Raw genomic sequence first — 45,376 nt, forward strand, 5'->3', positions numbered from 1 at the left:
GAGCCGATAGCGCCCGCAGCTGGACAATAGAAAAGCGGAGGGCGCTTGCCCATCGGCGTACGGATTTCACCGGGTGCAAATTCCAACCGAAAAGCTTGTCGAAAAGCCGCTGTTGGGTTTACAATAAAGGCGCTGAATCCTTCTGACTTTTTCCACGATTATATGAATTCAGGGAGGCACAACAATGAAAATTATCTGTTTTGGCGACAGCATTACGAGAGGCGTTACATGTATACGGGGAAGGCTCCGCATTTTAAAAGACAATTACCCTGCAGCCCTTCAATCCTGTTTCAAACACAGCAGCGATACCGAAATTGTGAATAAAGGCGTTTTCAACGATAACTCCGACTTATTGGTGAAACGGCTTCAAAAAGATGTTATTCAGGAAAAGCCCGATGCTGTTTTGATCTGCATTGGCGGAAACGACTGCAACTTCAAATGGGATGAGGTGGCTAAACACCCTGAGGAAGCACATATACCGATTGTACCGCCCGACAGATATATTGCAAATCTTAAACATATTGTCGGCGAAATCAAGGAAAAAGGGATCACCCCCATCCTGCTGACACTGCCCCCGCTTGATCCAAAACGCTACTATCAATCCATTAGTGCTCGCTTTGGGAAAAGCATCAGCCACTGGATCGGTTTGACAGGAGGGATTGAACATTGGCACGGCAATTACAACCGCCGTTTAAAATCTTTAATTCAGCAATTAAATGTGTCAAGCATTGATGTGCGGTCTGCAATTAAAAAAGCAGGCGACCTTAAAGACCTGATCAGTGATGACGGAATCCATTTGACCGCCAAAGGCTACAACGTGATGGGAAGAAAAATTTTCAAAGAACTGTCCGCAATACAGCTGCCGGGCCGCTCCCTGACCCATCCGTAAGCAGCCGGGCGAAAGCTTTGAATATACGGCAGTTTTACTGCAAAAATGCCTTTTGCGGCGTCCCTTTTTAAAAGCAGCATTCCTTTTTCCGCTGAAAATGGCTGAATGCTAAGAAGGGGTCGTTTGAGGTTTTTTAGTTTCTCTATGGCTTATCACAGCGTAAATTTCTGCCATCATCATTTTTTAATAATCCTATTACAGATTTGTAATATCTTCTGTGTATAATACGAGTATCCCGGCTTCCGGAAAATGGGAATGACTATAGGACCGGTAAACGGGGTATAGCATGATGGGCTTCTATTCAGTGTGCGAGGCAGCCCGCAATCTGAGATGCTGAAAATGATGAATGGAGGATTCCTGATGTCAGCTACAAGCAGAAGCTCCTATTTTGACAATGCAAAATTTATTTTAATTTATCTGGTCGTGCTTGGGCATCTCATCAGCCCGTTTAAAGGCAATGATAATTTTTTGTTTACCTTGTATACCGTCATTTTCCTTTTTCATATGCCTGCTTTTATTTTGATCTCAGGCTATTTTTCAAAAAGTTTTAAAAAGAAAGGGCATCTTCTTAAAACGGTTAAAAAAATACTTGTTCCTTATTTAATTTTTCAAAGTATTTATTCCATTTATTATTATTTTACGGGTGTGGAACACAAACTTTCTTTTAACTACTTTGTCCCACATTGGTCATTATGGTTTTTGCTGAGTTTATTTTTTTGGAATATTTTTCTGTACTTTTTTGCCCGAATCCGCTGGACCGGCCTCGGGATTGCAGTTGTCCTGGGAATTGGCATTGGATATTGGGATGATGCCGGCAGCTTTCTAAGCCTGTCCCGCACATTTGTGTTTTTCCCGTATTTCCTGCTGGGGTATTTGCTTGAGCCGGCACATCTGCAAAAAATCAGAAGTATCCCTTATGGTGGGGCCATCGGGATTTCCATCCTTTGCGCTGCACTTTTGCTTGCAGGCTGGTCATTTCCAAAAGACGCGGTGCCATGGCTGCTCGGTGACACTTCCTACGCAGGAATGGGAGGGGAAAATCTGCTTGACGGAGCAATCCGGACCGGCCAGTATGCCGCCACTTTAATCTTGATTTTAGGATTTTTCCTGATCATTCCGAATAAAGGGTTCAAGCTTACCAAGATTGGCGAACGGACTTTATACGTCTATCTGCTGCACGGATTTATCATTAAGACGATGGAAACATTTGCATCCGGACATGTATTAGACTGGATCGCAAGCCATTATTTGCTGCTCATGATCTTTTCTTTCGCCATCTGCCTTTTCTCCGGCAGCTACTTTATGCGGAGATTTACAAAACCGATTATCGAACTTAAAATATAAAGAAAACCGGCGCTCCGGAAAGTGGTTAAACTTTTTAGAACGCCGGTTTTTTGCTGTTCATAAATATTTGCGCTGTACGCTTCGGCCGTCGTAGCTGAAGAGCATCTGTTTTTCTTCGACAATCGTTTCGATATGGACGCTCCTGCCCCATAGCTGTTGAAGATAAGGCAGCACTTTTTCCAGGTATTCCAAGTCCAGTTCAATGTCTTCATACCAATGCTTAATATATAATTCCCCATTTTTCATATAATCGCCATCCGTTACTGTTAAATACGGGAATCCGCCGTTTACACGCATGCTGACAAGCTGGTCGCGGATCTGCCGCCATTCTTTGTCCACGACCTTATAGTCACGCCCCTGTTTTTGGAATAAATACATGTCTTCCCTTGTCACCAGTTCTTTTGTCAAATAATTGCGCAGAAACGAAATGTCGGATTCGACTTCGCGGACTTCAAAGATTTTTTCGCGCCCTGTTCCTTCCTTAACCCCCCTTTTCTTCATTTCTTCGGTCGGATGGTTCCATCGTTCCTCGATGTCTTCAAAAATTTTTATCCCGAGATAATACGGGTTAATTCCCGTCCGTGACGGCTGTACCACACCGGCATTCAGCTTCGCATATTCAATTGCTTCATTTGTGGTCAAATCAAGTTCACGCATGATGCGCTGATGCCAAAAAGAAGCCCAGCCTTCGTTCATGATTTTTGTTTCCAGCTGCGGCCAGAAATACAGCATTTCTTCGCGGATCATGGTCATAATGTCGCGCTGCCAGTCTGTCAGTTCACGGCTGTATTGTTCAATAAACAGGACTATATCTTTTTCAGGGGCAGGCGGAAACTTTTTGCCTTTTTTTTCCGGCTGTTTTTCCGATTTCGCATCATCTAAACCCCATAGTTCATCGTAAGGGCCCGTTTTCCGTTTTGGTTCTTTCTCCCACTCTTCCTCTTCCTCCATTGTCCAGCTCAGTTTCGGCCGCATCAGGGACGGGTCAATATGTTCTTCAATCGCAAGCACCGCATCAATAAACGTTTCCACTTCCTTTTTTCCGTATTTGATTTCATAGGCGCGAATCCGTTCTGCGGTGGCCGCCATGCTTTCCACCATATCGCGCTTCGTATTTTGGAAGCGGACATTATTTTTGAAAAAGTCGCAGTGTGCCAATACATGTGCCACAATCAATTTATTCTGGACAAGTGAGTTCGAATCAAGCAAAAAGGCATAGCACGGATCGGAATTGATGACAAGCTCATAAATTTTGCTCAACCCCAAATCATATTGCAACTTCATTTTGAAAAACTGCTTGCCAAAACTCCAATGCGAAAACCGTGTTGGCATACCGTAAGCGCCAAATGTATAAATAATGTCGGCAGGGCAGACTTCGTACCGCATTGGATAAAAATCAAGCCCGAAACCGGTTGCGACTTCGGTAATTTCTTCAATCGCATATTGCAGGCTCTCCTGTTCGTTCATCCTGTTTCCTCCCCATCGTAAAATAATGCCGCTGGTTCACACCCTTTCTCCCAATGTATGAACAAATCAGAAAAAACATGAGGACAGAAAAGGATTTTTCTGATTTATATCGAATAAGGGATAAGAGTTGGACGATGAAGGGAAATGGCTTGTATTATAAATGCTTTCCTATTTTATAAATGGGAAACAGATTAACCAATAAAAGCAGGGCAGAGGCCATAAAGACGGCTGTGGCGCCGAAATGTTCACCAAACCAGCCTGCTGCAAGGGTAGCAAGGCCGAAAGCAATCAAAACCAGTACGCCCTGGGCAGCATATACATCCGGCAAAGCCCTAAAATCCGTTTCTGTCTGTATAACCGTATTTAAAATGACTTTTTTCAGTTGGTCAAAGCAGCCGTACAACAGCGACAAAATAAGGACAGCCGTTTTATTACTGCTGATGCCGAAAAGAAAGGTGGACAAGGCTGCCAGTAAGCAGCAGATCAACAAGGCGGCGGGCCGCTTTGTGGCGAAGAACCCGTGCATTCTAAACAGCAGTATGCCCGCCAAAATAAGGCCTGCAAAAAAGCTGCTGTTGATCAGCCCCCACCATATTTCGCCGGCATGGAGTTTTTGCTCAGTGAAAAACAGCAGTACTGCTGCTATCCATACAACATTGGCAATCGATTCGGTTAAATAAACAAGATGGGCGAGCCGCAGCGATTTTTTCTTCCATATCGCAAGCCAGCCTGCGCCAAGGCTTTTTGTGTACGATCGTAAGGAGCGCTTTCGGGCTTGTGCTCTTGCGTGTTTCGGCAGGCCGTACATAAGCAGCGCAGCACATAAGGATAAAAAGGCCGCGGCCCGGAACATACCAGCCGGCTGTATGACAGCTGTCAGAACACCGCCGATTGCCCAGCCGCTCAGCTGGGTGATTTGCGCTAATGACGATAACAGCCCGTTTGTTTTCAGGAGTTCTTCCCTGTTTGCAAGCGATGGAATCATTGAATTGGAAACCGGGAGCGACCATCCATCCAGAAAGGCGATCAGTGCCGCCAATACCAATATTACCGGCATCGAAAATGTCTGCCCGGCTGCCACTGTTTGAGCAGCGAACAAAATCGTTTTAAGTGTTTGCGAACCGGCAAGCAAATGCTTGAATGGGTAGCGGATGACAAGCACCGGCGCCAGGATGCTGCCGGTATATTTGGAAAATGTTATGATAAAAACAACAAAGGCCATTTGCTGCAGAGAACCGGTTAATGCGTTTACAGTTGTAAGGATTGCAATGATATAAAATATATCGCCGTAGTTGGCGAAAAATTGGCCGAGCCACAGATATTTGAAAGCTTTTGTCCGCATCATGATCCCCTTTCTTTTCGATTTTAAGCGGGTACTTGGGATTTTATGCATCACATCGGCTTGTTCTCACCTTGCTTTTTAGCATCCGATACATGCCAAATACCAACAGTGCGGATGTATGGCACACTCCAACTTTTTCTGCGTGCAAAAAAGAAGGATCCACATACAATAATGTTAAGGCCTTCAAAGAATTTGCTTTAACTTTGCAAATGCAGCAGAAAGGGGGCTATTGGGTGAATCCCATTGATTATGACCGCGCCTTATACTACACCCACCGTTCCCAGTGGGATAATTTATTAATCCTCATGGTGCGGACAAAGGATGATTTTCTTTCTAAAAAAATTGAACACGTCTTGCACGCGTATCATTTCTCGCATGATTATGCGGTAATTGAGCACTGTTTATATGGGTTATTCCGCTATTTGGACCATGCAAGTGAAGTATCGGAAACAAGCCATGAGGCGTACGCCTGCGATTAGTTTTGCCGCCGGCTGGTGCTGGTTTCCAGCCGGCAATACTGTAAGTTCATTTAAGCACTGCCGCTTTTCTTTGTCCAGCTGCGGCTCCTATTGGCTAGCGAATTTTCTTGCCCGCTCCCTGCGATAAGTCAACATCGGCTCGTCCCTCGCCGTGTTTCCTTTATCTCAGTCGCGGTCCATGAAATCCGTACGCCAATGAACAGTCGCCTCCGCTTTTCTTTGTCCAGCTGCGGCTCCTATTGGCTAGCGGATTTTCTTGCCCGCTCCCTGCGATAAGTCAACATCGGCTCGTCCCTCGCCGTGTTTCCTTTATCTCAGTCGCGGTCCATGAAATCCGTACGCCAATGAACAGTCGCCTCCGCTTTTCTTTGTCCAGCTGCAGGCGCTATCGGCTCGTTTTTCTATTTTACATCATACCCTGTTGAATACTATAATTTACAAGGCAGAGGATTGTTTTTTTACCAAGTCCTACTATATGAGGAGGAAAGGATTTGAAGGCGGAACGGAGAGAGAATATGTGGTTCTTCGCATGGGCTGTTGCGGTTGTTGCGATGTGCGGGAGCTTATACTTTTCGGAAATCAGGGGCTACGAACCATGTGAATTATGCTGGTACCAGCGGATTTTAATGTATCCAATGGCGATTTTAATCGGCATTTCAGTAGTAAGAAAAGAGTACCGTTTATCCCTGTACACAACGGTTTTATCAGGAATTGGAATGTTCGTCTCGCTTTATCATTACAGTTTGCAGAAATTTTCAATATTTTCAGACCATTCCCCGGCATGCGGAAGGGTTCCGTGTACAGCTGAATATATCAACTGGCTGGGGTTTATAACGATTCCTTTTCTTGCGCTCACAGCTTTTATCCTTATTTTTATTTCAAGTCTTCTTGTCTGGAAATGGACAACCTCCTCTTCCAACCCAAGTTGACAGGATCCGCTTTTATTTTGATCAATCAGGAGGATTAGGAATGAAAAAAGTCATTATATTTTTGACCATCATCATCGTTTTATTTGCCGGCATTGTGGCCGTCACAAAATATCAGCAAAACAAGGAAGCTAAAAACAATCCGTATGCAGGCGCCAAAAGCGTTAACGAGCTCAAGGCGGAAACAAAAGAGCAGCTGGATGATCCATTGTACCAAAACATTATTTTACCGAAAACTTTAAAAAGCAATCTAAATGCCGGCAAAGACGTGACTGTTTATTTTTACAGCCCGACATGCCCGCACTGCAAAAGGACAACCCCCATCGTTTCATCCGTTACCAAAGAAATGGGGATCGATCTCAAGCAATTTAACCTATATGAATTCGATAATGGCTGGGACGAGTATGCGATTAAATTCACGCCTACTGTCGTTTACTACGATAACGGGAAAGAAGTTGCGCGGATCGTCGGCGAACATACGAAAGCAGAATTCGAGTCGTGGTTCAAAAAAAATGTAAAATAGCAGCCAAAAGAAAAGGCACGGAATTATCCGTGCCTTTTCTTTTTAAATCAGCAAACGATTGGCAGCTTTGTTAAAAATACTGAAACCATTGTTTTTTTCTATTGAAAACTGGCTGAACGAGAATGGAAAATGCAAACCATTCTGTTCAAGAAAATACTTGTTAAATTCAAATAGCTCAATATAATATTGCTTTTTCTTTTCTTTCGCTTCCAATATCGAAATAATCGTCTGCAAACTGGAAATGATTTGATACCCCTCTTTTAAGGTACCGATTTGTTTATACGGAGAATCGGAAAGAGAAAGAACATTACTCGCTTGATATTCAACAATTTGTTCATCATTAAAATACTTTGGAAAGACTTCCGTGTACATATATTGTACCAATTCTTCTATTTTCTCTATTTGATCTTCAGTAGATGCAAATACGACTTTCACAAAAGACCCACCCTTTTAAATATGATACGCACAATTCTTATTATGTAAATAGCTGCCGCACCGCAACAAGCAGATAGTCCGCTTTTATAAATATTTTTGAAGAGCTTGGCGGCTGCACGACCCTTATGTTTATTACAAGAATAACACATCTCTACAGGCAAAAAAGATGGTAAATGTGACCATGGCCTTGAAGATCTGCCTGCCACTTCAGCATGCCAGGACTACATATTTTTATTTGGCGGGGGTACAGTATGTAAAAAGGATATGTATATAAAGTGAATTAAATACTTCAGGACCCGGCATCCAATTGCATGATTTTTACGTTTTACAGCTTTGTTCATCTTATATAGCTGCAAATTTTTATTTGGCACGGGCAATAACTTTGTAATCGCATTCACAATTTATTTTCGACATTCTTCTTTTATATTCGCACAAAATCAGATAAAATAAAGACGTTTGATAATTTAAAGCATACAGGAGGCTTACATATGGTATTTAAAAATAAGAAGGATAAGTTTGCCGTGCTGCTTGGAAATATCTCTACAAACCTCCGGGAAGCATCCAACTATTTTGCTGATTATAAACTTCATAATACAGAAGAATTGAAAATTTTTGCTGAAAAAATGAAGGAATATGAACGCAACGGTGATACATATGTCCACGATATGATTTTGGAACTCAATGATGCCTTTATTACCCCGATTGAACGCGAAGATCTTCTCGCCCTGACCAACAGCCTTGATGATGTCCTCGACGGCATTGAAGAATGCTCCGGGCTGCTCGAAATGTACAATATTACCACTGCAGATGAATTTATGATCCAATTTGTTGACAAGATCAGAAATTGTACTGCCGAAATTGAAAAAGCAATCGACATTGTTTTTTCGAAAAAGCTCGACAAAGTTCGTCCGCATGCGATCAAAATTAAAGAGTATGAGTCCCATGCCGATGATATTTTAAGGAAATCCCTGATTCACCTTTTTCAAAACGAAACAGACCCGATCCGCTTAATCAAATATAAAGATCTTTATGAAAGCCTGGAAGATGTTGCGGACTATTGCCAAACAGTGGCAAACATACTTGAGACAATTATTATGAAAAATGCGTAAGGAGTCTGTCGAATGGATAGCATTTTAATTTTGACGATTTTAATTGTGATTTTTGCATTTGGATTTGACTTTATCAATGGTTTCCATGATACGGCAAATGCGATTGCAACAGCCGTTTCCACAAAAGCCTTGAAGCCGCGACATGCCATTGTGATTGCAGCTACCATGAATTTTCTTGGTGCGATATCTTTTACGGGCGTCGCAAAAACGATCACGGAAAGCATTGTAAACCCTTTTAGCATGGATAACGGTCCGTTGGTCATTCTGGCCGCACTGATTTCTTCTATTATTTGGAACCTTATCACTTGGTATTTCGGGATCCCAAGCAGCTCATCCCACGCCATCATCGGCTCTATTGCAGGTGCCGCGATCGCGTCAGCAGGCTTCGGCGTAATCGAGTACAAAGGCTTTATTAATATTATCGAAGCATTGATTTTATCTCCGCTTCTCGCTTTTACGGTCGGCTTTATTGTTTACAGCATTTTCAAAGCGTCACTTAAAAATCTGAATCTTGCCAAGACAAACAAGCGGTTTAGAGTCATTCAAATTTTCACTGCAGCCCTGCAGTCCTATACGCACGGAACAAATGATGCGCAAAAATCAATGGGGATCATTACAATGGCGCTGATTACGAATAATTATATCTCAACAAGCGACATTCCATTGTGGGTCCAGATCGGTTGTGCCTGCGCAATGGGGCTTGGCACTTCGATCGGCGGATGGCGGATTATCAAAACAGTCGGCGCAAATATTATGAAAATTCGCCCGATTAACGGAGTGGCAGCCGATTTAAGCTCTGCCGCTGTCATTTTTGGCGCCACCTTTATCCATTTGCCTGTCAGCACGACACATGTCATTTCCTCTTCTATCCTTGGTGTCGGAACAGCCCACAGGGTCAAAGGCGTTAAATGGGACACTGCCAAAAGAATGGTGATTACCTGGGTCATTACCCTGCCAATCGCAGCTACATTATCCGCTGTAATCTTTATGCTGTTAAACCTTGTCTTTTAATACGATTGTACCAGAATAGAGCAATATGCTGATGTGAGGCAATGCTCTATTTTTATGTCCTTTTTAATGAATGCAGGATACGGGATTCGCAAAACCTAACAGTACCCATTCGTTACCTGGTTTTCATCATTTGTCCATATTTAAAAAAGTAATGGCAAAAAAATATTGCGTTCAGTCTTTAAAACGAATATTATAGAAGATGTGTTTTTAAAATGTTCGTGTTTTGGAGGTTTCATCATGTTTAAACTTCAAGAAAACGGTACGACGGTCAGAACAGAAATACTTGCAGGCTTCACTACCTTTCTGACGATGGTATATGTCATCGTCGTCAATCCGGCGGTTCTTTCAAGCACCGGTGTTCCTTTTGACCAGGTCTTTATCGCAACCATCATTGGCACCGTTGCGGGAACACTTTGGATGGCTTTATGTGCAAACTATCCGATTGCGATTGCACCGGGAATGGGGTTAAACGCCTATTTTGCTTTTTCTGTTGTCGGCACACACGGAAATATTTCATATACCACAGCTTTCGGCGCTGTATTTGTTGCAGGGATTATATTTTTCATTTTGTCTTTGACCCCTTTCCGGGAAAAATTAATTGAAGCAATCCCTGATAATTTGCGTTCCGGGATTACGGCCGGTATCGGTTTATTTATTGCCTTTATCGGGCTGCGCAGTTCCGGCATCATTGCCGCGGATAAAACAAATTTGGTCAGACTGGGCGATCTTCATTCGGCGTCTGCTGAACTTGCCCTCATCGGCCTCGCTGTTACGCTGATCTGCCTCGCGCTGAATATGAACGGCGCATTGTTCATCGGCATGATTGTAACCGGTCTGATCGCTTATTTTACCGGGCAATTGTCGTTTGACAAAGGATTTGTTTCGCTTCCGCATATGCCGCAGGGGCTTGTTGTTGAGCATCCGCTCTCGGCAATCGCCAATGTATTTACGCACAGCTTGTATGCGGTCGTCTTTTCATTTTTGCTCGTCACCATTTTTGATACAACCGGTACGATTGTAGGCGTGGCAAAACAAGCCGGGCTGATGAAAGGAAAATCCCTGCCGCGCGCACGGCGGGCCTTGTTGAGCGACTCAATCGGGACGGTTGCTGGTTCACTGTTTGGGACAAGCCCGACAAGCGCCTATATTGAATCTTCCTCGGGGGTTGCAGCAGGCGGCAGGACAGGGCTGACAACGGTTGTTGTTGCGGTTCTGTTCATTGCCTCGGCTTTCTTCAGCCCGCTTGTTGGTGCTGTAGCCGGTCTTGAAGCGATCACATCTCCGGCATTGATCATTGTCGGCAGTTTGATGATCGGGAGCATTTCCGATATTAAGTGGAGTCAAATTGATGAGGCGTTTCCGGCATTCCTGATCATTCTAATCATGCCGCTGACAGGCAGCATTTCAACTGGTATTGCATTAGGCTTCATTTCCTATCCGATTTTGAAAATTTTTAAAGGCAAATGGCGCGAAGTACATCCGTTTGTCTATATATTCGCGGTCCTTTTCTTTATCCAATTGGCATTTTTGCAATAAAAACAGCAGGCCTGGCACAAATGAAAGTGCCCGGCCTTTTTTTGGTGAACAGGATATGCCTGAATAGACTTTTTCATGTCTTTTTGTGCCTTGTTTATGTCTCTTCTCATTTTCTTGTCCGCTCCACGATTTTTCATCTACATGTTTTCTTTCATGCCTATTTGCCGTTGATTCACGCCTGCTTTTACATTATCCTGTCCATTCTACTTTTTTGTTTATTCAAACAGTCCGCTTTCCTTCCCTTTTCTTGTAAAACGTTCGGTCATACGGCTGAGCAGTTTCTTGGCGACGATCCCGAAAATGAGCGCAACTGCCAGAAATCCTGCCAGATAAACGATATCTGTGACCACAGCTTCCATCAGCATTCCGCCAACAGCTTCACGCATTAAGCCAATTCCGTAAGTAAATGGCAGCAGCGGATGAATATGTTGAAAAAAAGACGGTTCCATCTGGATTGGAAAAGTGCCGCCCGAACCGGAAATTTGCAGGACAAGCAGGACAATACCAAGTGCTTTTCCCGCATTGCCAAAAACAGAAACGAGTGTATAGACCATTACAGTAAAGACAGCCCCAATACCGATACCGAAAAAAATAAACCAGGCTTTTTCTTGCACATCCACATGCAAAATAAAAAGGTCACCCGCCGCCGTAATCGACGACTGGAAAAGCCCAATCGTTAAAAACAGCAGCAGTTTGCCGAAATAGACTTGCCAGCTGGCATGTGCGCCGTCATGATGGTGTTCAACCGACAGCAGGGATACCAGCAGCATTGCCCCCACCCAAAAAGACAGCACCGTATAAAACGGAGCCATGCCCGAACCGTAATTTTTGATTGGATATAGGACTTTTTCTTTCAGCGATACAGGCTGCTTTAAAAATTCGCTTTCTTCCTGTGCATCGTTCTTCAACAATTGAATCCACTGGTCTATATTTTCCTGTTTTTCAAAGGCTCGAATTTTATCAGCCAGTTTCCTGATTTTTCTCTCAGCAGCCGGCAGTTCCGTTTCAGCCGTTTTCAATTTTGCCTTTCCGATTGCAAGCCCGGTTTTTGTATCGCGGAGAATCGTCTGGATTTCCGGCAGGCTGCCTTCCAATTTTTGAAACAGTTTGTTTGCTTTTGCACTGTCCTGCCCGGCTTGTGACACAAATGTTTTTAAATCCGTGGCGATCTTTGCGCCATCGTTTCCAAGCAGGCTGCCGGCAATGGCCCCGGCACGGCCGGCTTCCTGCTGCAGGTCTGCCTGTAATGTTTTCGGCAGCAACCCGTTATTTACCTGTTGGAGAATTTTCCCGTTCAAATCCTGCTGTTTTTGAAAGGATTGGCTGAGTGCAGTAAACCGGGCTGCCATACGGATTAGATCCTGAGAATCTGTTTCTTCAGCAGCAGTTTTCAGCAAATCCCCGAACGCGTCAGACACCTGTTTGCTATTTCGCAAAATCATCGTATTTTTTGGCACTGTTTCTGCAATTTTCGGATTGTCTGCCAGCATACTCACCTGGTACGAGACTGCAGGGGCGGCATTCAGCGCTTCCAGTCCGGTTTTGATCACGGTATCCGTCTGTTCAAGCAAACTTTCGGTGTTTCCAAAAAAGCGGGTCATATCCCCTGAGACGGTTTTGCCGCGTTCTGCAAGCCGCATCACATCAGGCATCGCGGCTTCTGCCTGCTTTCTTACTGCGTCTGCTTTCGTAATATCCTGATCTGCCGTCCTGATGATCCGGTTTAGCTCCGGAATATCTCCCTCCAATCTAAAAACCCATGCTTTAAAGTTCGCGATATCCGGCAAATCCTTTTCAAGTTCAATGCCGATTTGATTAAACATTGTAAAGATCGTTTTGCTGACGGTTTTTACAAATGCTGAACTGATTTGCTGTGTAATGGCAGATGCACCCGACCCTGTTATTTTAGGAGCAATCGCATTGATTTTTTCATTTACGGTATAAGTAATGACCGGTTTCTCCGGCTTATCACTTAGGATGGAAACCAGTTTTTCCGAAAAATTTTCCGGTATGGTCAGGCTTGCATAATATTCTCCGGTCTTTACTCCGTGTGCGGCTTCCTTTTCCTGCACAAACCTCCAGCCGAGCGTTTTATTTTGTTTCAACTTTTTCACGACTTCATTACCGGCATGTACTTTTTTTCCGTTGATCGCTGTCCCCCGGTCCAAATTCACAACGGCTACCGCAATTCCTTTTGTGTGGCCGTATGGATCCCAGGATGCCTTGATGTTAAACCAGGCATACAATGATGGAAGAATGATCAAGGCGGCAATGATCAGGCTTGCTGCCCAGTTTGTTGTGATTTTTTTCAAATCGGTTGTATAAATCTTCCATACTTTTTCCATTGGCAGCCTCCAAATGTTATTGTACCTATATGTTTTCCAACCGTTTGAACTGTCATGTACACGCAAAAAAGCCTGTGCGTCTCCGGTCCCGCACAGGCTAGCGTCAAACAAGCCATTTTCCTTATGTAATTGATTTGCGGCCCGCACAAGCAGGCGTCTGCTGTAACGTAAATATTACGGATGAAAGCCGGTGCCCTCATTTTGCGGTTTTACAAGCGGCAAGTCCGCCATTTCACCGGCAAAGTCCGTATCCTTACACCTTATTCATGTCCGGATAACGCCAAAAACCTGCTTTATTTCCGACTGCAGCTGCTCCAGTAAAGGAAAAGAATGGTTCAGCGCAATACTTTCTGCAATACTTCGATAGTACCATTCCTGCTTTTCTTTTCCACGGCTGAACGCGTTCCACACGCTTTCCCCATTTTTTCGCAATCCTTCGTGTATCGTTTTCAAATTGTGGAGTTTATCTGCACATATGATCATACAAATTTCCTCTTCTGCCGTTTTTAATAGCTCGATGGTATGCTGTTTCCGTTCCTCCCAGCGCACATTTTTAGGCGGTTCGGTGCAGGCTTCAACAATGCGGGCAACATCGCTTCCAAACTCGTCTTTTATCTCCTCGTTTGTCACCGCAGTATCTTCAACCGTATCATGAAGAAGCGCTGCTGTGACCACTTCTTTGCGGCAGCCTTCTTTTAAAAGCATCATGGCAACCGCATACGGATGCGCAATATACGGAAGGTCGGACGCTTTCCGGTATTGGCCTTCATGTGCCTTTGCCGCAAACTCAATTGCTTTTTCTATGATTTCCATAAGAAATTCCTCTCTTCTCATTCAAAACCTACTCCTATCATCATACCAAAACGGCACAGCTATACATGAATGAAAATCGAAAAGTTCAGCACTATTTTTGGGTTTCAGAACATCAAAAAGGATCCTTGACCGGCACAAAGGCACGGAATATTTTTTCCTGTCCTCTCTGAATTGAAAAAGAAGCAGATCCCTGCTTCTTTTTCACGTTTTTATTGCCGCAGTCTGCGCTTTTGTTCCATCAATTTCTGCAGTTCCTTATCCATTTCCTGATATTCCGTACTGCCCGGAGCACATAAGCTGATTTTTCCAATGTACTCGGCAATTTTTGTCTCCAGAACGGCCAATTCTTCATTTCTTTCTTGCTGTGCTGCTTTTTCGCGGCCTTCTCTTTTCCCCGCTTCCACCCGCTGAATCCGTCCATCATCAAACAACAGCATTTTATTACACAGTTTTTCAATAAAATAACGGTCATGCGAAACGACCAGCAGCGTTCCTTGGAACATCGACAGTGTGTCTTCCATCTGCTCCCGGCTTGGCAAATCAAGGTGGTTTGTTGGTTCATCTAAAATTAAAACATCATATGCTTCTAAAACCATTTTCGCAAGCTTTACTTTTATCCTTTCACCCATGCTAAGGAATGCGAGTGGCTTCGATATTTTTTCCGGCCCCAGCTCCAAATTTGCCAAAGTCATCCTTGCTTTTGATATATCATCACGGTCCGCCGTGCCAATATATTGAAGTGCTGTTTTTTCAAGCGGCAGGCCCTGCATATCCTGGCTTAAATATGCAATCCGGAGCGAACCACTTTTCCAAATTTCCCCGGAAGTTGCCGGTTCTTCCCCCAGCAACATTCTGATCAGTGTTGTTTTGCCGCATCCATTCGGCCCCGATAAAGCGATATGCTCGCCGTCATTTACATAAAAACGGCTGTTCCGGAATAAAACGCGATCTCCGTAGGTTTTCGTTAAGTCTTTTACTTCGAGAATTCTTTGCCCGCGTTTTTGGCGCGTTTTAAAGTCGAAGCGAATGTCGGCATCTTCTTTCGGCTTATCCACTTTGTGTTTTGAAAGCTCAGATTCCAGCCTTTTTTGCTTGGATTTTATCTGTTTATCTATTTTCTTTGCCCTTACCCCATCGAATTCTTTTATGTTGTCCCCTTTTCCCGCTTCCCGATGTGCTTTATCCGACCATTGCTTGAGCGCAGTGATTTGCCGCTGCACCCGCTTTATATCTTTTTGCTGCTTTTCATATGCCTGTTTCTGCTGTCGCACATGAAATGCTTTTTTCTTGTAGAAAGCGGTATAGTTGCCTTCATAAATGGAAAGCTTTCCATCCTCCAATTCAAAAATTTTATTTGCCGTCCGATCCAGAAAATAGCGGTCATGGGAGATGATCAGGGCGGCCCCTTTGAAGGCAGCCAATGTATCAGCGAGCCAGTCGGTGCCTCTTTCATCAAGATGGTTGGTTGGCTCATCCAAAATGACAAACTCCGGCCGGGCAGCCCAAATTTCAGCCAGCGCCAATTTGAGGCGCTCGCCCCCGCTCATCCCCTTTTTTCTTTCTTCATTCCAGCTTTGAAGCCGGGAAAGTCCAAGTTCACTTGCAGTATGCAAAATCTCCCCGTTTTCTGCGAGATTTTTCCCGGTCACATCTCCGGCACCTGCCATTTGTGGGAGATAGCCAATTTTTAATGATGGCGGAAATTTAGAGAGGGTACCGCTATCCGCTTCCAATTGGCCAAGCAGAATTTTGGCGAGTGTTGTTTTCCCAGTACCGTTCCAACCAACGAGCCCGATTTTTTCTCCCGTATTTATTTTAAAAGAAATATCCTTTAATAGCGTACGATCTCCGAAACTTTTGCTGATATTCCTCGCTTCAAAAATGTCCATACAAAAACCTCCCCGGAAAATCCTGGAGAGGTTGGATTCAAAAAAGCCCGTAAAACCGTGTCAAAAAACACACATAAGCATCCCGTCTTAACAACAGAAGCTCATGTAATTTATGCTTGACCGGTAAAAAAGCGCAGACTAATCCAATTCTCCAGGTTTCCTCATTTTTTAGCCTATTCATGAGTAATCTCCCGTAAAATCAGATTAGTTCTTCATCGCTCCATATACCGTCCTTTTTCAGATTTATGTTCACAAATATTATATGTGAACATTTTTATCTCGTCAATATTCTGTCAACAAGAACGATTATAACAACCATCAACCGGCTCTGCATCATGTTTTCGGTGCTTAAACAGTTACGAAGCGCATTCGCTTATCCCACTCTAAACGGGCAGTAAGACTCCCACCTCAAGATTCAAGGTACGAAGAAGATAGGTGGGAGATCAAACTGCCCGTAAAGGTCCGATTGGTTCAACTAACCATCAGTGGGGGATGAAGGAAAACCCCCACTGATGGAAGTTTCACTTTATCTTTTCTGGAGTGATCAATGCCTGGGATGAAGCGGTTATATATCACCAAATTTTCTTTGCCTTCTTTAAATCTTCTAAACGAATAGGGTACCTTTGCATTGAGTTTGGGCAAATCTTATTGTATTCCTTTATCTTTTCATTTATTATTTTTATATCCTTCGTTGTTATGGAGCGGATGCCGCGAACAGCGTGCTCAAAAAAAATCAACAGGCTCCTCACCTGTTGATTTTTTTATGCCAAAGCCTTACTTTCTTCTTTGGAAAAAAATGTTTTCATTGCATTAAACACATCCGGTTTCTGCTTTAGCACGTAGTATTTGAATTTCTCATCTTTAATATTTTTATAAGCTGACATCAGCGTGGAGTGCCGATTGTACTGGTTGACCTCGCCATAATAGAACATATTCGAAACTTTCATGATTTCTTCCACAAGCTTGACGCATCTTGCATTGTCAGATGTCAGGTTGTCGCCGTCCGAAAAGTGGAACGGATAGATATTAAAGCGGTACGGATCATATTTTTCATCAATCAGGCTCAAGGCTTTCCGGTATGCGGATGAACAAATGGTGCCGCCGCTTTCGCCTTTTGAAAAGAAATCCTCTTCCGATACCACCTTTGCCTCAGTATGGTGGGCGATGAACTCAATATCTACCGTTTCATATTTCGTCCGTAAAAACCGTGTCATCCAGAAGAAAAAGCTGCGCGCCATGTACTTTTCCCAGATGCCCATACTTCCGCTTGTATCCATCATCGCCAGCACAACCGCTTTGGATTCCGGTTTTTCGACTTCATTCCATGTCCTGAACTTCAGGTCTTCCGGCACGATTGGATGAAAACTCGGTTTTCCATTCATCGCATTGCGTTTAAAGGCGGACATCATCGTCCGTTTTTTATCGATATTTCCCATTAACCCGGTTTTGCGGATATCATTAAATTCAATATCCTCCACCGTATTTTGGTCCCTTTCTTTCCGCTGCAGATTCGGCAGCTCGAGCTGGCTGAAGAGGGCTTCTTCAATTTCCATCATCGATACTTCTGCTTCGTAATAATCTTCCCCGGGCTGGTCGCCTGCCCCCTGCCCTTTGCCCGGCCCTTGCTCGGGAGAACCATCGCGCGCCACGACATCGCCGATTTGGGTATCGCCGGTTCCCTGGCCAACATGCTTATTTTTATCATAATTATAGCGGATTTTATATTCATCCAAAGATCGGATCGGGATTTTCACGACATCACGGCCGTCTGACATAATAATGCTTTCTTCCGTGATCAAATCCGGCAGATTATTGCGGATCGCTTCCTGGACCTTTTCCTGGTGGCGGACCTGATCGTCATGGCCTTTGCGGTGAAGCGACCAGTCTTCCTGTGAAATGACAAAATGCTTCTGATCCTGCTTTTCCATACTCATCCTCCCTCGTTTATAAAAATTTCCAGTTTTTATCTGATCCTTGTGTCACCGATTGCCTTCCCATTTCATATACTATTTTGGCTGAAAAGTATAAGACCCCAATTTAAATAGAATGAATTACTTTATACTATGCAGGGATTCTAAATGTTTGACACCTTTCTTGCAAAATGGCCGAATCCCAGCCTGGTTAAAAAGAAAGGGCCAGGCCCAAATGCCTAACCCGGATTATCGTAATATTAACGGTTTAACAAGCTTCCTACATAACGCAGCAGCTCATTTGCGGATGTCGAATTATAACCATAATCGTCAATCAAACGCGCAACCACTTCATTGATTTTCTTTAATTGCTGTTCATCCGGCGTTTTCGTCGAAGTTGTAATCTTGACGACGTCTTTTAAATCCGAGAACAGTTTTTTCTGGATGGCTTCGCGCAGGCGGTCATGGGAATTGTAGTCAAACCGTTTTCCTTTACGCGCATACGCGGAGATGCGGATTAAAATTTCTTCGCGGAACGCTTTTTTCGCATTCTCGGAGATGCCGATCTGTTCTTCGATGGAACGCATTAATTTTTCATCCGGATTAATTTCGTCGCCGGTCAGCGGGTCGCGCAGTTTGACTTTGTTGCAGAACGCTTCCACATTATCAAGATAATTGTCCATCAATGTTTTCGCAGATTCCTCATAGGAGTAGACAAAGGCTTTCTGTACTTCCTTTTTCGCCAGTTCATCGTATTCTTTCCGGGCCAACGAAATAAAGTTGATATACTTTTCTCGTGTTTCCTGGGTGATGGACGGATGCTGGTCAAGGCCTTCTTTTAAGGACAGCAGTACATCCAAAGCATTGATGGATTTGACTTCTTTGCGAATGATCGTGGAGGAAATGCGGTTGATGACATAGCGCGGATCAATGCCGAACATGCCTTCATCCTGGTACTCATTTTTCAATTCCTTCACGTCCTGGGAATTATAGCCTTCGACCGCCATCCCGTCATACAGGCGCATTTTTTTCAAAAGATCAATATCCCCGCGTTTTGGCTCTTTTAATCTCGTTAAAATCGTAAACATGGCCGCGACTTTGAGCGTATGCGGTGCAATATGGACATCGGCCACATCGCTTTCATGAATCATTTTCTCATAAATTTTTTCTTCTTCTGATACCCTCAAGTTATAGGGAACAGGCATCACGATGATCCGCGAATGCAGCGCTTCGTTTTTCTTATTGGCGATAAATGAGCGGTATTCCGTTTCATTCGTATGGGCGACGATCAGTTCATCTGCCGAAATGAGCGCGAACCGGCCCGCTTTGAAATTGCCTTCCTGTGTAAGCGACAGCAGATGCCAGAGGAATTTTTCATCACATTTAAGCATTTCCTGGAATTCCATCAAACCGCGGTTGGCTTTATTCAATTCGCCGTCAAAACGGTAAGCGCGCGGATCGGACTCCGAACCGAACTCGGCAATCGTGGAAAAGTCAATGCTCCCCGTTAGATCGGCAATGTCCTGTGACTTCGGATCAGACGGGCTGAAGGTACCGACCCCAATCCGTTTGTCTTCCGAGAAAAATATCCTTTCAACAAGGACATCTTCAATCCGTCCCCCGTATTCCTCTTCAAGCCTGAGCATATTTAAAGGCGATAAATTTCCTTCAACGCGGATTCCATATTCCTCGAAGAATTCGCCCCGCAAGTGCTGCGGAATAAGATGCAGCGGATCTTCATGCATCGGGCAGCCTTTGATCGCGTAAACAGCTCCCTGTTCTGTCCGCGAATAGGCCTCTATTCCCCTTTTTAGCATCGTAACCAGCGTCGACTTCCCGCCGCTGACAGGCCCCATCAACAACAAAATCCGTTTTCTGACGTCCAGCCTTTTTGCGGCCGGGTGAAAATATTCCTCCACTAATTTTTCAAGCGCCTCTTCCAACCCGAATAATTGATGACTGAAAAAACGGTATTTTTTTACCCCGTCAATTTCCTCTACGCCGGCATCCTTGATCATATTGTAAACACGGGAATGAGCGGATTGAGCAACCCATGGCTTTTCCTTTAACAATGCAAGATAGTCCCCAAACGTTCCTTCCCACTTCAGCTTTTCCTCTTCTTCACGATAGTTTTCCAGCCTTCTCAGAATATCCATTTAGTACCTCCCCTTGTCATCTTGTTGAAGAGACGTTTATATAATCTATGCACCCAAGCTAATGAACATGATTAAAAGAGGCAAAGTCATGCCGGAATAACCTGCTGCTTTCCGGAAGCGGCACAATTCTTGCATACGGCCGGCCTGTTATTTTAAACCGTTACACATTTCAGTCAAATTCGGTTATAATGAAATCCACCGGTAATTTTCATCAGCACGAACGGATATATTGTTTTATAAGGGGAAGGAGGCTTTGAAGCAGTGAAAACATTGTTGATCGTGATGGTAGCGGCTTCATTTTTATCAGCCATCTTTACGGCAGGTTATGAAGATAAAGCGGAGAATTTTCGCGAATAAAAAAAACCGGCCCCGCTTGATGCCTATATCTTGCGGGAGCGGGGCTTTTTTATCCTTTTTAAGCAAGGGGCGTTCATTCCATGCCGGGGTAATGCTGCTGCCGCAGTGCTTCGTACACCAGGATTGCAGCTGTATTGGACAGGTTCAAAGAGCGTACTTTGTCTGTCATCGGGATACGCAGGCAACGGTCTTTATTTTTTTCAATCAGGTCTTTCGGAAGCCCTGTCGTTTCACGGCCGAACATAAAATATAATTCCTTTTCTGTATTGCTGAAATCATAATCTGTAAAAGGCTTCTCGCCAAAAGTTTCGATATAGTAAAATTCGCCGCCCTGATTCTGATCAAAAAACTCTTCCAAAGAATCATAATAGACGATATGAACGAATTTCCAATAATCAAGGCCGGCCCTTTTCAGCATTTTATCATCCGTTGAAAAGCCGAGCGGGCGGATCAAATGCAGGGTCGTTCCTGTTCCCGCGCATGTACGCGCAATATTCCCCGTATTAGCGGGAATTTCCGGCTGGTATAATACTACATGTAAGCTCAAAATATTGTCACCTCTGCATTATTATAGCACGTTTTCCTCAGCTATCATCCACGATTGTGAAAAACATATACCGGATGTCCGGCGTATAGGCGGATGAGTCCTCATATGTCCAGTAACGTTTGCGGCTGTTTGTCGTATGGGCATTGACAAGCGGCATGCCATTATAATCGTAGCCGGTTACAATCAACGTATGGTCAAAACGGCCGTCCCCCTGGAAGTCAACACAAATGATGTCGCCATACTTAAGTTCCTGCGGCGTGGAGACTTCCTTTGCACGCAGCCCTGTCTTTGAATATTGCAAGTATGTCTTTAAGGAATGGGCAACCGTCCAGCTGTAGCTCCAATTATTGTTTCGCATCCACCAGCCTTTGCTCCGGTCCGGATACCCCCGCATCGGCGCCCCGCCGGCATGAAGGCACTGGGAAATATAATTGGTACAATCATCCGTAAACGACTTGTATGCCGGGTTAAAACTGTTCCACCATCTTTCCGCATACTGGACAGCTTTTAACCGGTCATAAGTATAGGCAATGCGCAGGCCGGAGCCCTCTGCTTCAGCAGGTGCCGGATGTTCTTCCAATTGCCCGCGGAATAGCGGGTACGCTGCAGTGACCGCTTCATCCCCGCATAGCTCGCCTTTATAAAAAGAAGCTTGCCGTTTCTCCACTTCTTCTTCCATATAAAGAAAATGCTTTTGCTTTACCAGATACTGCATATGCACCTGGTACCCGATCAGGCAATGGTCGCCCTTTTCTTCTTTTGTCAGTACTTTCGCATCCGCTTTTGCTTTTACGATTTCGGCATCGCGCTTTGCAAATGCTTTTATCTTCTGGTCGATATCCGTAAAAGCCCGGCTGGACCCGCGCCCGACAAAATGAGTAAGCCGCTTTTCCAAATGCGCCTGAATTTGTTCTTTCAAAGGCGGTTCCTCCCCTCTTCTTACCACCACTATATGTAGAAAAGAGGGAAACCATATCAAAATCATGTCATCTCAAAAAAATCGAGCCCTTTTTTGATCTCCTTCAAGGCTTCCGGATCCTTTTCCCTGTCCTGTGCCGCAAGCAAAGCATTTTTGGCATCCCCGCCGCCGATTTTTCCCAATGCCCAGCCGACCGTCCCGCGGATAACCGGCCGCGGATCTTCATGCAAAATCCGGATCAGCACAGGCACAGCGCTTTCTTCTTTAAAATGGGCAAGCGCAATGATCGCATTCCGCTGAATCGGCTTTTTGCCGCGCCAGGATCCTGAGACATGGCCGAAAATTTCCTTGAATTCACGGTTGCTTAAACTGAGAATTGGTTCCAGCTTCGGTTTTGCCACCTCAGGTTCCGGCTCCATTTCGTCGTGAAAATGGAAATCCATGCCCTTATTTTTCGGGCAGATCGTCTGGCAGGAGTCACAGCCGTATACGCGGTTTCCAATTTTCACTTTAAATTCGTCTTCCAAATAACCTTTTGTCTGAGTCAAAAAGCTAATGCAGCGCTTTGCATTGATCTGGCCGCCCGCAACAAGCGCACCGGTCGGGCAGACATCGAGGCATTTGCGGCAGCTGCCGCACTGGTCTTCCATCGGGGTGTCCGGCTCAAACGGAATATTGGTAATCATCTCGCCAAGGTATACATAGGAACCATACTCCGGGGTGATGATCGCACAATTTTTCCCGCTCCAGCCAATCCCCGCCCGTTCTGCAACAGCACGGTCAACAAGCTCGCCGGTATCCACCATCGATTTGCAGCGGGCGCCTTCCACCTTTTTCCGCAGAAAAGCTTCCAACTGTGCCAGCTTCTCTCTTAGAATTGTATGGTAGTCTTCCCCCCAGGAAGCCCTGCAGAAGATGCCGCGCCGCTCGCCTTTTTTGCCCTTCGGTGGATTTTTCAGTTTCGAAGGATAAGCCAGCGCAATCGCGATGATGGACTGCGGCTTGTCAAAAATAAGCGCAGGTGTCACCCGCTTGTCAATATCTTTTTCCTCAAAACCGGATTGGTACCCCAGCTCCTGCTGGCGAATCAGGCGCTGCTTCATCTCGGTAAACGGGTCCGGTGTCGTAAATCCGATTTTATCGATGCCGATTAACCTGCTAAACGCGATCAATTCTTCTTTTAAATTGGCTGTATCCATCTGCTCACCCCCTTCAAGTTTTTTCAAATGACAAATAAAAAGCGCAACACCCGTCCGGTTCAGGAACGACACGCTGTGCTGCGCCAATCATATATGAAAGCAGGCAACAGTACCCGCCGTTTCGCATCATGAGTCTCTTAAACGGTTACCCGGACATTATATTAAATTTACCTTTCTGTGTAAAGCGGTTCGGATTTCCAGTACCCGCCTCTGTCAAGATGCTGCATATAAAAGTTTCAAAACAGGCAAAACGGGATATGAAATAGAAACAAGCTTATACTAAAAAAACAACGATAATTTCTGTTTTTTTATAAAACATGAAACCCATTTAACTTACCGGATTATAACGCATGCATAAGCTGATTTAGGGGGGACCAAAATGAAGGAAATGTTCAGACTTCTAAAAGGCGGCAACAAGCCCTCACTGCTTGCCGCAATTGTCAATGCTTTTATCGGACTGTTAAAAGGCGTTTCATTTTTCTTTACGGGAAATGTCGCGATGTTTGCCGAAATGATGCATTCCCTCGGTGATGCGGCAAACCAGCTGTTTGTTTTTATTGGCTCGGCCCTTTCAAAAAAAGCGCCGACCCCGAAATTTCCAAACGGATTCGGGAGGGTCGTCAATCTTGTTTGCCTTGGTGCGGTCATCATTGTCGCCATTTTATCGTATGAAACCATTGTCGAAGGATTCCACCAAGTCATGCATCCGGTTGAAAGTTCCGGCATGGTCTTAAACATCATCGTGCTGGCTGTCGCTGTCCTGCTGGAACTGTCGGTATGGCATAAAGCTGCAGAAGAAATTCTTGCAGAAGCACAGGTGGAGGCAAAAGGATTACAGTTTTTTTCAAAAAGCTTTGTTCATTTGAATAAGGCGCGCCCGGCAACAAAACTCGTTTTCATGGAAGACACCGTTGCGACTTTAGGCGGTATACTGGCGATTTTATCAATCATCATTTCCCATTTTACCGGGCTCAGGCAGGCGGAAGGCATTGCCTCGATTATCATTGGGGTGATGATGTTTTATGTTGTCGGTAAAATCTTTTTGGAAAATGCACGCGGAGCCATTGGTGAAACAGACGAAGAAATGCGGATGCATATTGCCAATTTAATTTTGGCTGACCCGGACATTAAAGACATTCAGCGGCTAACGGTTTTAAAAGAAGGCGAACACCTGCATGTTAAAGCGGAAGTTGAAATCTCACCGGCCATTGCATTTTCGCAGGCAGATGATATTAAAGACCGGCTGTATACGCTGATTATGGCCCAAAACCATGTGACAGACGTGCTCATTGAGTTTGACAGATACGATGACATCCAACACTGGCAGACAAATCAGCCTGACCCGGTACGATAAGAATACCGCCACAAACTTAAATCAGTAGAAAATGGAAGGTTCACTTGATGATTCACCGTCCAGCTTTTCAAAAACTGATTGGAGAGATTTGAATATCGTTGGTTTTCATCTGATGCTGAAGGATTTTTCCAGGAGCTTGCGCAAAAAATGTCCTTCACTATTCAAAGGACATTTACGTTTTGCCACCACTACACTAAATAAAAGTACCCAAAAAAATAGGTCAACCAGAAATATCCGGTGACCTTATCATACGAAGAACATCTATTGCAGCTGTTTAAAACCATTTTCGAGGATGAAAACAGGGCTTGCGACTAACCGTTAAAGGCTTCTGTCAGGACAGGCACAATTTGTTTCTTGCGGGACACAACGCCTTTTAAAGTGGCTGTATGGTTTTCGAGCTTAACATTGTAAGCTTGTTCAACATTACGGGCCGATTTCCCGAGTGATAGCACGACAGAGTCGTTTGTTAAAATATCTGTTACGACAAACAAGAACAGATCCAGGCCTCTTTTTTCAATTTCGGCTTGGATGGCTTGTTCCAACTCGTCTTGTTTTACGAGCACATCGTTCGTGTCCACTGCATTGACTTGTGCAATCACAACTTTGTGGCCGGCCATGTCGAATTCTTTGGCGTCCATTGAAATCAGCTGTTCAATTGTTTTGCCGCTCAAATCCGCGCCGGCTTTTAACATGTCCAGGCCATATGTATTTGCATCCACGCCGGCAATTTCAGCCAGTTCTTTTGCCGCCTTCACATCTTCTTCCGTGCATGTCGGTGATTTAAACAGCAAAGAGTCCGAAATAATCGCCGAAAGCATTAAGCCGGCTGTTTCTTTACGGATTTCCACGCCGTTTTCTTTATACAACTTGTTTAAAATCGTGGCGGTGCAGCCGACCGGTTCCGCACGATAATACAGCGGATCATTTGTTTCAAAATTGGCAATGCGGTGATGGTCCACCACCTCAAGAACGCGGACTGCATCAATATCATCCGCGCTTTGCTGGCGTTCGTTATGGTCCACCAAAATGACATTTTTCACTTCATTTCCAACCATCTGCACCAAACGCGGCGCTTCTGCGTGGAAGGCATCCAGCGCAAATTTCGTTTCATTGCTCACTTCGCCTAAACGGACAGCTTCTGCATCGACCCCTAGTTTTGATTTTAATTCTGCGTAGGCAATCGCCGAGCAAATTGCATCCGTATCCGGATTTTTATGCCCAAAAACAAGTACTTTTTCCATGCTATTTCTCCTTTGCTAAAAAAATATTAGAACTGATACAGATTTTTACGCGAATCTTGAAACGCGGCAATCTCCTTCCTATTATAAAGCATTTCTGAAGATTTTTTAAGCTGTACGGTTAAACAAGGGCAAAAAGCTATTCCGTCACCTTCCGCATTTGTCCCGCATACATATATGATGGCTCAAAAAACAAGGAGGAACGCCCGTGTACAATTATCATTACAATCCAACAGATTTCAGAAACGCCCAGCCGGATACAGGATTTATCGCAAATCTCACGAAAGCCATTAACGGCGAATACAGTGCGGTTACCTGTTACGAGCAGATTGCCCGGAAAGCGCCGACCGCAGAATTCCGCAATATCATTATGGAAATCCGCGATGACGAGCTCCGCCATTTCCATACCTTTTCACGTCTGTACACATCCATGACCGGCACGCATCCGCAGCCGAAAATCACGGAGCCGTGTCCGCAGACATACCGCGGCGGCCTGGAATTTGGGGTAAAAGACGAACAAAATACGGTCGACTTTTACCGGGATATTGCAGAATCCGTGCAGGACCCGACTATAAAAAACGCTTTTGACCTTGCATCAAGAGACGAGCAGCATCACGCCGTCTGGTTTCTCTATCTGCTGACAAAAACCGGCTGACCCATATGTGTGGGTCAGTTTTCCCTCAAAAATCCCCGTACGACACGGATATACTCCCCTTTTTCTTCCAGGTAAGGCTGGTGGGAACTGTGCTCAAATACATGGAACTTTGAACCCGGCAATAATCGGCTGTAACCCTTAACCGTTTCCGGTGCTGCTTCATCAAACCTTCCGCATGTAAACAGGGCGGGCAGCTTAATTTCATGCAGACGGGCCGTTACGTCGAACGTTTTTAAATTGCCTGTCGGGTAAAACTCCGACGGCCCCCACATTGTTTCGTAAACTTCATGATTTGGTTTCGCATCATCTGATTGCAATGCTTGCGGTTTCGTATCCAGCCGGTTCACAAACTGTTTGTAGAAAATCTTCATGGCTTTCTGGTAAGCTTCAGAATCTGTGCTGCCTTCGCGTTCGCAGCGGGACAAGGTATCCTGTACATCCTGCGGCAGCTGCTTTCGATGCTCATCCTGATCTTTTTTCCAAAGTGGCGCGCTTAAGCACGGGCCCGAAAAAATGACGCTTTTCACGCCAGCCGGTTGTTTCAGTAAATAGCTCGCGGCAAGCATCGTCCCCCAGGAATGGCCAAGAATATGGACTTCCGATAAATCTAGTGCTTCCCGGATCTCCCCAAGTTCCCTGACAAATCTCTCCAGCTTCCATAAAGACGGATCACACGGGCGGTCCGATCTGCCGGAACCTAGCTGATCGTAAAATATAACCGGCCGTTCGTCCCCGAGCGCTTCCAATGCCAGCATCGGAATATGGGTGCCACCCGGCCCGCCGTGCAGCAAAATAACCGGTGTTCCTTTTCCGTTTCCAACTTTTTTATAATATACTTTCCCGCCCGTGACGTTTATATAGCCTTCTTCTTCCATAAAATGCCCTCCTAAAGTCTGATTGATTTCAAAACATTTCCATCTTCCTATACTATATCATCATCTGATATGCCCGGCAGGAAAAAGGCCCTGGTCAACCGGTTCATTTAAACGCGCCCAGGCAGACTCTTTGATAATTATTCATTATTTGGTTAGAATACTAAACGCTGGGTAATAAGAAAGAAGAGGTTGAAAGGACCCGGCCTATATCATTTTTGGGGGAATCACAACATGAAACACTACTTAAAATGGGTGGCTGTTGCCGTGTTGCTTTTTGCTTTATCAGCATGTGGAAACGGCCAGTCAAACGAAAATCATGCATCCAAATCAAATGATTTATACGATCAAGTCAAAAGCAAAGGCGTCATCATCGTCGGAACAGAGGGGACATATCCGCCGTTCACCTATCACGGCGACAACGGAAAACTAACCGGATATGACATTGATGTCATGAATGAAGTCGCCAAACGTTTGGGATTAAAAGTCCAATACAAAGAAACACAATGGGATTCGATGTTTGCCGGCCTCAACTCAAAACGTTTTGATATGATCGCCAACCAAGTCGGCATCCGGCCTGACCGCGAGAAAAAATATGACTTTTCAACACCCTATACCTTCTCTAAGGCGGCTGTCATCGTCCGCAACAACAATACGGATATTAAATCATTCGCTGATTTGAAAGGAAAAAAATCGGCCCAATCTTTAACAAGCAACTATGCGAACCTGGCAAAACAAAATGGCGCCCAAATTGTCAGCGTCGAAGGCTTTTCCCAGGCAATCCAGCTGCTGACATCCAACCGGGTAGACGCTACTGTCAACGATACATTGAGCTATTTGGATTATAAAAAGAACAAACCAAATGCACCGATTAAAGTCGTTGCAAAAGCAGACGACGCCGGAAAAAGTGCTTTCTTGTTCCGGAAAAATTCAGGCAAGCTTCCGGATAAAGTCAATCAGGCGCTGAAAGACATGAAAAATGACGGCACATTAACAAAAATCTCTAAGAAATGGTTTGGTGAAGATGTATCTAAATAATTTTGCTTTGATCCATTTCGATAATCGATACTTGGATATTGCGCAAAGTTCCCTTCTACCGATGGTAAAGGGGGCTTTGTATTATACTTTGCCCTTGACATTAATTGCCTTTTGCATTGGCATGGTGCTCGCTTTATTGACAGCACTGGCCAGACTATCCAGCATCAAACCGCTGCAGTGGCTTGCACGCTTTTATGTTTCGATCATCCGCGGTACTCCCCTGCTTGTGCAATTATTCATTATTTTTTACGGGTTGCAGTCTGTCCACATTACGATAAATCCTTTCCCGGCTGCCATCATCGGCTTTTCGCTGAACGTCGGTGCATACGCGTCGGAAATCATCCGGGCTGCCATTTTGTCGATTCCAAAAGGGCAATGGGAAGCAGGCTACTCCATCGGTATGAATTATACACAGGCGCTAAGGAGAATTGTACTGCCACAAGCTGTACGCGTTTCCGTACCGCCTTTGTCCAATACGTTTATCAGCCTTGTGAAAGATACATCGCTGGCCTCACTTATTTTAGTGACTGAATTATTTAGAAAAGCACAAGAAATTGCGTCAACCACCTATGAATTTTTACTTTTATATTCGGAAGCGGCCCTGCTGTACTGGATCATTTGTTTCATTCTATCAATCATCCAGCAGAAGCTTGAAGCCCATTTTGAAAAATACGTGAGCGAATAATCCCATTCATTTGTACTGGACAAATTTTTATCCTGCCTATTGGGCATTCGGTTTATTAAATGGAGCGTGTCGAAAAATATTTTTTTGACACTCCACCAACGGCTTAAACTGTTGATAAATCAGTATTTATAGAGGGAGGCAACCATGTCATTAATCACTATACAAAATATTCATAAGCAGTTTGACCGGCTTGAAGTTTTAAAGGGCATTGATCTGCAAGTTGATAGAGGAAAGGTAATTGTGGTCATCGGCCCGTCCGGTTCCGGAAAAACAACGCTCCTCCGCTGCTTGAATGCTTTAGAAATCCCAAACAGCGGAACGATCCAAATCGGGGAGCTGTCTATTGATTATTCCCGCCCTGTCTCCAAAAAAGAGATTGCGGCATTGCGCAGAAAATCAGGCATGGTTTTTCAACAGCACAATCTTTTTCCGCATAAAACCGTACTGGAAAACGTCATCGAAGGCCCGGTCATTGTGAAAAAGCAAAACAGAACAACTGCCATTGAAAAAGCGGAAACCCTGCTGCGGAAAGTCGGGCTTCTCGATAAAAAGGATACTTATCCGTTTCAGCTATCCGGCGGGCAGCAGCAGCGCGTCGGCATTGCCCGGGCACTTGCGATGGAACCGGAAGTGATGCTGTTTGATGAACCGACATCTGCGCTGGATCCGGAACTTGTCGGCGGTGTGCTGAATGTCATGAAAGAACTCGCAAAAGAAGGAATGACGATGATCGTCGTAACACATGAGATGAGATTTGCCAAAGAAGCGGCCGATGAGGTTATCTTCATGGACAATGGGGTCATTGTTGAACACAATAGCCCGGAGGCAATCTTTGAACAGCCAAAAGAGGAAAGAACAAAACAGTTTTTACAATTAATAAACAGGGCCTGATCATAAAAAAAGCCGGGCCCCGCTTTTTGCAACATTTGTTACGAAAAGCGGGGGCCGGCCCTGTTTGCTTATTTTCCAGCTGAAAATTTGATAATCGGTTCCGTTTCTAAAGCAACAACATCTTTTTTATCTTGTTTCTTCGTTGTCAGGAAGGCATACATGGCACCAACGAATACACCGCCGCCAATGATATTGCCGAGTGTTACAACACCGAGATTATGAAGCATGCCGGCGATTGTAATTGCGTCCGGATGCGGTGCTGCCAAGGCCAACACGAACAAGACCATATTGGCGATGCTGTGTTCATAACCGGAAATAACGAATCCGAACACAAGCAGCATCATCGAAGCAATTTTAGCGCCATCGCCTTTTACATTGATCGGCACCCAAAATGCCAGACATACAAGCCAGTTACAAAGGACAGAACGGAAAAACATTTGCGTTGTCGTCAGGCTGATTTTGCCGCCGACAACGTTCATAAGAAATTGGCTGTTTTCTGTATCAGCATATAAACCGGAATAATGAATAAACAAACCGAACATAACAGCTCCAATGATATTACCGGAGTAAGTGGCTACCCAGTTTTTGCCGGTATCTTTCCAGGTGGTGGCTTTTTTCAATGTACTCATGGAAAACATCATCGTATTTCCCGTAAAAAGTTCCCCGCCGCCAAACATAATCATGACAAGGGCGGCACCAAAAAAGATGGAGCTCATAAATGAAGTGACAGGTGACTTTGCATCAAAGAATGGCTCTGCAAGCCGATAACATATAATAATCGCGAATCCAATAAACATACTTGCAAGAGCTGCCTTTGTTACATATCTGAGTAAAGAAGCCTCTAACACTTTTTTCTTATTGATTGCCAATTGGATGACAGATTCAACGGCTTCGTACATAAATTACCATCTCCATTGTTGATTGTTGATTGCTGAACGCTGATTGTGAATTCAGTCACATAATCGACCGCTTCTCTATCATATCTTCTTTCACTCCATTTGGGTATGTATAAATTTTGAACGTTTATGAAGCGGTTTCAGTTGAAATCATGCGCTTCAGGCCGGAATTTGGTTCGATCTGCACCCAATGTTCGAGGCGCTTCCGCTTTTCGTTGTGTCCAGCTTTAGCGCCTATCGGCTGGCGGATTTTATTTTTCTTCTATTATATATTGAAAACACTTTCAAATATTATTATGTACAGCGCTTACAATATGGCCCCTGCCGGATTTGAACATTCTTTGACAACTTGGTTTTTCAGCCGAAAATTTAATGAGGAACCCTATTCATTTAAGCGCTTTCGTGGTATGATGAAAGCGTAATAAAGATTGTTCATAATTGAACAAATCATATATCCGAATGTTTACAGGCATTGTGACTAAGTGTTTATAAAGGCTTAAAGGAGGCCATTACTGATGACAGAACAATTGGTTACAAAAAAAACAGGCGTAAAAGAACAATGGAGAGGTTTTAAAGAAGGGAACTGGCAAAAAGAAATTGATGTAAGGAATTTTATATTAAAAAATGTAACCCCTTACGAAGGCGATGACAGTTTCCTTACCGGCCCGACAGAAAACACACTGAAATTATGGGACCAAGTAATGGAATTGTCCAAACAGGAACGCGATAAAGGCGGCGTCCTTGATATGGATACGAAAATTGTCTCAACGATTACTTCCCATGGACCGGGTTATTTAAATAAAGACATTGAAAAAATTGTCGGGGTCCAAACCGACAAACCGTTCAAACGTTCACTTATGCCATTTGGCGGCATCCGTATGGCAGAAAGTGCTTTAAAATCTTATGGCTATGAAATTGATCCGGAAATTAAACATATTTTCACGGACTGGCGCAAAACGCATAACCAGGGTGTATTCGATGCCTATACGCCGGAAATCAAACTGGCCCGGCATGCTGCAATTGTAACAGGACTTCCGGATGCTTACGGGCGCGGCCGCATCATTGGCGACTACCGGCGTGTTGCATTATACGGGGTAGATTATTTAATTGAGCAAAAGAAAAAAGATTTCAATTTAATTGGCTGCGGAATCATGACGGACGATGTGATCCGGGAACGCGAAGAACATTCCGAACAAATCCGCGCCCTGCAGGAATTAAAACAAATGGCAGCAAGCTACGGGTTCGATATTTCCGAACCGGCATCAAATGCGGCAGAAGCTTTCCAATGGCTGTATTTCGCTTACCTTGCTGCAATTAAAGAACAAAACGGTGCTGCAATGAGTCTCGGACGCACCTCTTCTTTCCTTGATATTTATATTGAAAGAGATTTGAAGAATGGCGTATTGACTGAAAGGGAAGCACAAGAACTCGTTGACCACTTCGTCATGAAACTCCGCCTGGTCAAATTTGCCAGAACGGAAGAATACAATGAATTATTCAGCGGCGACCCGACATGGGTAACCGAATCGATCGGCGGCATGGCTTTGGACGGCCGCACACTGGTCACTAAGAACTCGTTCCGCTTCCTGCACACACTCGACAACTTGGGCCCTGCGCCTGAACCGAACCTGACCGTGCTGTGGTCGACGAAACTGCCGGATAAATTTAAACAATATTGTGCAAAAACGTCGATTGAAACAAGCGCAATCCAATATGAAAATGATGATTTAATGCGTGAAGAATATGGCGATGATTACGGTATTGCCTGCTGTGTATCGGCAATGCGCATCGGCAAACAAATGCAATTCTTCGGCGCCCGTGCAAATCTTGCAAAAGCCTTATTGTATGCGATTAACGGCGGCGTCGATGAAAGATTGAAAATCCAGGTCGCCCCGCCATATCAACCGATTACTTCTGAATATCTTGATTACGATGAAGTAATGGAAAAATATGATGTCATGCTGGATTGGCTGGCCGGCGTTTACATCAATGCGCTGAACATCATCCACTATATGCATGACAAATACAGCTATGAAAGACTCGAAATGGCACTGCATGACCGTGATGTCCTGCGTACAATGGCATGCGGCGTTGCCGGCCTGTCGGTAGTGGTCGACTCGATCAGCGCCATCAAATACGCAAAAGTTAAAGTCATTCGTGACGAAAACGGCCTTGCAGTCGATTACGAAGTCGAAGGCGATTTCCCGAAATACGGCAACAATGATGACCGTGTTGACGATATTGCAGTCAATCTTGTCAAAACATTCATGGAAAAACTGAAAAAGTACCCGACATACCGGAATTCGGTCCATACTTCCTCGATTTTGACGATTACTTCAAATGTGGTATACGGCAAGAAAACAGGAAGCACACCGGACGGACGGAAAGCCGGCGAACCATTCGCACCAGGCGCCAACCCGCTCCATGGCCGTGATACACACGGTGCAGTCGCATCCTTGAGTTCTGTTGCGAAACTGCCGTATAAATATTCCTTAGACGGCATTTCCAACACCTTCTCCATCGTGCCAAAAGCGCTCGGCAAAGAAGATGAAACACAAGTTTCGAACCTGGACGGGATGCTTGACGGCTATATGGCGAAGAAAGCGCACCACCTGAATGTTAATGTATTAAACCGTGAAACATTGCTTGATGCAATGGATCATCCGGAAAAATATCCGCAATTAACGATCCGTGTATCCGGATACGCTGTAAACTTTATTAAACTGACGAGAGAACAACAAGAAGAAGTGATCAGCCGGACATTCCATGAATCTATGTAACACATGACAAGGCGGCATGGCCGCACATGCCGCCTTCCCTTTTTAGTTATTTCTAACTTGTGATATCCGGTAAATTCAAAAGAAGGATTTGATTCTTATGAAACTTTCAACGCGCATTCACTCAACTGAATCTTTTGGGACCGTCGACGGCCCGGGGATCCGCTATGTAGTCTTCACACAGGGATGCCCGCTGCGCTGCAAATTCTGCCATAATCCGGACACCTGGAAAGTGAACGAAGGCCATGAAATGAGCGTGGATGAGATTATCAAAGACGTAAAGGACTATTTGCCATTCATAGAAGCTTCCGGCGGCGGCATTACGGTCAGCGGCGGTGAACCATTACTGCATATCGATTTCCTGATTGAACTGTTTAAAGCCTGCAAAGTGATCGGCGTCCATACAGCAATTGACACTTCAGGCGGCTGTTTCTCACGCAGCCCGCGCTTTATGCAAGGTCTGGATGAACTGATGAAGTATACGAATCTCGTTTTGCTGGATATCAAACATATCGATCCCCAAAAGCATAAATGGCTGACAGGCATGTCCAATGAGCATATTCTTGACTTTGCGCATTACCTGGCCGAAAAACACATCCCGGTCTGGATCCGCCATGTCCTTGTACCCGGTGTCGACAGCGAAGAGGATTTGACCAAAACAGCTGATTTTATCCATTCGCTGCCAAACGTTGAAAAAATCGAAATCCTTCCCTATCACAAGTTAGGCGTGTACAAATATGAAGCACTCGGCATTGACTACCCGTTAAAAGGGGTCGAACCGCCGACAGAAGACCAGATCGCCCATGCGGAACAGATTTTAAAAAGGAATTGCGATCCGGTAAAATAGCTTAAAATTCCGGCCCCGCTTTTTAGAAAACATGCGGAGCCGGAATTTTTTATGGTTTTAATATGACTTTAATGCAGCCATCTTCATGATCATTGAACAATTGATAGGCTTCGCTTGCTTTATCCAGCGAAATTTTATGGGTAATGATTTCAGTTGGGTCAAACTTTTTCTCTGTGATGTCTTCAAAGAGTTTCGGCATCAGGTGTTTTGCCGGCGCCTGTCCCATTTTCAGGGTGATATTGCGTTCGAACAGCCTGCCAAGCGGGAATGCATTGTAAATCGAACCGTATACCCCTGTCAGCTGAATGGTGCCAAACTTCCTGACCGCTTCCATCGCAATCTGAATCGCGCTGATTGTGCCGCCCTGCAGCTTGAGTTTTTGCTCGATTGCTTCAATCGCCGATTTTTTCCCGTCCATGCCGACGCAATCGATCACCACATCGGCCCCGCCATTGGTAATCTCACGTAAATACTTTCCCATCTCATCGTATTCTTTAAAATTATAAACTTCGACTCTATTCATTTTTTTTGCATGCTTTAAACGGTATGGCACATGATCAACTGCAATAACCCTGCTGGCCCCGTTCAGCCATGCAAATTTCTGGGTCATCAAGCCGATCGGCCCGCAGCCGAGCACGACGACCGTGTCTCCCTGTTTCACACCTGCATTTACAACACTCCAATATGCCGTTGGAAGCACATCCGATAAGAACAGCAGCGCCTCATCCTCCAACTCGCAAGATTCAGGAATCACAAACGGCATTTGATTGCCAAACGGCACACGCAGGTACTCAGCCTGCCCGCCCGGAATATTTCCGTACCGCTCTGTATAACCAAATAAACCGCCTGTGTTGACCTCTTCATTCGGATTCGAGTTGTCACACTGGGATTCCATCTCGTGCTGGCAGTAATAGCAATGCCCGCACGAAACCGTAAACGGCAGCACAACCCGGTCGCCTTTTTTCACCTTTGTAACTTCCGGGCCGGCCTCTTCAACGATTCCCATCGGCTCATGCCCGATCACAAATCCCGGGCGCGCTGGCAAAGCTCCGTTATAAATATGCAAATCAGATCCGCAAATGGCCGTTGAGGTAACCCTGATCAAAATATCATCCCGCTTTTTTAATGACGGGTCATCAACTTCTTTTACCTGTATGTCTTTCGCGCCTTGAAATGTAACTGCCTTCACTGCTATAACCTCCTTATATACAGACCTATACCCATGTTCTTTCATTCTTATGTATATAAAGAGGTTTTTTATCATATGGTCCCTTACGCCATGCCGTTCTTTAACTGCAGCAGTTCACGGGCTAAACGCCGGATGCGCTCATGAATATCCGGATGAATGATTTCATTTTCTTCATTAAAATCATCATCATGAATAAACACATTCCTGACCGCGCAAGTCGCCTTTAGAAAAGTAAGCACCGGCTTCAATTGATACTCCGCTACTAAAAAATGCTTATCCGATCCCCCGTTCATAACAATCCCCGCTGCTTTGGACTGCAGGGCATCGCGTTGCAAATGGTCCAGCAGATTTTTTAAAGCCCCGGTAATGGAGGCCTGGTATACAGGAGATCCAAATACTAAAATATCAGCATCCAAAAGCAAATTGACCGCCGTAATCGTGTCATCATTATAATAAGAAAGTGGAAATCCTTTTACGAATTCCACCTCATAATCTTTTAAATCCAATAATTCGACCTCAAGGGCAGGATTTTCTGCCTTGGCCGCCATCAGCACCTCATATACGCCAATCGATGTTTTTTCACCTGTCAACGAGCCTGAAACACCTAAACATTTCATGGTTTCACTTCCCGGTATTAAATTCTTCCGCCTTAAAAGCCGGCTTTTATTCATCATAACACAAACCGCCTGTACGCATTCTGCAAGAAGATTCCCTGCAGCTATCATTTAAAATTTTTCTCGATATATTTTTCTTCCTCAACAGGTGTGAGCAGCCTTGTTGCTTTGCCGATATTGCCGTTCTGATAATCCCAAACTTCATTATGTGCTTCCACGGCATTGCGAAAGTCCCCTTTTTTCCATGGCTTTAAGATCTTCAGGAGATCCGTTTGCAGTCCCATATCCGCGAAATTCTTCTTTTGAATGGCTTCATATAAGGCATTGACCTTATCCTGCGTAATTTCCGATGCACCCCATTTTTCTCCGGCCGCAACTTTTTGATGGGTCATTTTATGTACTTCCTGCACCAAATCATCTTCACTCATCTTCTCATAGGCCGGCAATTCTTTCTCCGCCGCTTTTTGCTTGAAACTTGCCTCAATTGCCGCTTCAGCTTTTGTCTCTTCTTTCTCCGGCACTTTTTTCACCGGAGCAGCCTCTGTAGGGATTGCTTCTCCTTTGTTCAAATAAAAATATGAAAAACCTGCAATGAAAACTGCAACCGCAATCCCCATGCCGATTGTAAACCGCTTAAACACGATATCTCCCCCTTTAATCTTTCCGTTACCGATTTCGCTGCTGCTGCCCTAAAATCCTGCTTTTTAGATAATCCTTTTCATACAGCGGTTTGCCTGCCTGCGAAAAAGCACAAGCATCGCAAAGCGGAACGGCCTCCCTTTTTCCGGAACCTAGAGCCGGGCATAAACATATATAAATTTTAAGATATGGCCGTTTTGCCGGGAAAATGAAAAAGTCCTGCCTGTAACAAACGGCAGAACTCCTTACATCATAAATTATATTTCCTGTACTTCTTCATTATTCCTCAAATGCTCATAAAATTTAGCCATCGTTGTGTTGATGTAGGGAACCAGCCACAAAAATCCAATTCCAATACTAATCAAACAAAGAATTCCCCAGCCGATAAAGCTCAATTGCATCAAAAAAAATTTCCACTTGTAACCGTCCATCATTTTTCGGCTCTTTGTGATCATTTGATTTAAGGTGAGCTCGGGATGATCATGGTAAATAAAATAGGTTTGGGAGTAGGCAAGTGATTTTATAATTCCCGGAATGATGAGCAGCAAAGACCACAGAAAAGAATAAATAGCAATTAAAACGCCTAAACCGATTGTTTTAAAATAACGTTTCCCGCTGGAGAACAGTTGGAATAGATCGCCAACCGCCGCCTTTTCATTGCGTGCAATCGCTAAGAATATCCAGTAACCGGCAACGGAAACAGGCAGTAGCGCAGCAGTTACAAGCCAAAAAATAATGTCTCCTCCCGAATCTGAGGTTTCGGGATAAGCAGACGGACCCCCGGATGCAATCATTTGTAATAACGAAGGAATCCCTCCGGATATTAATACAACTAAAAATCCGACCAGAACTGCAAGCCCCCATCTTCCTTTCAGTGATGCCCTTGCATCTTTTTTTAGCTGTTGAATTTTCATAAAAACGCCTCCTTCTGTACCATTATATTTGATTTGCTCAGGAATTTGTCATAAATTCTATATTTCAATAAAAAAAACGCCCTGCCCATCAGGACAAAGCATTTCATTGTCTTCCGTTATACCGGTGGTCGGGGTCGAACCGACACTCCCGAAGGAACACGATTTTGAGTCGTGCGCGTCTGCCAATTCCGCCACACCGGCATGACTCCATATGAACTTGCAAACAAAGTTGCTAGTTAATGTCACTCTTATCATTATATCCGGATCGTTAAAAATGTCAATAACTTTTATGTAGAAAAGGGAAGCCAAAAAGCTTCCCTCTTCATGCACGGCCTTTCTTCAGTTCACTCAGTATCTCATATGACCGCAGCCGCTCTTCATGGTGATAAATATGTGATACAAACATCAACTCATCGATTTTCGTGTCGTCGAGGAATTCTTCCATTTTATCTTTTATCGTCTGCTTTGACCCGATAAAAGCATATTCAAGCTGGCGCAGTGCCGCTTCTTCTTCAAACGGTGTCCAAATCCCGTTCATGCTATCCACCGGCGGCTGCAGCGGCTGCGATTTGCCCCGGATAACGCCGAGGAAAAACTGGTACAGGCTTGTTGCGATTCTTTCCGCTTCTGCATCTGTATCGGCCGCTACGCCGTTTACGCATGCGATCACATATGGTTCTTGCAAATATCTGGAAGGTTTAAAGTTTTCCCGGTAAAAGTATAGCGCATCAAACAATTGTGCCGGCGCAAAATGGCTCGCAAACGCAAACGGCAGGCCAAGCCGGGCGGCAAGTGAAGCGCTGTATGTACTTGACCCGAGAAGCCATACCGGAACATCCACCCCTTCTGCTACTACGGCGCGCGCATATGTCCGCCGTTCTTTATCAGAGAGAAAATAGTTCATCAGTTCCTGGACATTATCCGGAAAGTCCATTTCCCCGCCTTTTAAATTCCGCCTGAGCGCCGCAGCTGTCAGTTGGTCCGTACCAGGCGCACGGCCAAGTCCAAGATCAATTCTGCCCGGATAGATAGAACCAAGCGTTCCAAACTGTTCAGCCACAACAAGCGGCGCATGATTTGGCAGCATGACACCGCCTGATCCGACGCGGATGGTTTTGGTGCCTGCCGCAATATATCCTGCTAAAACAGCTGTTGCAGAGCTGGCAACCCCTGTCATATTATGGTGCTCCGCGAGCCAATACCGTTTGTAGCCCCATTTTTCAACATGCTGTGCGAGGCTCAGGCTATTTTTGAACGAATCTGTCGGTGTTTTTCCGGATAAAACCGGAACCAAATCCAAAACAGAAAACGCAATATCATTTAATTTCTTTTCCATCGTCCGCTTCCTTTCCATCTTCCCGTGAAGATACATCCATTGTAAAATAGCCGGTTTCCAAAACAAAATGATTTGCCTATCCGCTTAACGCATTTCCGATTAAACCCGTTCGTTTACCGTGCTTCTTATAAGGGAATATGAAAAGTCCGTCCTTATGAACGACCGCGGGCACGGATTTTTTTCTGTCACGGGCTTTCATTCCCTTTATGATCGACCGTGGGCACGGGTTTTTTTCTGCCACGGGCTTTCATTCCCTTTATGATCGACCGTGGGCACGGGTTTTTTTCTGCCACGGGCTTTCATTCCCTTTATGATCGACCGCGGGCACGGGTTTTTCTCCGCCACGGGCTTTCATTCCCTTTATGATCGACCGTGGGCACGGGTTTTTTTCTGCCACGGGCTTTCATTCCCTTTATGAACGACCGCGGGCACGGGTTTTTCTCCGCCACGGGCTTTCATTCCCTTTATGATCGACCATGGGCACGGGTTTTCTTCCGTCACGGGCTTTCATTCCCTTTATGATCGACCGGGAGCACAGGTTTTTTTCCGCCACGGGCTTTCATTCCCTTTATGATCGACCGCGGGCACGGTTTTTTTTCCGCCACGGGCTTTCATTCCCTTTATGATCGACCTCGCACACGAGTTGTCTTCTGTTCCGGTCGTTCATTCTCACGATGGAAGCCACCAGAAAGAGCATGGGTGCCAAATGGCATGAGGTTGGACAAATGGAGAATCAGGCTGCTGGATTAAGCAATAGGAATCTTACAATGAGCAAATAAAACAGCCGGATCAAGAGTTGGAAAACCCGGTTTAAGAATATGTGAATAATCAAGTGACAATTAACTTTACTGAAGGGGGTTCAGCGATGCAAATCGGCATAGACTTATTAAAACTGATGATGGGCTTTTTTGCGCTCATCTTTTGTTTAAAACTAACCGGCTCCAAAAAGTATTTCAAATCTTACTCCAATTGACTTTATATGGAGTATTATGCTGTCTGAAATCGTCGGCAACGGCCTTTACGATGCCACTGTAAAATGGTACTACATTCTTGCTATGCTTTCTGTTTGGGTCATCATTAAAGTCATTTTTGACATCCTCATTTACCGCTCTGATAAATTGGAAAAATTCCTTATCGGAGATAAAGCGCTGATTATTGATAAGGGAAAAATTAACAAAGAAGTACTGAAAAAAAATAAAATTGATATGAATCAACTGACGGAATTATTGAGAAAGCAAAGCGTATTTTCATTTGAAGAAATTGACTTGGCCTATCTCGAAAAAGATGGGACGGTTACGGTGAAAAAAAGGCAGCGGTCATGAACGCCATTTGAATCGTCAAATATCGTCATTTGCGAAAACATCCGTTCGTCCAAAAAAGCGGGCAGCAAAAAGGGAGATAAACAAATGCGACTGTACGAATATCCGGCAACATTCCACTCCAAATAAATATAATGGCCTCTTTTGTAAGGTTGCCGAATTGCCGCAAATTATGCAAGTGTTCCCTGCTGCATGGCCACAATCAATAAACCTTTAAAGTATGAATATTAAGATCATATAAATTATTTTTACAACCTTTTTAATTTTTCTTCACTGTCGCTTAACAATAAAGCTTTATAGTAAAAATTGCAGTAAGCTTCATACCTTTTTTGAAAGGAGAAATTAAAAAATGAGTGATCCGTATATAGACCAATGGATCAAAAGGCTTGAGGAAGAAAGTTTTCAAAATCATACTTTTGATCGCAGAAAGTTTATCGAAGGGGCGGGAAAGATCGCTGTTTTATCACTTGGCCTGACCTTTGCACAATCACTGGAGAACACAAACGTCCACGCAGCGCCATCGTTCTCCAACTATCCTTTTACACTAGGTGTAGCGTCCGGAGATCCGATGCCGGAAAGTGTAGTACTGTGGACAAGACTGGCACCTGATCCTTTAAACGGCGGAGGGATGCCCAATCATCGCGTACCCGTTAAGTGGGAAATTGCTAAGGACAACCATTTTAGAAACATAATCCAAAGAGGAACAGAAATTGCAACCCCCGAACTGGCGCATACCATCCATGCTGAAGTAAATCATCTTGAACCAAATCATGTTTACTATTATCGATTTAAATGCGGAAATGAACTAAGCCCTGCCGGCAGAACCAAAACCCTGCCGCATCAAGGTGCGAATATCAGCAAGCTTTCTTTTGCCTTCACATCCTGCCAGCAATATGAGCATGGCTTTTATACCGCCCATAAGCATTTAGCCGGAGAAGACCTTGATCTTGTATTCCATCTCGGTGATTATATTTACGAATACGGCCCGAATGAATACATTTCTTCAAGCGGAAATGTCAGAACCCACAACAGCAGTGAAATTTGGACACTTGATGATTACCGGAACCGCTATGCACAGTACCGCTCCGATGCGGATTTAAAATCTGCGCATGCGGCTTTCCCATGGGTTGTCACTTGGGATGACCACGAAGTTGAAAACAACTACGCGAACAATATACCGGAAAAAGGCCAATCGGTTGATGCGTTTATCAAACGGCGGACAGCCGCTTATCAGGCTTACTACGAAAATATGCCTTTACGAAGGTCTTCAATTATGCAAGGCAATTCCATGAAACTTTACCGGGATTTTACCTACGGAAACCTGGCATCTTTTTTTGTATTGGATTCACGCCAGTACCGTGATGACCAGGCAAACGGAGATGGGACAAAAGCCCCTTCTGCAGAACAGATGGATCCAGCCCGCACATTACTTGGCAATGAACAGGAAAAGTGGCTGCTTCATCATCTTGGCCGATCGAAAACAAGCTGGAATGTCCTTGCCCAGCAAATCTTTTTCTCAAAACGGAATTTAGGGACAAGCGCGGCTCCTAAATACAGCATGGATGCCTGGGACGGATACCCCTTTGCACGAAAAAAAATACTTGACTTTGTAAAAAACAATCATATTAATAATCTGATTGTGCTATCCGGAGATGTACATGCAAACTGGGCAACAAATATTTTAAGTGATTTTGATCATTCCGGTTCAAAAGTGGTTGGTGCTGAATTTGTCGGCACATCCGTTACTTCAGGAGGGAATGGGTCGGATAAGCGTGCAGATACAGATAAAATTTTAAGAGAAAACCCGCATATTAAATTTTTTAATAATTATCGCGGCTATGTGACATGTACAGTAACACCGGACAGATGGAAAACAGATTACCGCGTACTTCCGTATGTAACAACGCCTGGCGCGGAAATCACAACAAGAGCTTCTTTCATATTTGACAGAAACAGTGATGGGATAATAGAAATTTCCACATCAACAGTTGAAGGCGGCCGCAGAAAATCAGATGAAGTGGAAGAAGACCGGACACGTGCACATGAACGCGCCCATAAAATCCAAATAAAAAAGAAAAAGGAAAAACAATCATTTAACTAAAAATGAGGTGAGTTGATGTTTCAAAATGTTGGTATATCTGGATTAATCATTATTTTAGTCATTGCCCTGATCATTTTTGGCCCGTCAAAACTCCCGGAAATTGGAAGGGCACTTGGAAACACTTTGAAGGAATTTAAAAACTCAACAAAAGATTTAGTTTCCCCTGCGGACACCCAGGATAAGAGCAAGCAAGAGCATTAATATGCTGATGCACGTCCTTTAACTTAATCGGGGGTGAAAAAAATGATGCCATTGATAGGGCATCTTGAAGAATTAAGAAAACGAATCATTATTGTTGTGGCAACATTTTTGGCTTTTTTCATTATCGCAATGTTCAATGTAGAGAGGATTTACAGCTGGCTGCTCCGTGATTATAGCGGCCAATTGGCAGTATTAAGCCCCGGAGATATTGTTTGGATTTATTGCACCATTTCAGGCATTGCTGCGATAGGATTTACAATCCCCATCGCAGCTTTTCAAACTTGGAGATTTGTTAAACCGGCATTAACAAAAGAAGAATACCATAAAGCTGTACTCTTTATCCCTTCCTTGTTTTTCTTTTTTACAGGCGGAATTGCTTTTGGGTATTTTCTTGTATACCCAGCCGTCTTTCATTTCCTGGTAAGTCTTACAGGCAATCAGTTTGAACTGCTTTTTACTTCAGCAAACTATTTGAAATTCTTATTAAAGCTGACTATTCCATTCGGCTTTTTATTTGAATTCCCACTGGCCATTATGTTTTTAACATCAATTCATATCGTTACAACAAAGCAGTTGAAGCAAAAGAGAAAGGTTTTCTACTTCGTGTTAATCACGGCTTCTATCTTGCTTACACCGCCTGACTTTATTTCTGACCTGCTTGTTTCTGTTGTAATGCTGTTGCTATACGAATTGGGTGTGTTACTATCCGGCTATTCGATTAAAAAACAGCAAAAAAGATTCATCTATGAAAACACGCATACATCAATATAAAGTTAACCGCTCTATCCAAAACGAAAGAGCGGAATTTTATTTTACAGCACTATATCTCATCCTGAAACCGGCTCCTTAAATGTGCAGTGCTAGCGGTCTTTATCCCTGATATAGCTGATCATAAAGAAAGAATGTACGCCGCGCTGCGTAAAAATTGGTGCGTACTATTTATTATCTGCTATAATACGAAAAACGCTGATTTAGCGTCCGAAAGTCAAGGTTAAATCAGCGTTACATTAATGATTCATAATACCGGTGGTCGGGGTCGAACCGACACTCCCGAAGGAACACGATTTTGAGTCGTGCGCGTCTGCCAATTCCGCCACACCGGCATTTTTTGATGGAGGCGGCAACCGGAATCGAACCGGTGATAAAGGTTTTGCAGACCTCTGCCTTACCTCTTGGCTATGCCGCCATCAAATGGAGCGGAAGACGGGATTCGAACCCGCGACCCCCACCTTGGCAAGGTGATGTTCTACCACTGAACTACTTCCGCAAAAAACTGGGCCAGCTGGATTCGAACCAACGCATGACGGAGTCAAAGTCCGTTGCCTTACCGCTTGGCTATGGCCCAATAATTATAATGGGGCGGATAGTGGGAATCGAACCCACGCGTGTCGGAACCACAATCCGATGCGTTAACCACTTCGCCATATCCGCCATTACATTTGGCAGGGGCAGTAGGAATCGAACCCACACTGGAGGTTTTGGAGACCTCTGTTCTACCTTTAAACTATGCCCCTAAAATGGTGGAGGGGGACGGATTCGAACCGCCGAACCCTGAGGGAGCGGATTTACAGTCCGCCGCGTTTAGCCACTTCGCTACCCCTCCATTTTTCGTGGTGCCGGCCAGAGGACTTGAACCCCCAACCTACTGATTACAAGTCAGTTACTCTACCAATTGAGCTAGGCCGGCTAAAGGTGGCTCGGGACGGAATCGAACCGCCGACACAAGGATTTTCAGTCCTTTGCTCTACCGACTGAGCTACCGAGCCTTATCATATGTATAAAATAAATGGCGGTCCCGACGGGAATTGAACCCGCGATCTCCTGCGTGACAGGCAGGCGTGATAACCGCTACACTACGGGACCAAATATCAAAAACCAATTGCGGGGGCAGGATTTGAACCTGCGACCTTCGGGTTATGAGCCCGACGAGCTACCAGACTGCTCCACCCCGCGATCATAAAGATGGTGGAGGATGACGGGTTCGAACCGCCGACCCTCTGCTTGTAAGGCAGACGCTCTCCCAGCTGAGCTAATCCTCCAAAAGTATGAAGTTAAAATGGTGACCCGTACGGGATTCGAACCCGTGTTACCGCCGTGAAAGGGCGGTGTCTTAACCGCTTGACCAACGGGCCACATCACTATGTATATGGCGGAGAGCAAGGGATTTGAACCCTTGAGACAGCTTTTGGCCGCCTACACGATTTCCAATCGTGCTCCTTCGACCACTCGGACAGCTCTCCATATGGCTCCGCAGGTAGGATTCGAACCTACGACCGATCGGTTAACAGCCGATAGCTCTACCACTGAGCTACTGCGGAATAATGCCCGGCAACGTCCTACTCTCGCAGGGGGAACCCCCAACTACCATCGGCGCTGAGAAGCTTAACTTCCGTGTTCGGGATGGAAACGGGTGTGGCCTTCTCGCCATTATTGCCGGACCTCAATGACAAAAATCATTATATCAAAACAATTGACTTTTATCAATAGGAAATTTGAAGTTATTCCTTCAAAACTGGATAGGAGAAAAACAAGTAAAACCAAGAATTGCACTTCTAAACTGTCCAGCTCCAGCGCCTATCGGCTGGCGTATTTCTCCGTCTTCTCCCTCCGATAA

38 protein-coding genes, 16 tRNA genes and 1 rRNA gene are annotated in these 45,376 nt (G+C 44.6%); 19 read left to right on the forward strand and 36 right to left on the reverse strand.

Features of this window, described 5'->3' with window-relative positions; all coding sequences use genetic code 11:
* The first annotated feature begins 184 nt into the window (after nucleotides 1-184).
* Both C232_RS0111085 and C232_RS0111090 read left to right on the forward strand, forming a co-directional pair.
* Nucleotides 185-889 (forward strand): SGNH/GDSL hydrolase family protein, encoded by a 705-nt coding sequence (locus C232_RS0111085; RefSeq protein WP_018664090.1) that lies wholly within the window; start codon nucleotides 185-187, stop codon nucleotides 887-889.
* Nucleotides 890-1,249: 360 nt separating this feature from the next.
* Nucleotides 1,250-2,233, forward strand: a complete 984-nt coding sequence (locus tag C232_RS0111090; protein ID WP_018664091.1) for an acyltransferase family protein — start codon at nucleotides 1,250-1,252, stop codon at nucleotides 2,231-2,233.
* Nucleotides 2,234-2,290: 57 nt separating this feature from the next.
* Here the strand turns inward: C232_RS0111090 and C232_RS0111095 are convergent, their stop codons facing one another.
* Together C232_RS0111095 and C232_RS0111100 are read right to left on the reverse strand one after the other, a co-directional pair.
* Nucleotides 2,291-3,700, reverse strand: coding sequence for a SpoVR family protein (locus tag C232_RS0111095; RefSeq protein ID WP_018664092.1), 1,410 nt, complete (start codon nucleotides 3,698-3,700; stop codon nucleotides 2,291-2,293).
* A gap of 154 nt (nucleotides 3,701-3,854) precedes the next feature.
* Complete coding sequence (locus C232_RS0111100; protein ID WP_018664093.1) at nucleotides 3,855-5,042, reverse strand: MFS transporter; 1,188 nt, start codon at nucleotides 5,040-5,042, stop codon at nucleotides 3,855-3,857.
* Nucleotides 5,043-5,275: 233 nt separating this feature from the next.
* On the opposite strand from C232_RS0111100, the gene C232_RS0111105 reads away from it, so the two are divergent.
* From C232_RS0111105 to C232_RS0111115, 3 genes are all read left to right on the forward strand, one after another.
* The gene (locus tag C232_RS0111105; RefSeq protein WP_018664094.1) at nucleotides 5,276-5,521 is read left to right on the forward strand and encodes a YhdB family protein; all 246 of its coding nucleotides are present in this window, start codon (nucleotides 5,276-5,278) and stop codon (nucleotides 5,519-5,521) included.
* Between the two features lie 491 nt (nucleotides 5,522-6,012).
* Nucleotides 6,013-6,450 (forward strand): disulfide oxidoreductase, encoded by a 438-nt coding sequence (locus C232_RS0111110; protein ID WP_018664095.1) that lies wholly within the window; start codon nucleotides 6,013-6,015, stop codon nucleotides 6,448-6,450.
* 40 nt (nucleotides 6,451-6,490) lie between these two features.
* Nucleotides 6,491-6,970, forward strand: coding sequence for a thioredoxin family protein (locus C232_RS0111115; protein WP_018664096.1), 480 nt, complete (start codon nucleotides 6,491-6,493; stop codon nucleotides 6,968-6,970).
* A gap of 42 nt (nucleotides 6,971-7,012) precedes the next feature.
* On the opposite strand, the gene C232_RS0111120 is transcribed toward C232_RS0111115, so the two are convergent.
* The gene (locus tag C232_RS0111120) at nucleotides 7,013-7,405 is read right to left on the reverse strand and encodes a DUF5365 family protein (RefSeq protein WP_018664097.1); all 393 of its coding nucleotides are present in this window, start codon (nucleotides 7,403-7,405) and stop codon (nucleotides 7,013-7,015) included.
* Between the two features lie 488 nt (nucleotides 7,406-7,893).
* Between C232_RS0111120 and C232_RS0111125 the strand changes: the two genes are divergently transcribed.
* The 3 genes from C232_RS0111125 (at nucleotide 7,894) to C232_RS0111135 (ending at nucleotide 11,061) form a co-directional block, all read left to right on the forward strand.
* Nucleotides 7,894-8,514: a DUF47 domain-containing protein gene (locus C232_RS0111125; protein ID WP_018664098.1), complete on the forward strand. Its 621-nt coding sequence runs from the start codon at nucleotides 7,894-7,896 to the stop codon at nucleotides 8,512-8,514.
* A gap of 12 nt (nucleotides 8,515-8,526) precedes the next feature.
* Nucleotides 8,527-9,525, forward strand: coding sequence for an inorganic phosphate transporter (locus C232_RS0111130; protein ID WP_018664099.1), 999 nt, complete (start codon nucleotides 8,527-8,529; stop codon nucleotides 9,523-9,525).
* A gap of 237 nt (nucleotides 9,526-9,762) precedes the next feature.
* Nucleotides 9,763-11,061, forward strand: coding sequence for an NCS2 family permease (locus C232_RS0111135; protein WP_018664109.1), 1,299 nt, complete (start codon nucleotides 9,763-9,765; stop codon nucleotides 11,059-11,061).
* Nucleotides 11,062-11,276: 215 nt separating this feature from the next.
* Here the strand turns inward: C232_RS0111135 and C232_RS0111140 are convergent, their stop codons facing one another.
* The 8 genes from C232_RS0111140 to queG form a co-directional block, all read right to left on the reverse strand.
* Nucleotides 11,277-13,406 carry a YhgE/Pip domain-containing protein gene (locus tag C232_RS0111140; protein WP_018664110.1) on the reverse strand — a complete coding sequence of 710 codons (2,130 nt, stop codon included), beginning with the start codon at nucleotides 13,404-13,406 and terminating at the stop codon, nucleotides 11,277-11,279.
* A 264-nt stretch (nucleotides 13,407-13,670) separates the two neighbouring features.
* Complete coding sequence (locus C232_RS0111145) at nucleotides 13,671-14,219, reverse strand: HD domain-containing protein (protein WP_026314584.1); 549 nt, start codon at nucleotides 14,217-14,219, stop codon at nucleotides 13,671-13,673.
* Nucleotides 14,220-14,428: 209 nt separating this feature from the next.
* Nucleotides 14,429-16,108 carry a ribosomal protection-like ABC-F family protein gene (gene abc-f, locus C232_RS0111150; protein ID WP_018664112.1) on the reverse strand — a complete coding sequence of 560 codons (1,680 nt, stop codon included), beginning with the start codon at nucleotides 16,106-16,108 and terminating at the stop codon, nucleotides 14,429-14,431.
* Between the two features lie 761 nt (nucleotides 16,109-16,869).
* Nucleotides 16,870-18,036, reverse strand: coding sequence for a sporulation protein YhbH (gene yhbH, locus C232_RS0111160; protein WP_018664114.1), 1,167 nt, complete (start codon nucleotides 18,034-18,036; stop codon nucleotides 16,870-16,872).
* Nucleotides 18,037-18,278: 242 nt separating this feature from the next.
* Complete coding sequence (locus C232_RS0111165) at nucleotides 18,279-20,174, reverse strand: PrkA family serine protein kinase (RefSeq protein WP_018664115.1); 1,896 nt, start codon at nucleotides 20,172-20,174, stop codon at nucleotides 18,279-18,281.
* Nucleotides 20,175-20,604: 430 nt separating this feature from the next.
* Nucleotides 20,605-21,078, reverse strand: a complete 474-nt coding sequence (gene trmL / locus C232_RS0111175) for a tRNA (uridine(34)/cytosine(34)/5-carboxymethylaminomethyluridine(34)-2'-O)-methyltransferase TrmL (protein ID WP_018664118.1) — start codon at nucleotides 21,076-21,078, stop codon at nucleotides 20,605-20,607.
* A 37-nt stretch (nucleotides 21,079-21,115) separates the two neighbouring features.
* Complete coding sequence (locus tag C232_RS0111180) at nucleotides 21,116-21,997, reverse strand: amidase domain-containing protein (protein WP_018664123.1); 882 nt, start codon at nucleotides 21,995-21,997, stop codon at nucleotides 21,116-21,118.
* Nucleotides 21,998-22,059: 62 nt separating this feature from the next.
* Nucleotides 22,060-23,196: a tRNA epoxyqueuosine(34) reductase QueG gene (gene queG / locus C232_RS0111185; protein WP_018664125.1), complete on the reverse strand. Its 1,137-nt coding sequence runs from the start codon at nucleotides 23,194-23,196 to the stop codon at nucleotides 22,060-22,062.
* A 379-nt stretch (nucleotides 23,197-23,575) separates the two neighbouring features.
* Between queG and C232_RS0111190 the strand changes: the two genes are divergently transcribed.
* The gene (locus tag C232_RS0111190; RefSeq protein WP_018664126.1) at nucleotides 23,576-24,550 is read left to right on the forward strand and encodes a cation diffusion facilitator family transporter; all 975 of its coding nucleotides are present in this window, start codon (nucleotides 23,576-23,578) and stop codon (nucleotides 24,548-24,550) included.
* 311 nt (nucleotides 24,551-24,861) lie between these two features.
* Here C232_RS0111190 and C232_RS0111195 read toward each other — a convergent pair whose 3' ends face one another.
* Nucleotides 24,862-25,791: a manganese-dependent inorganic pyrophosphatase gene (locus tag C232_RS0111195; RefSeq protein WP_018664128.1), complete on the reverse strand. Its 930-nt coding sequence runs from the start codon at nucleotides 25,789-25,791 to the stop codon at nucleotides 24,862-24,864.
* A 205-nt stretch (nucleotides 25,792-25,996) separates the two neighbouring features.
* Between C232_RS0111195 and C232_RS0111200 the strand changes: the two genes are divergently transcribed.
* On the forward strand, nucleotides 25,997-26,443 hold the full coding sequence (locus C232_RS0111200) for a ferritin-like domain-containing protein (RefSeq protein ID WP_018664130.1): 447 nt from the start codon (nucleotides 25,997-25,999) through the stop codon (nucleotides 26,441-26,443).
* 14 nt (nucleotides 26,444-26,457) lie between these two features.
* On the opposite strand, the gene C232_RS0111205 is transcribed toward C232_RS0111200, so the two are convergent.
* Entirely contained in the window at nucleotides 26,458-27,318 is an 861-nt protein-coding gene (locus C232_RS0111205) for a proline iminopeptidase-family hydrolase (RefSeq protein WP_018664132.1), read from the reverse strand.
* A 231-nt stretch (nucleotides 27,319-27,549) separates the two neighbouring features.
* Here C232_RS0111205 and C232_RS0111210 point away from each other — a divergent pair, with 231 nt between their 5' ends.
* From C232_RS0111210 to C232_RS0111220, 3 genes are all read left to right on the forward strand, one after another.
* Nucleotides 27,550-28,353: an amino acid ABC transporter substrate-binding protein gene (locus C232_RS0111210; RefSeq protein WP_018664133.1), complete on the forward strand. Its 804-nt coding sequence runs from the start codon at nucleotides 27,550-27,552 to the stop codon at nucleotides 28,351-28,353.
* Nucleotides 28,340-29,038, forward strand: a complete 699-nt coding sequence (locus C232_RS0111215) for an amino acid ABC transporter permease (protein WP_026314585.1) — start codon at nucleotides 28,340-28,342, stop codon at nucleotides 29,036-29,038. The genes C232_RS0111210 and C232_RS0111215 overlap by 14 nt, the downstream gene beginning before the upstream one ends.
* A gap of 144 nt (nucleotides 29,039-29,182) precedes the next feature.
* Complete coding sequence (locus C232_RS0111220) at nucleotides 29,183-29,929, forward strand: amino acid ABC transporter ATP-binding protein (protein ID WP_018664136.1); 747 nt, start codon at nucleotides 29,183-29,185, stop codon at nucleotides 29,927-29,929.
* Nucleotides 29,930-29,997: 68 nt separating this feature from the next.
* Here the strand turns inward: C232_RS0111220 and C232_RS0111225 are convergent, their stop codons facing one another.
* The gene (locus C232_RS0111225; RefSeq protein WP_018664139.1) at nucleotides 29,998-30,828 is read right to left on the reverse strand and encodes a formate/nitrite transporter family protein; all 831 of its coding nucleotides are present in this window, start codon (nucleotides 30,826-30,828) and stop codon (nucleotides 29,998-30,000) included.
* A 512-nt stretch (nucleotides 30,829-31,340) separates the two neighbouring features.
* Between C232_RS0111225 and pflB the strand changes: the two genes are divergently transcribed.
* Both pflB and pflA read left to right on the forward strand, forming a co-directional pair.
* Nucleotides 31,341-33,605: a formate C-acetyltransferase gene (gene pflB / locus C232_RS0111235; protein WP_018664143.1), complete on the forward strand. Its 2,265-nt coding sequence runs from the start codon at nucleotides 31,341-31,343 to the stop codon at nucleotides 33,603-33,605.
* A gap of 97 nt (nucleotides 33,606-33,702) precedes the next feature.
* Nucleotides 33,703-34,449 carry a pyruvate formate-lyase-activating protein gene (gene pflA, locus C232_RS0111240; RefSeq protein ID WP_018664145.1) on the forward strand — a complete coding sequence of 249 codons (747 nt, stop codon included), beginning with the start codon at nucleotides 33,703-33,705 and terminating at the stop codon, nucleotides 34,447-34,449.
* 49 nt (nucleotides 34,450-34,498) lie between these two features.
* Here pflA and C232_RS0111245 read toward each other — a convergent pair whose 3' ends face one another.
* The 6 genes from C232_RS0111245 to C232_RS0111270 form a co-directional block, all read right to left on the reverse strand.
* Nucleotides 34,499-35,638, reverse strand: coding sequence for a zinc-dependent alcohol dehydrogenase (locus C232_RS0111245; RefSeq protein WP_018664146.1), 1,140 nt, complete (start codon nucleotides 35,636-35,638; stop codon nucleotides 34,499-34,501).
* 83 nt (nucleotides 35,639-35,721) lie between these two features.
* Nucleotides 35,722-36,255, reverse strand: coding sequence for an NADPH-dependent FMN reductase (locus C232_RS0111250; RefSeq protein WP_026314586.1), 534 nt, complete (start codon nucleotides 36,253-36,255; stop codon nucleotides 35,722-35,724).
* Between the two features lie 104 nt (nucleotides 36,256-36,359).
* On the reverse strand, nucleotides 36,360-36,893 hold the full coding sequence (locus tag C232_RS0111255; protein ID WP_018664148.1) for a DUF6241 domain-containing protein: 534 nt from the start codon (nucleotides 36,891-36,893) through the stop codon (nucleotides 36,360-36,362).
* A gap of 255 nt (nucleotides 36,894-37,148) precedes the next feature.
* Nucleotides 37,149-37,805: a DUF975 family protein gene (locus tag C232_RS0111260; protein ID WP_018664149.1), complete on the reverse strand. Its 657-nt coding sequence runs from the start codon at nucleotides 37,803-37,805 to the stop codon at nucleotides 37,149-37,151.
* 119 nt (nucleotides 37,806-37,924) lie between these two features.
* Nucleotides 37,925-38,006, reverse strand: a tRNA-Leu gene (locus tag C232_RS0111265).
* Nucleotides 38,007-38,127: 121 nt separating this feature from the next.
* Entirely contained in the window at nucleotides 38,128-39,141 is a 1,014-nt protein-coding gene (locus C232_RS0111270; protein WP_018664150.1) for an LLM class flavin-dependent oxidoreductase, read from the reverse strand.
* A gap of 989 nt (nucleotides 39,142-40,130) precedes the next feature.
* Here C232_RS0111270 and C232_RS18565 point away from each other — a divergent pair.
* From C232_RS18565 to tatC, 4 genes are all read left to right on the forward strand, one after another.
* On the forward strand, nucleotides 40,131-40,463 hold the full coding sequence (locus C232_RS18565) for a DUF421 domain-containing protein (RefSeq protein WP_018664155.1): 333 nt from the start codon (nucleotides 40,131-40,133) through the stop codon (nucleotides 40,461-40,463).
* 346 nt (nucleotides 40,464-40,809) lie between these two features.
* Nucleotides 40,810-42,561 carry an alkaline phosphatase D family protein gene (locus tag C232_RS0111285; protein WP_018664158.1) on the forward strand — a complete coding sequence of 584 codons (1,752 nt, stop codon included), beginning with the start codon at nucleotides 40,810-40,812 and terminating at the stop codon, nucleotides 42,559-42,561.
* A gap of 15 nt (nucleotides 42,562-42,576) precedes the next feature.
* Nucleotides 42,577-42,762, forward strand: coding sequence for a twin-arginine translocase TatA/TatE family subunit (gene tatA, locus C232_RS0111290; protein WP_018664160.1), 186 nt, complete (start codon nucleotides 42,577-42,579; stop codon nucleotides 42,760-42,762).
* A 42-nt stretch (nucleotides 42,763-42,804) separates the two neighbouring features.
* Nucleotides 42,805-43,533, forward strand: a complete 729-nt coding sequence (tatC, locus tag C232_RS18570) for a twin-arginine translocase subunit TatC (RefSeq protein ID WP_018664162.1) — start codon at nucleotides 42,805-42,807, stop codon at nucleotides 43,531-43,533.
* 250 nt (nucleotides 43,534-43,783) lie between these two features.
* Here the strand turns inward: tatC and C232_RS0111300 are convergent.
* The 16 genes from C232_RS0111300 to rrf form a co-directional block, all read right to left on the reverse strand.
* Nucleotides 43,784-43,865 (reverse strand) — tRNA-Leu (locus C232_RS0111300).
* A 9-nt stretch (nucleotides 43,866-43,874) separates the two neighbouring features.
* Nucleotides 43,875-43,948 (reverse strand) — tRNA-Cys (locus tag C232_RS0111305).
* Between the two features lie 6 nt (nucleotides 43,949-43,954).
* Nucleotides 43,955-44,029, reverse strand: a tRNA-Gly gene (locus C232_RS0111310).
* A gap of 6 nt (nucleotides 44,030-44,035) precedes the next feature.
* Nucleotides 44,036-44,107, reverse strand: a tRNA-Gln gene (locus C232_RS0111315).
* 10 nt (nucleotides 44,108-44,117) lie between these two features.
* Nucleotides 44,118-44,193, reverse strand: a tRNA-His gene (locus tag C232_RS0111320).
* A gap of 9 nt (nucleotides 44,194-44,202) precedes the next feature.
* Nucleotides 44,203-44,276 (reverse strand) — tRNA-Trp (locus C232_RS0111325).
* Between the two features lie 4 nt (nucleotides 44,277-44,280).
* A tRNA-Tyr gene (locus C232_RS0111330) sits at nucleotides 44,281-44,365 on the reverse strand.
* Nucleotides 44,366-44,373: 8 nt separating this feature from the next.
* Nucleotides 44,374-44,449, reverse strand: a tRNA-Thr gene (locus tag C232_RS0111335).
* Between the two features lie 6 nt (nucleotides 44,450-44,455).
* Nucleotides 44,456-44,528, reverse strand: a tRNA-Phe gene (locus C232_RS0111340).
* A gap of 21 nt (nucleotides 44,529-44,549) precedes the next feature.
* A tRNA-Asp gene (locus C232_RS0111345) sits at nucleotides 44,550-44,625 on the reverse strand.
* 16 nt (nucleotides 44,626-44,641) lie between these two features.
* Nucleotides 44,642-44,715, reverse strand: a tRNA-Met gene (locus C232_RS0111350).
* Nucleotides 44,716-44,725: 10 nt separating this feature from the next.
* Nucleotides 44,726-44,801: transfer RNA gene (locus C232_RS0111355), tRNA-Val, on the reverse strand.
* Nucleotides 44,802-44,819: 18 nt separating this feature from the next.
* Nucleotides 44,820-44,894: transfer RNA gene (locus C232_RS0111360), tRNA-Glu, on the reverse strand.
* A gap of 15 nt (nucleotides 44,895-44,909) precedes the next feature.
* A tRNA-Ser gene (locus C232_RS0111365) sits at nucleotides 44,910-45,002 on the reverse strand.
* Between the two features lie 3 nt (nucleotides 45,003-45,005).
* Nucleotides 45,006-45,080: transfer RNA gene (locus tag C232_RS0111370), tRNA-Asn, on the reverse strand.
* A 5-nt stretch (nucleotides 45,081-45,085) separates the two neighbouring features.
* Nucleotides 45,086-45,200, reverse strand: a 5S ribosomal RNA gene (gene rrf, locus C232_RS0111375).
* Nucleotides 45,201-45,376: the final 176 nt, after the last annotated feature.

It is taken from the genome of Heyndrickxia acidiproducens DSM 23148, from assembly GCF_000374345.1.
GTDB lineage: Bacteria > Bacillota > Bacilli > Bacillales > Bacillaceae_C > Weizmannia > Weizmannia acidiproducens.

Bases quoted from the DNA above. Each gene is read 5' to 3' on its own strand.
- C232_RS0111205 (WP_018664132.1), bottom strand. From the start codon at position 27,318: ATGGAAGAAGAAGGCTATATAAACGTCACGGGCGGGAAAGTATATTAT.
- C232_RS0111085 (WP_018664090.1), top strand. From the start codon at position 185: ATGAAAATTATCTGTTTTGGCGACAGCATTACGAGAGGCGTTACATGT.
- C232_RS0111270 (WP_018664150.1), bottom strand. From the start codon at position 39,141: ATGGAAAAGAAATTAAATGATATTGCGTTTTCTGTTTTGGATTTGGTT.
- C232_RS0111145 (WP_026314584.1), bottom strand. From the start codon at position 14,219: ATGGAAATCATAGAAAAAGCAATTGAGTTTGCGGCAAAGGCACATGAA.
- C232_RS0111115 (WP_018664096.1), top strand. From the start codon at position 6,491: ATGAAAAAAGTCATTATATTTTTGACCATCATCATCGTTTTATTTGCC.
- C232_RS0111260 (WP_018664149.1), bottom strand. From the start codon at position 37,805: ATGAAAATTCAACAGCTAAAAAAAGATGCAAGGGCATCACTGAAAGGA.
- C232_RS0111210 (WP_018664133.1), top strand. From the start codon at position 27,550: ATGAAACACTACTTAAAATGGGTGGCTGTTGCCGTGTTGCTTTTTGCT.
- C232_RS0111220 (WP_018664136.1), top strand. From the start codon at position 29,183: ATGTCATTAATCACTATACAAAATATTCATAAGCAGTTTGACCGGCTT.
- C232_RS0111140 (WP_018664110.1), bottom strand. From the start codon at position 13,406: ATGGAAAAAGTATGGAAGATTTATACAACCGATTTGAAAAAAATCACA.
- C232_RS0111285 (WP_018664158.1), top strand. From the start codon at position 40,810: ATGAGTGATCCGTATATAGACCAATGGATCAAAAGGCTTGAGGAAGAA.
- abc-f (WP_018664112.1), bottom strand. From the start codon at position 16,108: ATGGACATTTTTGAAGCGAGGAATATCAGCAAAAGTTTCGGAGATCGT.
- C232_RS0111195 (WP_018664128.1), bottom strand. From the start codon at position 25,791: ATGGAAAAAGTACTTGTTTTTGGGCATAAAAATCCGGATACGGATGCA.
- C232_RS0111095 (WP_018664092.1), bottom strand. From the start codon at position 3,700: ATGAACGAACAGGAGAGCCTGCAATATGCGATTGAAGAAATTACCGAA.
- C232_RS0111135 (WP_018664109.1), top strand. From the start codon at position 9,763: ATGTTTAAACTTCAAGAAAACGGTACGACGGTCAGAACAGAAATACTT.
- C232_RS0111215 (WP_026314585.1), top strand. From the start codon at position 28,340: ATGTATCTAAATAATTTTGCTTTGATCCATTTCGATAATCGATACTTG.
- C232_RS0111125 (WP_018664098.1), top strand. From the start codon at position 7,894: ATGGTATTTAAAAATAAGAAGGATAAGTTTGCCGTGCTGCTTGGAAAT.
- pflA (WP_018664145.1), top strand. From the start codon at position 33,703: ATGAAACTTTCAACGCGCATTCACTCAACTGAATCTTTTGGGACCGTC.
- C232_RS0111130 (WP_018664099.1), top strand. From the start codon at position 8,527: ATGGATAGCATTTTAATTTTGACGATTTTAATTGTGATTTTTGCATTT.
- C232_RS0111100 (WP_018664093.1), bottom strand. From the start codon at position 5,042: ATGCGGACAAAAGCTTTCAAATATCTGTGGCTCGGCCAATTTTTCGCC.
- C232_RS18565 (WP_018664155.1), top strand. From the start codon at position 40,131: ATGCTGTCTGAAATCGTCGGCAACGGCCTTTACGATGCCACTGTAAAA.
- pflB (WP_018664143.1), top strand. From the start codon at position 31,341: ATGACAGAACAATTGGTTACAAAAAAAACAGGCGTAAAAGAACAATGG.
- queG (WP_018664125.1), bottom strand. From the start codon at position 23,196: ATGGATACAGCCAATTTAAAAGAAGAATTGATCGCGTTTAGCAGGTTA.
- tatA (WP_018664160.1), top strand. From the start codon at position 42,577: ATGTTTCAAAATGTTGGTATATCTGGATTAATCATTATTTTAGTCATT.
- C232_RS0111090 (WP_018664091.1), top strand. From the start codon at position 1,250: ATGTCAGCTACAAGCAGAAGCTCCTATTTTGACAATGCAAAATTTATT.
- yhbH (WP_018664114.1), bottom strand. From the start codon at position 18,036: ATGGAAAAGCAGGATCAGAAGCATTTTGTCATTTCACAGGAAGACTGG.
- tatC (WP_018664162.1), top strand. From the start codon at position 42,805: ATGATGCCATTGATAGGGCATCTTGAAGAATTAAGAAAACGAATCATT.
- C232_RS0111250 (WP_026314586.1), bottom strand. From the start codon at position 36,255: ATGAAATGTTTAGGTGTTTCAGGCTCGTTGACAGGTGAAAAAACATCG.
- C232_RS0111225 (WP_018664139.1), bottom strand. From the start codon at position 30,828: ATGTACGAAGCCGTTGAATCTGTCATCCAATTGGCAATCAATAAGAAA.
- C232_RS0111165 (WP_018664115.1), bottom strand. From the start codon at position 20,174: ATGGATATTCTGAGAAGGCTGGAAAACTATCGTGAAGAAGAGGAAAAG.
- C232_RS0111190 (WP_018664126.1), top strand. From the start codon at position 23,576: ATGAAGGAAATGTTCAGACTTCTAAAAGGCGGCAACAAGCCCTCACTG.